The following is a 57671-nucleotide window of genomic DNA, read 5'->3' as shown; positions in this document are numbered from 1 at the left end:
CCCCGGGCGTGCCCTCGGTGAGGCGCTCGATCCTGGTCAGCGCGGCGCGCAGGTCGCCGTGGAGCGGGCGGGCCGGTTCCAGGGCCAGCGCCTCGGTGAGGTACCAGAGCAGCTCGTGGAGCTGCCGCACGACCGGGAGCAGCGCGAACATCTGCCGGGCGGTGCCGGGGGCCTCGCGCCAGTCCCGGCCCGCGTACGTGATCTGCGATATCCGCTGCCCGGCGCCGAAGCACTCGTACACCGTGCAGCCCTGGTAGCCCTCCGGCCTCAGGCGCTCGTGGATGCCGCAGCGGAAGTCGGTCCGCAGGTGGGTGCAGGGCTGCCCGGCGTCCTTGTCGGCCGCGAAGTCGGCGGAGGCCGTGAAGGCGAGTGCGACACAGCACAGTCCGAAGCAGTCGGCGCAGTCGGCTCGCAGGTCGAGACCCTCACGGCCGGGGACGGACTGGGCATGAACGCGCTGCTCGGACAAGGTGTGCGATCTCCTGGTGTGTGCCGGAACGGCGCCGCCCGGCGCCCGGCGATCAAGCTTAGTGCGAGGAAAGACACTGCCGTTCCGGTGCTCACTGTCAGTACCTGGCCGTAGTCTTGTCTCATGTACCGCACTCCCCCGCCGGTTGGTTCCGTGCGACCCCTGACCGAGGCGAATGAAGCCATTCGCGCTCTGGTGGAGTCGCGCGCCGACGAGGCATGGCCCGCGGACGAGTACGAGACGCTGCTGCTCCAGTGGGCCGCGGCCGTACGCGGCGAGGTCGCCGAAGCGGCCTAGCCCGGCCGCCCCACTGCCGCACCACCGGCGCCTTCGCCGGACGCTGCGGATGCTCAACGAGGGACCCGTCGGCAAGAGATCGCCGAGCCCCTGTCCACCGGCGCTCAAGCCGACCGCCCCCGCCGTGGGAGGCGTCGGCGTCAGGTCGGGGGCGTGCGCGGCCCTTGGCTCAGGACGCCCGCTGCCGGAGACTGGGCCGATGACGCAGCGTGTGGAGCTCGCGACCGTAATGGACAGCCTGGCCATCGACGCGGTGATCACCGGATACGCGGTGGCCGTGGACGACGCCAACTGGTCCGGCTACCGGGCCCTGTTCACCCCCGGAGGCCGGGCCGACTACCGCACCGCGGGTGGCATCGAGGGGCCGGCCGCCGAAGTCGCGGGCTGGCTGGCGGAGACGATGCGGCTCTTTCCCGTACGCCAGCACCTCATCGTCAACCGGCGGCTGCGGCTCGATCGCCTCGACGGCAACGCTGGGGACCGCGCGGCGCTCCAGGCCGACTACCTGAATCCGATGCGGCTCGAAACCGTGCCCGACGACATCGAGGCCGACGACACCACGGCCGACGGCGCCGCGTCCGGCGACGGCTCGCGGCAGCCGACGGAGCCCAACTTCTTCTCGGGCGGACGCTACGCCTTCGGCCTGATGCGTACGGAGGACGGCTGGCGCATCAGCTCGGTGGTCGTACGGGAGAAGTGGCGGCGCACCACGCTCTGACGTGCGGGGTTCCTGTTACGCCCGGCCGGTCGCGGGCACACTGTCCGCGATCGCCGCGCTCCCCCACACTGGTGGCAGGGACTGTTCCGGGACTCCTCACGGGGCAGAGCGGCAGGACGAGGAGGCGCGCGCATGCGAATTCCGGCCGGCCGGTGGCACTGGCTGTCGTCGCCCTGGTGGCGCGGCCTCGTCGCGGTGGCGGTCGGAGCCCTGCCCGCGCTCGCCTTCCCCGCGCCCTCCCTCTGGTGGTTCGCGTACGTGGCCCTCGTGCCGTGGATGCTTCTGATCCGCTCGGCGCCGACGGGCCGGCGGGCGGCGCTGGACGGCTGGCTCGGCGCCACCGGCTTCATGATCGCCGTACATCACTGGCTGATGCCGAGCCTCCATGTGTTCATCGTGGTCCTGGCGGGTCTGCTGGCGCTGCTGTGGCTGCCGTGGGGCTGGCTGGTCCGGTGGACGCTGGGCGGCGCGCCGTCGGTCCGGCGTGCGACGGCCGCGCTCGCCGTCGTGCCGTCCGGCTGGCTGATGGCCGAACTGGTGCGGTCCTGGGAGGGTTTGGGCGGCCCGTGGGGGCTGCTCGGTTCGAGCCAGTGGCAGGTCGCGCCGGCGCTGCGGCTGGTCTCGGTCGGCGGTGTGTGGCTGGTGAGCCTGCTGGTGGTAGCGGTCAACACCGGCGTCGTCGTTCTGCTGACCGCGCCCGCCGCCCGCAGGCCGGTGGTGGCCGCGCTCGTGGCGTGCGCCGTCGCGGTGGGGGCGGTGTCGGCGTGGGCGCCGCGCCCCGAGCAGACGGGCCGGGTACGGGTGGCGGTCGTACAGCCGGGTGTCGTCAGCGGTCCCGAGCGGCGGTTCGCGCTCAGCGAGGCCCTCACCCGGGACCTGGCGGGCCGGGACCCCGACCTGGTGGTGTGGGGCGAGAGCAGCGTCGGGGCGGACCTGACCGAGCGGCCCGACCTCGCGGCCAGGCTCGCCGCCCTCTCCCGCCTGGTGGGCGCCGAAGTGCTGGTCAATGTGGACGCGCGGCGCTCCGACCGGCCGGGGATCTTCAAGAGTTCGGTGCTGGTCGGCCCGGAGGGCGTCACCGGCGGGCGGTACGACAAGATGCGCCTGGTCCCCTTCGGCGAGTACGTTCCGGCGCGTTCCCTGCTCGGCTGGGCGACGGCGGTGGGCAAGGCCGCGGGCGAGGACCGCAGGCGCGGTACGAGCCCCGTGGTGATGACGCTCCCCGGCGGCGGCGTCGGCGGGCTGCGCGTCGGTCCTCTGGTGTGCTTCGAGTCGGCGTTCCCCGACATGAGCAGGGAGTTGACCCGGCGCGGCGCGCAGGTGCTGGTCACCCAGTCGGCGACGTCCACGTTCCAGCACAGCTGGGCGCCCGAGCAGCACGCCTCGCTCGCCGCGCTGCGGGCCGCCGAGAACGGCCGCCCCGTGGTGCACGCGACGCTCACCGGCGTCAGCGCGGTGTTCGGCCCCCGAGGCGAGCGGGCCGGCTCGCCGCTGGGGACGGACGCGAGTGCGTCGGTCGTGTACGACGTCCCGCTGGCCGAGGGCTCGACGGTGTACGTCAGGGCCGGCGACTGGCCCGTTCACGGGGCGCTCGCCGTGCTGGTCCTGCTAGGCGCGGCCGGAGCCGTACGGGCCCTCAGGCGGCGCGCTGCTCCTCCGCCGCCAGGACCACCCGCTCGCACAGCTCGTGCGTCAGCAGCGCGTCCCGGGCGCTGAGGAGTTCGCCGGCCCGTACGGCGTCGAGGAACGTGTCGACGGACTGCTCGATGCCGCGCTGACGGGCCACCGGGACCCAGTCGCCGCGGCGGCGTACGGTCGGCTGTCCCCTGTGGTCGACGACCTCGGCGAGGTTGAGGACCTGGCGCTTCGTGTCCTGGCCGGAGATTTCGAGGATCTCCTCGGTGGAGCCGTTCCTCCGGTTCATGGTGCCGATGGCGGTGAACCCGTCGCCGGAGAGCTGGAGGACGACGTGGTGCATCAGCCCTTCCTCGACCCTGGCCCGCACGTCGATGTGGTCGATCGTGCCGGGGACGAGGAAGCGCAGGGTGTCGACGACGTGGATGAAGTCGTCGAGGACGAGGGTGCGCGGGTCCTCCGGCAGGCCGACGCGGTTCTTCTGCATGATGATCAGGTCGCGGGGGTGCTCGGCGCACTGCGCGTACCCCGGCGCGAGGCGCCGGTTGAAGCCGACGGCGAGGCTGACGCCGCGCCCCTCGGCAAGCCGTACGAGCCGCTCGGATGCGGCGAGTTCGTAGGCGAGCGGCTTGTCGACGTACGTCGGTACGCCCGCTTCCAGGAGCCGCGTCACGATCTCGGGGTGCACGGCGGTGGGCGCGTGCACGAAGGCGGCGTCCAGGCCCTGGGCGAGCAGCGCGTCGAGCGCGGTGTGGCACTGCTCGCCGGGGACCCGGTACGTCGCGGCGACGAGCGCGAGGGTGGCGGGCGTGCGGGTCTGAAGGTGCAGTTCGAGCCCCGGACGGGTGGTCAGTACGGGCAGGTATGCCTTCTGGGCGATGTCTCCGAGCCCGATGACGCCGACCTTCACGGGGGGTCTCCCTAACGCTGTGCCTGATGTGCCTGGTGATCGCGGACCCGCCGGTCCCGCGCCCCGGCAGCATACGTGCGCTGCGGCGGCAGCCAGTCCGCGATGCCGTCGAAGGTGCGCAGGGCGAGGCCCGGGCCGAGGCCGGCGAGGCGCATCAGGGTGTCGCGTACGGCGACGGCCGGGGCGCTGCGGAGGGCCACCAGCTTCGCGACCCGTGCGGACTGGCGGACGATGCCGGTGGTGCGCGGCAGCCGGTCGGCGGAGTACGCGGCGAGGCCGGTCCCGAGGCCGTCCACGTCGGGGAGGTGGTGGGCGAGGACGATGCCGTCCTCGATGGCCTGGTTGCCGCCCTGGCCCAGCATCGGGCACATGGCGTGCGCGGCGTCGCCGAGCAGCGCGGTCCGGCCACGGTGGAAGGCGGGCAGCGGCGTGATCAGGTGGTGCACGTCGTGGCGCAGGACCTGGCCGGGGCCGGCCGCGTCGATGATCCGGGGGACGGGCTGGTGCCAGTCGCCGAACCTGCGCAGGAGTTCCGCCTTCTCGCCGTCGGGTGACCGGTCCCCGGCGGGGGCGACGGCGGCGGCGTACGCGTAGATCCGGCCGTCCTTCAGCGGCTGGCTGCCCCACAGGGAGCCGCGGCCCCAGGACTCGTGCGGTGCGAAGGGGACGCCGAGGTCCGGCACGACCACGCGCCAGGTGGTGATCCCGGAGTAGGCGGGTCCGGGGTGCTGGGGGAAGAGGGCGCGGCGCATCGCGGAGTTGATGCCGTCGGCGCCGACGACGAGGTCCGCCTCGATGTCCCCGTCGGGAGTGGTGACCACGGCGGGGCGGCCGCCCGCCACTCCGGGGTCGGCCGGTGTCGCCGGGCACCCGGTGCGCAGGGAGCCGTCGGGCAGCCGGGCGATGAGGCGGTCGACGAGGGTGGCGCGGTGGACGAGGACGAGGGGACCGCCGAAGCGCTCGGCGGCGGCGGCGCTGTTGGTACGGGCGAGCCAGCGGCCGTCGGGGGAACGCATACCGCCGTCTCCCTGCCAGGCGGCCAGCTCACGGATCTCCTCGCCCAGGCCGATGACGTCGAGGGCGTGGTGGCCGTTGGGGGCGAGCGCGATGCCGGCGCCGACCGCTTCGACGGCCTCGGCGCGCTCCAGGACGGTGACGCGCCAGCCGCGCTGATGGAGGGCTACCGCGGCGGTCAGGCCGCCGATGCCGCTTCCTACGACGACGGCGTGGGGCCGGTCCTGCTGCGGGGGGCTGATGGGGGCCATGACTCCTCCTCGGCAACTACACCTGTAGTGACCCCAGGAGCGTACTACAGGTGTAGTCGGCGCGGTAGATTGGTTCCCATGACCGCACGCACCACCGCCATGGGCCGCTCCCGCCCCGAGCTGATCACCGACGCCGCCCTGACCCTGCTCGTCGAGCGCGGCATGCGCGGGCTGACCCACCGGGCGGTGGACGAACGTGCCGGGCTGCCGCAGGGCTCGACGTCCAACTACGCCCGCACGCGGCAGGCGCTGCTGGAGGCGACGGTGCGGCGGCTGGCCGAACGCGAGACCCGGGTGCTCGCGCTCGACGAGATGCCCGCGCCGTCGGCGGGGCTCGACGGCATCGTCGGCGCCCTCGCCCTGGTCCTGCACCGGCATTTGACGCACCACCGCGAGCTGCTCGTCGCCCGGTACGAACTGGGCCTGGAGGCGACGCGCCGGCCCGAGCTGCGCGAGTTCTACGATGCCGCGGGCCGCCACCACTTCCGTGAGCCGCTCAACGCGCTGATGGCGGCGGTCGGTTCGCGGGAGCCGGAGCGGCACGCCCTGTCACTGGTGGCGTGGTGCGAGGGGCTGATGTTCTCCTGCGCGGCCGGTTCGTACCACTCCGCCGTGCCCAGCGAGGAGGAACTGCGCAAGGGCTTCGGTGAGTTGCTGCGCGGCATGCTCGGCGCCGCGGGCGCGGGCACATAAGGGCTGGCGGCGGGGTGGACCGGTGAGTGACGATGGCTGCCATGACGACTACCGGACGTATTGATCCCTCCACCACCGCCGCGGAACGGGAGATGCTGGAGAGCTGGCTGGAGTTCCACCGCGAGACGCTGGCGCTCAAGTGCGCGGGTCTGAGCGAGGAGCAGCTGCGAGAGGCCGCCGTACCGCCTTCGAGCATGTCGCTGCTCGGGCTCGTGCGGCACATGACGGAGGTCGAGCGGGGCTGGTTCCACCGGGTGCTCGGCGACGAGGACGCGCCGCCGCTGTACTACAGCGACGAGGATCCCGACGGGGACTTCCACGTCACCGCCGAGGACACCTGGCAGGAGGCGCACTCCACCTGGCGGGCAGCGATCGACCGGGCGCGCGAGCTGGCCGCGCCGCACTCGCTGGACCACATCGGCGGAGGAAAGCACCGCAGCGGGAAGACCTACAACCTCCGCTGGATCTACGTCCACATGATCGAGGAGTACGCCCGCCACAACGGCCACGCGGACCTGCTGCGCGAGCGGATCGACGGCACGACGGGCGACTGACCGGCGTCCGCGCGACGGCCGCCGGATCACTCGTGCGGGCCAATCTCCTTCGCACGTAGGCGAAAAGAGCCTCCGGCCCACCAGAGTTGCGCGCGTGCACCGAACGAGAACCACAGTGAAGATCCTTATGGGTGTGGCGGTCTCGGCCGTCTCCGCCACCGTCACCGGCTGCGTGGCGGTGGAGCCCGCCCCCTCGCCCGCCGCAGTCCCCCGGGCGGACGCCGCGCCGCTCCCCGGCGGCCAGGACGTACAGCCGCAGATCGTCCAGGCTCCCGCCCGGCAGGCCCTGGACGCCGCGCTCCAGCCCCCGGAGAAGGCCGCGCCCCGAGAGGAGCCCCGGGAGGCCCCGGCGGTGCGCCAGACCGCCGCGCCAAAGCCGCCCGGGCGGCCGGCCGCGAAGCCGGCCCCGCCTCCCGCGCGGCCCGCTCCCGCCGTCCCCGTGGCGCCCGCACCCCCTGAGGTCGCCGTCCCGGTGCCGCGCGTAGTCCCGTCCCTGCCCGCAGCCGCTACCGGCGCGGGAGCGGACGTGTGCGCCCTGGGCGAGGGGTACGGCGGCTGGCGGCCCGGCAGCCCCGAGAGCCGCATCTGCCGCGAGACGTACGGGCGTTGATCACCCCGCCTCGGCGATCCTCCGCTCCAGCCGGTCGAGGGCCGCCCGGACCCCGTCCCCGTACCCGTCGTCCGCGAGCGCGTCCGACGCCGCCCGCGCCCGCCCGAGATGGGTGCGCGCGGCGTCCGGGCGGTGCAGCTTCAGGTAGTCGGCGGCGAGGTTGAGATGGAGCGAGGGATAGAAGCCGCGCACCGCGACCGAGGAGTCGTGCCGGGCCACGCGTTCGTCCGTGAGCCCGTCGGCGGCGGCGAGCGCCCGCAGGTCCCAGGCCAGTTCGTCCCCGGCGTCGTCCTGGGTGTCCGCCATGTAGTGCGCGAGCGTGCAGCGGTGGAACGGGTCCCCGTCCTCGCCGATCTCCGCCCACAGCTCGCCGAGGCGGTTGCGCGCCTCCTCGCGGTCACCGGCGTGGAGAAGCATGATCGCCTGCCCGATCCGCGTCATCGTGGCGTCCTCGGACGTCTCCCGCTGCTCCATCGCCGTTTCTCCTGTCGCCCGCCACGCACCAGCCAATACCGACGACCCCGACGCTAGACCCCGCCACTGACAATCGGGCTCAGGCTCGGGCGGCGTCCCCGTAGCGCTGCGCCAGGCCGGTGACCGTACGCGCCACCTCGGCGCGCAGTTCCGGCGGGCCAAGCACCTCGACCTCCAGCCCCATCCGCAGCAGGTCCCCCAGCGCCACCGGCAGTGCCTCGACGCGCAGCACGGTCTCCACCCAGCCCTCCCCGTCCGGCGGCCCCGCCTCCCGCACGGCCAGGGCGCCGGCCGCCCCGCACTGCACGGGCAGCAGCCGCAGGCCGCGCGGGGACACCCTGAGCCGGGCCTCGCCCCGCAGTACGGCGGCCTCCATCCGGCGCGCGCTCTCCTGCCAGTACGCCGACAGATCGAATCCGGCGGGCCGCTCGAAGCCCTCTTCCAGCCCTTCCACGGCGAGCATCCGCGACACCCGGTACGTACGGACCGACTCACCGGCGTGCGCCACCAGGTACCAGTTCCCGCCCTTGAGCACGAGCCCCAGGGGCTCCAGGTCCCGGTGCACGTCGCCGCGCCAGCTCCGGTAGTGCACGCGCAGCAGCCGCTGCCGCCAGACCGCCCCCGCCACTTCCGCGAGGTGCGGCGCGGGGTCGGCGTCCCGGAACCAGGCGGGGGCGTCGAGGTGGAACCGTTCCTGGACGCGCCGGGTGCGCTCCCCCAGGCCGTCCGGCAGCGCGGCCCGCAGCTTGAGCTGCGCCATGGTCAGGTCGGCGGCCAGGCCCAGTTCGGCGGCGGCCGTCGGCATGCCCGCGAAGTGCAGCGATCCGGCCTCGTCACTCGTCAGACCGGTCAGCCGGGTGCGGTAGCCGTCCGTCAGACGGTACCCGCCGGCCGGGCCCCGGTCGGCGTAGACGGGCACTCCCGACGTGCTGAGCGCCTCGACGTCCCGGTAAACGGTCCGGACCGAGACGCCGAGTTCCGAGGCCAGTTCGGGGGCGGTCATCCTGCCCCGATTCTGAAGGAGAAGCAGGAGGGAGAGCAGTCGGTCCGCGCGCATGCGCCAAGTCTGCCCCCGTACCTGACAGAAGGTGTCAGGTACATAAAAGATGCTGGTCCCAGGAGCGCGAGAGCGTCGCGCCGGCTCTTGAGAGGAAACCCGCCATGCCCACACAGGCCACCGGAAGCTTCACCTACGCCGACTGGGTCGAGACGTCCGTAGCAGGGCCGGAGGAGGGCCCTAGGCTGGCCCGTGCCTCCGTCACCAACACCTTCAGCGGCGCCGTCGAGGCGTCCGCGACCACCTGCGAGTACTCCATCGCCTACGTGTCCGGGAAAACCGGCGTCTGCTCCGGTCACCAGCTCTTCAGCGGCACCGTGGGCGGCCGTCGGGGGACGTTCGCCGTCGAGGAGCGGGCCACCTTCGGCGAGGACGGAGAGGTCCACTGCACGTTCGAGGTGGTGCCCGGCTCCGGCACGGGTGAGCTGTCCGGGCTGAGCGGGACGGGCGGCTACACCGCGCGACACGGTGAGTCGGCCGTCCCGTACACCTTCGCGTACGACCTGGGCTGATCAGCCCAGGTTCGGCACGGTCCAGTCGATGGGCCGGTGGCCCTGCGCCGCGACCGCCTCGTTGATCTGCGTGAACGGCCGGGACCCGAAGAACTTCTTCGCCGAGAGCGGCGAGGGGTGCGCGCCCTTCACCACCACGTGCCGCTCCTCGTCGATCAGCGGGAGCTTCTTCTGCGCGTAGTTGCCCCAGAGCACGAAGACGGCCGGGTCGGGCCGCGAGGCCACGGCGCGGATCACCGCGTCCGTGAACGTCTCCCACCCCTTGCCCTTGTGGGAGTTGGCCTCGCCGGCCCGCACCGTCAGTACGGCGTTGAGCAGCAGGACACCCTGTTCGGCCCACGGCATCAGATATCCGTTGTCCGGGATCGGGGTGCCCAGCTCCGCGTTCATCTCCTTGTAGATGTTCCGCAGGGACGGAGGCACCTTGACCCCCGGCCGCACCGAGAAGCAGAGCCCGTGGCCCTGCCCCTCGCCGTGGTAGGGGTCCTGGCCGAGGACCAGGACCTTCACACGGTCGTACGGTGTCGCGTCGAGGGCGGCGAAGACCTCCTCGCGCGGCGGGTAGACCGGCCCGTTGGCCCGTTCCTTCTCGACGAATTCGGTGAGCTGCTGGAAGTAGGGCTTCTGAAGCTCGTCTCCGAGAACGCCGCGCCAGGACTCGGGCAGCATGTCGGTGTCGGTCACGTCAACAACCTCCGGTAAAGGATCAGTTCTTCATCAAAGAACCTACCCGCGGCCACTGACAACGGCCGCTACCAGCTGGTCTTCCGGTGCAGCTGCCACACCTGCATGATCGTCTGCGGGTCGAGCGCACGCTCCGCGCCCGCGATCTCGTCGGAGGCGGCGACGTACAGCTTGCCCTGCCACAGCGGCAGCAGCCGGACGTCCTTGAGCAGGATCTCCTGGGCGCGCCCGAACTGGTCGCCCACCGCGGCGCGGTCGCTCTCCTGCCGTGTCTTCGGCAGCAGGCTGGCCGTGATCTCCGGGGTGTCGTACGGCGTTCCGACGGCGTTGTTCTCGCCGACGAAGGGGGCGACGAAGTTGTCCGGGTCCGGGAAGTCGGGGGACCAGCCACGGCCGAAGACGGGGTACTCGCCCTTCTGGTAGCCCTTCTGGAAGGTGTTCCAGGGCCGGCTCTTGAGCGTGATCTTGAACAGCCCGGACTCGTCCAGCTGCCGCTTCAGCTCGGCGAACTCCAGCGCGGTGGACGATCCGTACCGGTCGGAGGTGTACCAGAAAGTCAGCGGTACCGGCTCGGTGATCCCCGCCTCGGAGAGGATGTTGCGCGCCTTGGGCACGCTCGGCTCGCCGTAGGTGTCGAAGAAGCTGGTCGCGTGACCGGCGACACCGCTCGGGATCATCGAGTACAGGGGCTCGGCGGTGCCCTGGTAGACCTTGTCGACGAGGGCGCCCCGGTCGACCACCTGGGCGATGGCCCGGCGGACGGCGGGGTTGCGCGCGGCCGGGTCCTTGGGGTTGAAGACCAGGTAGCGGATCTCGGCGCCGACCGCCTCGACGACCTGGAGCTCCTTCTCCTTGGGCTGGCCCTCGAGATCGACGACTTGCTCGGCGGTCAGACCGCGGAACGTCGCGTCGATCTCCTTCTTCTTCAGCGCCGCGACCATCACGGCGGAGTCCTTGTAGTACTGGATCGTGACGGCGTCGTTCTTGAGATCGGCGAACCCCTCGTACTTCGGGTTCTTCACGAGCTCGGCCGACTTCTCCGGCTGGTACGACGCGAGGGTGTACGGCCCCGAGCCGGTCAGCTCGTTGCCGGAACGGAGCCGGTCCTTCGGGTAGTCCGCGGGGCTCACCATCGACATCGCCGGCGTGGCGAGCACGAAGGGGAAGGTGGCGTCCGGCTTGTTGAGACGGAAGGTGATCTTCCGGTCGCCGTTGATCTCCACCTTGTCGAGGCTGGAGAGCAGCTGCTTCGGACCCCCCTGCGCCCCGATCTCGACGATCCGGTCGATCGAGTACTTGGCCGCCTTCGCGTCCAGCGCTGTCCCGTCCGAGAAGGTGAGGCCCTCGCGGAGCGTGCAGGTATAGACCTGGTTCGAGCTGTCCGTGAAGGAACACTTCTCGGCGGCGTCCGGCTCGGGCGAGGTGCTCCCCGTGGGGTAGCTCACCAACGTCTGGAAGACGTTTCTGTACAGCTCCCAGGAACCGTCCCACGCGCCGGCCGGGTCGAGTGTGCTGGGCGTGCTCGTCGTACCGACAGCGAGCTTCTGCTCGGTGTCGGACTGATCACTGGACAGCATCCCGCATCCGGTCAGCAGGGATATGGACACAAGGGCTGCAGCGGACTGCAGACATCTGGTCCGGTTGAACACGTGCACGCTCCTCGATCAGCCATGGGTCGGCAGACCATACCGCAGCGCCCTGTCGGGTCAACGGGTCGACCCGGCAGGGCGCTTGGGCGTAATCCACAGTAAAAGCGGGTAAAGCGACTCAGCCGACGCCAGCGTTCAGGAAGATACCGCCGTCGACGACCAGTGTCTGCCCCGTGATCCAGTCCGACTGGTCCGAGGTGAGGAAGGCCGCTGCGCCGCCGATGTCCGCGGGAACGCCGAGCCGCCCCAGCGGGTACGCCGCCGCAGCCTCGGCCTCGCGGCCCTCGTAGAGCGCCTGGGCGAACTTGGTCTTGACCACGGCGGGCGCGATCGCGTTGACCCGTACACCCGGCGCGAACTCGTGCGCCAGCTGGAGGGTCAGGTTGACCATCGCCGCCTTGCTCATGCCGTACGCGCCGATGAAGGGCGAGGCGGAGATGCCGGCGACCGAGGCGATGTTCACGATCGCCCCGCCGTTCTCCTTCTGCCACGCCTTCCAGGTCTGCTGCGCGAACCCGAGCGCGGAGATCACGTTGGTCTCGTACGTCTTGCGGGCGACCCCGAGGTCCAGCTCCGCGATCGGTCCGAAGACCGGGTTCGTGCCGGCGTTGTTGATCAGGAAGTCGACCCGGCCGAACGCCTCCATGGTGCGCTCGACGGCGATCGCCTGGTGCGCCTCGTCGTGGGCCTTGCCCGCGACGCCGATCACCCGGTCCGCGCCGAGCGCCTCGACGGCCTCCTTCAGCGCGTCCTCGTTGCGCCCGGTGATGCACACCCGGTCGCCGCGGGCGACGAGCGCCTCGGCGACGCCGTAACCGATTCCGCGGCTCGCGCCCGTGATGAGCGCGACCTTCCCGCTGTCCCGCACCTCTGCCTCAGCAGTCATGATTCTCAGTCCCTCGTCAGTTGAGCGGGCCGCCGGCGACGTACATGACCTGGCCGGAGACAAAACCGGCGTCTTCGCCCGTGAAGAAGGCGATGGCGTTGGCGATGTCGTCCGGCGTGCCGACGCGCTGCACCGGGATCTGGGTGGCGGCGGCGGCCTGGAACTCCTCGAAGCCCATGCCGACGCGGGCGGCGGTCTGGGCCGTCATCTCCGTGACGATGAAGCCGGGCGCGACGGCGTTGGCCGTGATGCCGAACTTGCCGAGCTCCTTGGCGAGCGTCTTGGTGAAGCCCTGGAGGCCAGCCTTGACGGCGGAGTAGTTCGCCTGTCCGCGGTTGCCGAGCGCCGAGCTGCTGGAGAGGCTGACGATACGGCCGAACTTGGCGTCCACCATGTGCTTCTGGCATGCCTTGGCCATCAGGAACGCGCCCTTGAGGTGCACGTTCATCACGATGTCCCAGTCGGACTCGCTCATCTTGAAGAGCAGGTTGTCGCGCAGGACACCCGCGTTGTTGACGAGGATCGTCGGCGCACCGAGCTCCGCGGCGACGCGCGCGACGGCGGCCTCGACCTGGGCGCTGTCGGAGACGTCGCAGCCGACGGCGAGGGCGGTGCCGCCCGCCGCGGTGATCTTCTCGACGGTGTCCTTGCACGCGGCCTCGTCGAGGTCGAGTACGGCGACGGCGCGGCCCTCGGCCGCCAGACGGACCGCGGTGGCGGCGCCAATGCCGCGCGCCGCCCCGGTCACGATCGCGACACGCTGCTCGGTGGTGGACATGCTGGTTCTCCTCGCCCTTGGATGCGGTCGCTCAGCCTGGTCGACCGAGAGTGAGTTCCCGATCACTGAGCAACCGCTTAGTAGCTTCAGCAGACGAGACGCTAGAAGCCATGGCACTCGGTGTCAACGGCCCACCGGGTGCGTAGCGCAGATCACCTCACCAGCAGATCGAGCAGGCGCTCGGCCTCGGCCGCCGGATCCGCCGTGAGACCCGTGTGCACGGGGCCGGGCTGCACCACGGTGCTGCGGGGCGCGATCAGCCAGCGGAACCGCTTCCCGGGGTCCTCCCCCGCCGCCTGTCCAGCCCCGCCGCCGCCCGCGCAGACGCCCTCCACGGCCCGCAGGGCGGCCCGTACACCCGCCACGTCGGCGTCGGGGTCGAGCGCCCTCAGTTTGGCCTCGTCCAGATGCGTCCGGGCGGCGACGAACGACTTGGCGCGGCAGTAGACGAGTACGCCCGCGTTGAACATCTCGCCGCGCTCCACGCGCGGCACGACGCGCACCAGCGCGTATTCGAAGACGTCCCGTCGGGTGTTCACTGGTCGCCGTCCTTGTCGTGCGTCTCGTCCTGGCCGGCCGGCCGCGGCAGGGGCGCCAGGCGCTCCTTGAGCCAGCCCGGGGCCCGCGACGGCTTGTCCTCGGTCGGCGCGCCGAGGGTGATCCGCTCGTGGATCGTGGCGGCGCGCGCCAGCAGGACGCCGACATGGGCGCGGCGCAGCGCGTCGGCGCTCTCGAACCCCGGCTCGTCCACGAGCCACTCGGCGGGGATCTCGGCGGCGACCTCGGTCAGCAGTTCCTCGGTGACCCGCGGGGCGAGCTCGGCGGCCGCGGCGGCGACGTCGGGGCCGAAGGACGCGAGCACGTGGTCCGAGGCGTTGTACGGCTTGGCGGCCGCGCTCTCGGCGGCCGGCCAGTTGTGGTGCCAGATGATGGTGGCGCCGTGGTCGATGAGCCACAGGTCGCCGTGCCAGACGAGCATGTTGGGGTTGCGCCAGGAGCGGTCGACGTTGTTGATCAGCGCGTCGAACCACACGACCCGGCCCGCTTCGGCCGGGTCCACCTCGTAGGCGAGCGGGTCGAAGCCGATCGAGCCGGGGAGGTAGTCCATCCCGAGGTTCAGTCCGCCGCTCGCCTTGAGCAGTTCCTGCACCTCCTGGTCCGGTTCACCCAGGCCGATCACCGGGTCGAGCTGGATGGTGACCAGTTCGGGGACGCGCAGTCCGAGCCTGCGGGCCAGCTCCCCGCAGATGACTTCGGCGACCAGGGTCTTGCGGCCCTGTCCGGCTCCGGTGAACTTCATGACGTACGTACCGAGATCGTCGGCCTCGACGATCCCCGGGAGCGAGCCGCCCTCGCGCAAGGGCGTGACGTAGCGGGTCGCTGTGACTTCGTTGAGCATCCGCCCAGGTTATCGGGGAGCGCCGAAGGCCAGGACGACGTTGTGGCCGCCGAAGGCGAAGGAGTTGGAGAGGACCGCGCCGAGCGGGATCTCCCGTGCGTCCGCCCCCACCACGTCCAGTCCCAGGTCCGGGTCGGCGCGGTCGAGGTTGACCGTGGGTGGCACGACGCCGTGCGTCAGCGCCTGCACACACACCACCGCCTCGACCGCACCGGCCGCTCCCAGGCTGTGGCCGGTCATCGACTTGGTCGAGGACACCGGTGTACGGCCCGCCTCCTCGCCCAGGGCGGTCCGCAGCGCCCGTGCCTCCGAGGCGTCGTTGTACGACGTACCGGTGCCGTGCGCGTTGACGTACGAGACGTCCCGCGCCGACCAGCCGGCGGAGCGCAGTGCCGCCCACATCGCGCGCGCGGCGCCCGCGCCCTCCGGGTGGGGGGCCGTCACGTGGTGCGCGTCGGACGAACGTCCGTAACCGCTGAGCGTGGCCAGCACGGTGGCGCCCCGTGCCCGCGCGTGCTCCAGGGATTCGAGGACCAGCACCGCCGCCCCTTCGGCGAGCACGAATCCGTCGCGGTCCTCGCTGAAGGGGCGACTGGCGCGCTCGGGCTCGTCGTTGCGCGTGGACAGCGCCCTGATCCTGGCGAAGCCGCCGACGATCAGGGGGGTGACCGGCGCTTCGCTGCCTCCCGCCAGTACCACGTCCGCCTCACCCGAGACGATCATCTGGCAGGCGCCGATGAGGGCCTCCGCTCCGGACGCGCACGCGGTCACGACCGCCGTGCTGGGACCGGTGATGCCGTGGTCGAGAGCGATCCGCGAGGCGGTGCCGTTCGCCATCGACATGGCGATGGAGCGCGCCCCGATTCTGGACGGACCGCCGGACACCAGGGCCCGCGTGTTCGTCTCCCAGGTGAGCGCGCCGCCCGCGCCCGTGCCCATCACGACGCCCACCCGGTCACGGTCCTCGGCGGTCAGGTCCAGCGAGCTGTCCTCGAGCGCGAGACGGGCGGCCGCCAGGCCCAGTTGTGTGCAGCGGTCGGAGGCCAGCGCCTCCCGGCGGCCGGGGGTGAACCGCTCGGGCAGGTCCACCTCCCCGGCGATGCGCACCGGGAGTCCGTCCGGGTCGAAGCGGCTGATCCGGCGGACCCCGCTGACCCCCTTGAGCTGGGCCTGCCAGAAGTCGTGCGCGCCGACACCGATCGGCGTGACCGGGCCGATGCCGGTGATCACCACCTGCCGGCCGTTCACGCCCCGGCTCCGGTCGGCCGGTGGGCGGCGAGGTAGTCCAGTACGTCGCCGATCGTGGCCAGGGACAGGGCCACCTCGTCGTCGACGGCCGTGCCCAGCTCGGTCTCCACGATCGTGAGCAGTTCCACCATGTCGAGGGAGTCGAGACCGAGATCCTCCTTGAACCGCGCTTGCGGCGTCACCTCTTCGGGCAGCAGGCCGAGCTTCTCCTCCAGCATCGCCGTCACGCGTTCCAGGATCGCGCCGGTGGAAGTGATTCCTGTGGTCACCGTGATCATCCTTCTTCGATGGTTGGGCGGCCCGGCACCGGTACGCCGACGGTGTCGGAGTGCAGGGCCAGGTCGTGGCAGACCGCGCCGACCGCCGTCACGAACCGGTCGGCCTGCTCGGTGGTCAGCACCAGGGGAGGCTGGAGGCGCAGCACCCTGTTCCGGTTCGCCGTCAGGAAGGTGAGGATCCGGTGGTCGCGGGCGAGCCGGCCGGCGAATCGCAGGCACATCAGGTCGCCCAGCGACGCCTCCAGCGCATCGCCCGCCCGGGCAACCGCCGCCCGGACGTCGTCGGGCAGCCAGTCGACGAGGGAGTGCAGGTCGCCGGGGAGCCGGGTGAGGACCTCGTCGGCCATGGCGCCCGCCGCACCGGAGAAGTCGCCGTTGAACTCCAGGGCGTTCATCAGGCCGATGCCCCGGACGTCGCGGACGAACCCGTACGGTGCGCAGACCTCGCGCAGGGCGGTGCGCAGGTACGCGCCCATGTCGGCGGCCCGTCCGGGCAGTTTCTCCGCTTCGAGGACATCGAGCGTGGCGAGGCCCGCGGCCGCGGCGAGGTTGCCGCCGCCGAAGGTGGACGAGTGCAGCAGGGCCCGGTCGCTGCTGCCGTAGGCGTCGTCCCACAGGCCGGCGCCGACCAGTGTCGCGGCGATCGGGACCAGGCCGCCGGAGAGCGACTTCGCCAGGCACAGGACGTCCGGCCGCAGACCGTCGTGCTCGGCGGCGAACATCGCGCCGGTGCGGCCCAGCCCCGTCTGGATCTCGTCGAGGACGAAGACGGCTCCGGCCCGGCGGCACAGGCGCTGGGCCTCCAGCAGATAGCCGGGGGGCGGCAGTACGACGCCGCCCTCCCCCTGCACCGGTTCGACGATGAAGGCGGCGGCGCCGTCGATGACGGCCGCCAGTGCTTCGGCGTCGCCGTACGGGACTCCCACGCAGTCGGACAGCAGGGGTGCGAACGGGGCGCGGTGCGTGTCCCGCCCGGTCACGGACAGGGCGCCCATCGTCTTGCCGTGGTAGCTGTTGTCGGCGTGCACGAGCCGGGTGCGTCCGGTGGCGGCGCGGGCGAGCTTCAGCGCGGCTTCCACCGCCTCCGTACCGGAGTTGCTGAAGAAGACGCGCTCCGGCGCGCCGGGCGCCAGGGCGCTGAGCCGCTCGGCGAGTTCGGCGGCCTGGACGGGCATCGAGATGTACTGGGCGAAGGTGGGCGCGCCGCGGCCGAGGAAGTCGCGCAGCCCCGCGACGACGTGCGGGTGGTTGTGGCCGAGGTTGAGGGCGCCGTATCCGGCGACGAAGTCGAGGTACGCGGCGCCGTCGGCCGTGATGAGCTCGCACCCCTCCGCCCGGGTGAAGACCCGGTCCATGCCGTGGGCGGCGAACAGCCGGGCCATCGGCGGGTTGATGTGGTCGCGGAAGCGCTGCCGGGTCTGCGTGGTGGTGTCCGGCGGGGCCGACGGGCGGGACCGGGGCAGGTGGTGGACGCTCAGGCGGGCGATGTCGTCGTCCGCCAGGGTGCGTCCGAAACCGGCGAGCGGCGTGGGCAGGAAGCCGTGCCGTGCGGCGAGCGCGCCGATTCGGCGTACGCCCTCCACGTCGATCTCCCGGCCGAGGGACCAGGATTCGGCGCGGTCCTCCAGGGCCAGCACCACGGTCTCCGCGAGGCATCCGTTGAGCTGCTGGGTGGGGCCCGGCAGCGTGCCGTCGCCGGTCACGACACCGTCGACGGCGCTGACGAGCCCGCCGTCGACGACCACCACGTCCCGGCCGGCCGGTGGCACCGGGGCGTCCCGGGGCAGGGCGACGTCGACGACCACCGAGCCGGGGTGCAGCCGCGCGGTGTCGATGACACCGCCGGAGGACGAGGCGGTCACGTACAGGCGGGGACCGTCGCCGCACGCGTAAACGTCCTGACGCAGCGTCACGTTCTCGTGCTGCTCCGGCTCCAGGTAGCTGAGCAGGGCGTCGGCGGCCCGGCGGCTTCGGCGGGTCACCAGGTCCAGCCGGAAGCCGTCCGCCAGCAGGAGGCGGGCCATGGCGAGCGCGATGGAGCCGGGGTAGCCGACCACGACGAGGGGCGCGGATCGCGGGGACAGCCCGAGGAGGCGTACGCAGTCGAGCACGGCCTGGTGGGCGGCATAGGTGGTCAGGGAGTTGCCGCTGGTGACGGGCACGCCGACCTGGCCGGCCGTCCACTGCCCGCGGTCGCCCACGATCGACGTGGCGCCGCCCAGACCGACGATCCGCGCGCCCGCTTCCTCCAGCGCGGTGACCTCGGCCGCGACGACGGCCCGGGCGGCGGTGGGCCTGCGCAGGAGCTGCTCGGCCGTGTAGGCGAGAGCGCGGATCTCACCGGTGCACCGGCTGCCGGTGAGGGAGGTGACGGAGGTCAGCATGGGCAGCGGCACATGCAGGCGGGGGCCGGGCTCGCGCACCGTACCGCGGTGGTCGTCCAGGAGCCTGCCCAGCAGGTCCAGGCCGCGCAGCTGGTTGCGGTGACCGGGGCTGACCGCGTGGGCCAGGAAGCCGAACTTCAACGGAGCTCTCCCTCGTGGGCGGACGGGCCGGGACGGCGGGCCATGGCGAAGGTGAGCTCGGGAAGCGTGTCGCGCTGCCAGCCGAGGGACGACAGCAGGCTCAGCCCGTCCCCCTCGTTGTTGTGGGCGAGCGGCACCGAGTACACGTCGACCGCCGAACGCCGGAGCAGCCGGTCCGTCAGCTCGACGGGGTCCACGTCGGTCAGACGGCGGTGGGTGACCGTCAGGCCGCCCAGCTTCCGCTCCCATTCGTCGTCCATGAGGTGCAGGACCTGCGTCTGGCGTTCCGCCTCGCCCGCCCGGCGCCCCTCCCGGTAGGTGCGGATCACCGAGTGCCCGCCGTCGATGAGCTGGAAGACGCTGACGTTGCCCGCGAGCCGGTGACCGTTGACGCACACTTCCTGCACCAGCGTGGGCACGATGCCGGGCACCAGCGCCAGGGCGCCGTCCCCCACGAAGGCCAGCACGTTGTCGCCCCGGCTCAGCGCGAGGGCGGGCACGGCCTGGAGGGCGTCCCCCATGAGGGAGCGTCCGTACCAGCCGGAGAAGCCCGGCCCGGTGCGCGGCAGGTTGCGGATGGCGGAGAGCCCGCCGCGTCCCACGTCGAAGACGCCGGTGTACGTGTATCCGTGGTCCGTGATGAGCGTGTCGAGGACCGCGCCGAGCCGCCGGAAGAAGTAGTTGGGACTCATCGGCACCAGGGGCAGGGCGTGGACGATGTCCGAGGGGCTGTCCCGGCTCTCCTCGATGGCGCGCATCCGCCGGGCCCGCAGCGGCTCGGGGACGTCGAGCCTGCGGCGTACCTCGCGGAGGAACTCCAGCCCGTCGCACCGCAGCCGGTGGTCGGCGAAGGGCGCCAGGTGCTGCTCCTCGCGGGTGATCTGGACGATGCGCAGCGACCGTTGGAGCGCCCGGGGGGAGAAGGGCGTGGCGGCCTCGGCGATACGGCTCTTGAGGAAGAACAGGCACTGCTCGTCGCGCGGGCGCAGCCGGCCGGCGTGGTGCAGGAAGGCGTGGACGCGGTCCGAGTAGCCGAACACGCCGAGCGTGCCGAGGTACTGCGGTACGGCCTTCCCGTCCCGGTAGCGGGCGACCGACCCGGGCCGGGTCAGCGAGTCGGCGAGCGCGACGCCCGCGCGGTCGGCGATGTCGTGCACCAGAGCGCTTTCCTCGGCGCCGAGCCGGCCGCACTGCCACAGCAGCCTGGCAGGGCCGTCGTTGATGATGTCCATGACGGGGGCCAGGTCGTCCTCGCCGACCACGAGCCGGGGCCGGGCACGGGCCGCGGGCCCCCCTGCGGGCAGGGAACCGGGGCTCGCGCCGGGGGTGGCGTCCTCGGGCGTCCGGCCGCCGGGACGCGCGGCGGGCGCCGCGACGGCAGCGGTCCGCAGCACTTCCGGGGTGGCGAGCAGGACGACCGGGCCGCGGTCGGCTCCGTACGCCGTGAACGCCTCGGCCAGCTGTTCCCGCAGGCGGGCGGGGTCGTCGAGGTAGCGGAACTCCAGCCCGCGGGCCCGCAGCACCTCCCGCGAGTCCTCCGCGCCATGCACGGTGCCCTGGAACGGGTACCACGCGTCCGGCCGCGAGTCGGCGCAGACGATGAACCCCCTGGCTCGCGCCTCCCGCAGGTTCGCCAGGGTGCCGCGGAATTCGTCGATCATCCCGCTGGTCACCACGATCAGGAAGGGCGCTTCGTCCAGCTGCCAGCGGGCCAGCGCCCCGCAGGCCAGGCTGTGTTCGCTCGGGCCGCGCAGCACGGGGTTGCCGCCGCGCGTCGCGCGCGTCTCCAGGTCCGCGATCAGACCGGACACGACCGACCCGGTGTAGTAGTGCAGTCCCCAGGTGTCGCCAGCCTGTTCGGCGAGGAAACCGGCCAGCTCGTCGGCCAGCAGCGCGGGCGCGTCCGGCGCGGCGCCGCGCAGCGCGGATCCGGCGTAACACAGCTGTACGTAGTCGGTGAAGGAGCAGATGACGTCGGCGCCCAGTACCCAGGCGAGGCCGGGCAGTTGCCGCCGCGTGCAGGGGTGCGCGAGTCGGACGGGGTCCAGCGGGCTGTCGTCGTAGACGAAGACGGTGTACGCGCCGAACTCGCCGCGTGTGTGGGCGGGCAGGACCGCGCGCAGTTCGTCCAGACCCTCGGCGAGGCCGCCACCCGCCAGTGGCCCGGTGGGTGCGTCGGCCGGTTCGGATTCGATCAGCAGGAGTGCGATCGCGTCGTCGCCGTCGCGGCGCCCTGCCGTCAGGCGTCGCAGCCGGCGCGCGGCGTCGGCGAGGGTTTCGGCGTGGACCAGCCGGATCTCGGCGGCCGGCAGAGCCCGGTCGAGGAACCGGCGGGAGCGGGTGAGTGCCTGCGCGTAGGCGTCCGGCCAGGGTTCCCGGCGGCCGGGCGCGGGCCCGTCGGTGACGAACTCGCGCAGGGAGTCGTCGCCGGGGCCGGTGCCCCCCGCGAGGTCCGCCAGCGCGGTGGCGATCGTCCGGTGGAACGGCGCCCGCGCGCCCACCGCGACGACGAAGAATCGCGGCCGTTTACCGTCGCCGCTGTCACTGCCCACAGTCGCCACTCCCCCAGCCGCCACATGGTTCGCTACGTACAGAAGTCTGCGACGGGCACGCTGAAGGGGTTCTGCATAACGTCTGGAGACACCGGCCGCGGCCGGCGGCCCGCGCGTCAGGGCACGGCGTCATCCACGTGGCGAGCCGGGGTGCCACCGCTGATCAGGTTCTGGCAGAGGCCCTCGTACACCCAGTCCTCCCACTGCTCCTGCGTCCACTCGCGCTCGGAGGCCAGCAGGTGGTACAGCTCCGGGCCGAGGAGCGCGTAGCAGATGTCGAGGGCCCGCTCGTTGCCGAGTCCCTCGGGCAGCAGTTCCCGGTCCGCCAGTACGTCGACGAACTGACGCTGGACGAGCCGGCGCTGGACCTTGTTGGTCTGCCACAGATCCGCCGCCTCGCCGTAGGCGGCCGCGGCGTTGCGCAACACCTCGAGGAGCGGGGCGACCCGTTCGTTGACCGTGCGGGTTATCCGCGCCAGGAGCCTGAGCTGCTGACGGGGGTCCTTCACGGAGAGCGCTTCGGCCACTTGCGGACGGGCCGGCATCAGTCCCGAGCCGTCCTCACCGGCCGCGTGGACGTCGATCAGGTCGCGCAGGATCTGCTGCTTGTTCCCGAACGAGAAGTAGACCGTCTGTACGGAGACCTTGGCCTCCCGCGCGATGGACTCGATGGTCGTCGCCGCGTAGCCATGCCGGAAGAAGAGCTTCATCGCGGCGTCGAGTATCCGCTGCCGGGTCTGCTCCGCTCGTAGACGCCTCGTGTCCGGCTTCTTCGGGATCAGCACGACACCCCCTCTTGCTATAGTCAGCGTCTAGAGTTGAAATATATCTACATTGACGGGCGAGGGGGTGCAAGGGTGGCGGCCAACCCGGCTGAGGAGACGCTGATCCCGCCCGCGCGCACGCCAAAGCCCCTGCTCTTCCTGGTCACGGGCGGCATGGGCCTGTCGATGTTCGTGCTCTACGCGATAGGCGCGCTGGGGCCGTTCATCATCGACGACCTGGGAATCTCACGTTCCCAGCTGGGGCTGCTGACCGCGGTGACGTTCGGCTCGGCGACGGTGCTCTCGCTGTACGCGGGGCAGATCGCCGACCTGATCGGCGGCCGCCGGGCGTTCGTCCTGCTGCTGCTGCTCGTCGCCGCGGACTTCACGCTGCTGATCGTGACCGAGACGTACGGCTTCCTGCTCGGCGCGCTGGTGCTGGGCGGGGCGGCCCAGTCGCTCGCCAACCCCTCGACGAACAAGCTGATAGCCGCTCATGTGCCGCCGGAGCGCCGGGCGATCGCCGTCGGCGTCAAGCAGTCCGGTGTGCCGCTCGCCGCCTTCACCGCCGGTCTCACCCTGCCCGCGCTGGCCCAGGCGATGTCCTGGCGGGCGGCCCTGGCCCTGGTCGTTCCCGTCGCGCTGGCGGCGGCGCTGGCGGCGCTCCTGCTGCCTCGTGACCCGCACAGGCCCAGGGCGCGCGCCCTGACCCTGCCGGCGCCGCCCAACGTCCCCACCCGGTGGCTGATGGCCTTCTCGCTCTGCGTCGGGTGCGGGCTCGCGGCGCTCAACACCTACCTCCCCCTCTACGCGCACCAGCGGCTGTCCATGGGGGAGCAGACGGCCGGGGCGCTCATCGCCGCGATCGGTGTGTCCGGCATCGCCAGCCGCCTGCTCTGGGCGCGCCTGAGCGACCGGATGGACGTACCGGTGTCGCTGCTCGTCCTCGCCGTCTCCTCGGTGGCGTTCGGGGCGCTGATCCCGGCCGCCACCGGGGCGCACTGGCTCATCTGGGTCGGAGCCGTCGGACTCGGGGGGTCGGCGGCCGCGGCGAACGCGATCTCGATGGTGGCGGTGACCAAGGGCAGCGGCTTCGGCAGGACGGGCCACGCCTCGGCCCTGGTCTCGATGGGATTCTTCGCCGGCTTCGTGGCCGGGCCGGTCGCCTTCGGTCTGCTGACCGACGCGACCGGCGGCTTCGGCGCCGGCTGGACGCTGGTGGCCGCCGTCTTCGCCGCGGCCGGACTGTGCGCCTGGGGCGGGCGCCGCGCCGTCCGGGCGAGCGTGTGACGGCGGGCGTTCCGCAACCCCGGGGCGCAGGGTGACAACGGGCAGGTGAGCGGGGGTCGTCGGCGGACGCGGGCGGGCCGTGGGCCGGGTCCGGCGGGCATGCCGAGGCGGGCCGGTGTTTCGGGGCCGGCCCGCCGGTCAGCAGGATGGTGCGGGGGCCGGACCGATCCGCGGGTGCGGGTGGTCCGGCCGGGGCTCAGGACATGAAGTCGTAGTACAGGTGGCTGTCCTCGGCGGCGTCCGTCCAGGAGCCGTAGCGGCGCATCCCGTACAACAGCGGCAGCTGCAACTGGAGTTGCGTCACTGCGACGGCGAGTCCCATGACCACGGCGTGGTCGCCGACCGCCTGCACGTCGTCGACGGAGCAGTCGGCGATGGTGTGCGCCGACTCGAACAGGTGCGGCCCCCCGACAGGACCCACGGTTCGCCAGGCGACCTTCTCGAAGCGGTCCTTCGCACCGGAGGCGAAGAGCTCCGCCGTGGCACGGGCCTGGCTGTGCAGCAGATTGACCGAGAACGAGCCGCTGCTCTGCACGGCCTCCAGCGTCGGGCTGCCCCGGCGCAGACAGACCAGCAGCGTCGGCGGATCGAGGGCCACGCTGCACAGCGAAGTGCACGTCATCCCCCACGGCTCACCGCCCGGGGCGAGCGTCGTGATGACGGCGACGCCGGTGGGAAAGCCGGCCATGAGCGGGCGGATGTCGGCCGTGCGGGCGTCCTGCGTCATGGTGCGGTCCTCCTGTAGGTGGTCACACGGAAGTTCGTACGAGGTGGGACGGAACCGGGGCGGCGGGCAGGAGCGCGAAGCTGATCTCCTCGGCCAGGTCCGCGGCGAACGCCTCGAAGGCGCCGCCCAGGAAGTGGAAATGCCCTCCAGGGTAGACGCGCCGGCTGAACCGCGCCCGCGTCTGCCGCGCCCAGGGTGCCATCGAAGCGAGCGGCGCCCAGTCGTCCTGCGCGGCGCCGAAGACCGTCAGCGGCGCCGCCAGCGGCGCGCGGTGCGGGTCCGGACGGTAGGCGGAGACGGCGCGCAGGTCCCGGCGGACGAGTTGCAGGAACCGGTCGCGGAACGCCGGTACCTCGTCCAGTTGGTGGGGCATTCCGCCCATGCTCTTCAGCCGGGCCATCAGCTCCGCGTCCGAGCTGTCGTGATCGGGCAACCGGGTCAGTACCTCGTGACCGGGTGCGCCTCGCCCCGACACACCGACCCAGCCCGGTCCCGCGCCGCGGGCCTCCAGTTCGCGCGCCGTCTCGAAGGCCACGACGGCCCCGAGGCTGTGCCCGAACAGAGCCAGCGGCGGTCCGTCCGCGTACGGCACGACGTCCTCGGTCGCGGCGGCCACGATCAGTTCCATGTCCTCCAGGGCGGGCAGCGCGTGCCGCTTGCCCCGGCCAGGGAGATCGAGCAGCAGTACGTCCCAGTCCGGCGGCAGGTGACGCGTGAGCGGGAAGTAGGCGGAGGCCGACCCGCCCGCGTGGTGGAAGACCACCAGGCGCACGGCGGGGTGTTCGAGCCGGCGCGGCCGTACGAAGTGCGTCATGCGATCGGTTCCTCTCCGTCCGCCCGGGCCCCGGCCCGGTCGGCGATGTCGTCGGCCAGCCTGCCGAACAGCTCCCGCAGGGGCAGCTCCAGTGGCAGCTCCTCGGCCGTGAGGCCGAGTTCGTAGCTCTCCTCGACCTTGGTGATGAACAAGGTCGACAGGAACGAGTCGCCGCCGGCGTCGAGGAAGGACCCGTCCGGGTCGGGCTCCTGCGATGCGTGCAGGGCCTCGGTGAGTTCGGCCATGAGATAGGCCCGCACCGCTTCGCGGTCCTGTGGTGCGGGCGCCGCCTTTCCCCGCTCCTCCCGCGCCGCCTGCGTACCGCCGTCGCCCGCGCCGGTGAGCGGCTCGTCGATCCAGAACCGCTTGCGCTGGAAGGGGTACGTCGGCAGGTCGCCCAGCAGCCGGGTGTCCGGCGTACCCAGCCCCTCGAACCGGAGGTCCGCGCCCGCCAGGAAGAGTCCGGCGAGGGCGGCGAGCAGGAGCCGGGGCGCGGTGCCGGGCTGTTCGCCGACGAGCGGCAGCGAGGCGGCGCCGTCCGGTGTCTCCCACTCCAGCCGGGCCGCCGCCCCCGTTCCGGCGCTCTCCTGCTCGGTACGGACCCGGATGCCGAACCGGCCGGCCAGTTCCGCCAGTGCGGCGGCCGGACGCTGACCCTCGGCGGGCAGCCCCGCGGCGGCGCGGGGGAAGGCGTCCGACAGTTCCGTGAGGGCCTCGGCGAGCCGCGCGTCGTCCGCGCGGACCCGCAGCACGGCCACACGGAGCCCCGCGGCAGGGGCGGTGGCGCCGCGCGCCGCTTCGAGCCCCTCGGCGAGCTCGGTGACCGTCGTACCGGTGACCGCGAGCCGGTGGGCGAAGGTGGCACGCCCGGTGCGCAGGGTGTGGCACAGGGCGGGCAGCTGGGCCGGGTCCGCCTTCTTCAGGTACCCGCCGACCGCTACGGCCAGCTCCGCGAGGGCCACCGGGTCCTTGGCGGACAGGGTCAGGAGCTCGGGGCGGCCGGTGCGGGGGGCGGGAGCCGGGTGCGCCGGCTCGTACGCCTCCAAGACGACATGGGCGTTCGTGCCGCTCATGCCGAAGGAGTTGACCCCGGCCACCTTGCGGGCCAGCGGCCACGGCTGGTTGCGGCGCGGCACGGTGAGGGCCAGCCGGTCCCAGGGGATGTGCGGGTTGAGTTCCGCGCCGTCGTCCGGCAGCGCGGCGGGGATCTCGCCGTGCTGGAGCATGAGCACGGTCTTGATGACGGCGGCGATTCCGGACGCGGCCTCCAGGTGGCCGAGGCGCGCCTTGACGCTGCCGATGGGCAGCGGGACACCCCGCTCGCGCACGGCGGCGCCGACCACCTCGTCGAGCGCGCCGACCTCGATGGGATCACCGAGCGCGGTGCCGGTGCCGTGTGCCTCGACGTATCCCAGCTCACCGGCTCCGACCCGGGCGTCGGCCAGCGCCGCGCGGAACACCTCCTGCTGCGCGGGTCCGTTGGGCGCGGTGAGCCCGGAAGCGGCTCCGTCGTGGTTCACCGCGGAGCCCCGGACGGCGGCCAGTACGGGCCGCCCTTCGCGCTCGGCGTCGTCCTGGCGCATCAGGACGATCGCCCCGACGCCCTCACCCCGTCCGTATCCGTCCGCTGTGGCGAGGAAGGACTTCGAGCGGCCGGACGGTGACACGGCGCGGGTCTGGCACAGGGAGACCATCAGGCTGGCGGACAGCAGCAGGTTGGACCCGCACACGAGCGCGTAGCGGCACTCACCGGCGCGCAGGGCGCGGACGGCGAGGTGCAGGGCGCTCAGCGACGAGGAGCACGCGGTGTCCACGCTCATCACCGGCCCGCGGAAGCCCATCACGTGGCTGATGCGGCCGGCGCCGAAGCACAGCCCGCCGCCGGTGGTGTAGTAGGGGTCGATGCGGGTCATGTCGGAGCGGTCCTCGAGGCGTTCCCCGTACTCGGACGCCATCATGCCCAGGTAGACGCCCACGTCGAGCCGGTCGGAGCGGCGGACGGCGATGCCCGCGCGCTCCATGGCCTCCCAGGCCGTCTCCAGCAGCATCCGCTGCTGCGGGTCGAGCAGTTTGGCCTCGCGCTGCGAGATGCCGAAGAACTCGGCGTCGAAGTGGGAGATGTCGGAGAGGAACCCGGCCCGGTCGACGTAGGAGCGGCCGGGCTTGCCGGGTACGGGGTCGTACACGGCGCGCAGGCCGGGCCGGTCCTCCGGGATCGGTGAGTCGGCCGTGCCCTCCGCGCGCAGGAAGTCCCAGTACGCCTCGGGTGTGTCGAGCCCGCCGGGCAGCCGCACACTCATGCCGGTCACGGCGAGCGGTGCGTGCTTCTCGTCCTCCAGCTCCTGAATGCGGGACTTGAGCCGGCGGGAGAGCCTGAGCTGATCCTCCATCAGCTGCCGTATCTGCGCGGGGTCCATAGCGTCCGTCCTCATTTCTCTGTCACCACATCTGCCTGCACGGCCTGGACGAGTTCCTCGAACGACAGCTCCCCCAGGTCCGTAGCGGCCGCCGTCGGCCGCGCTCCTGCGAGTTGCGCCGGTTCTGCCGGTTCCGTCGTTTCCGCCGGCCGGGGTGCCGTCGGGGGCTCGGCGGGCCGGCCGAATACGGTGGGTTCGGCGGACTCCGCCGACTCCGCGGCCGGGAAAAGGAGGCCGGCGACGTGGGCCACCAGCTGGACGACGGTGGGGTGGTCGAGTGCCACCGTCGCCGGCAGATCCGCGTCGAGGGCGTGGGACAGCCTCGTCCGCAGGTCGATCACCATGATCGAGTCGAGACCCGTCTCGGTGAATCCGAGGTCGTCGACGACGGCGCTGTGGTCCCCCATCACGTCTCCCGCCATCGTCCGCACCGCCTCGCGCAGCCGGTCGGTGAGGTCCTCGTGGCTCAGACCCGTGAGCTGCCGCGCCAGCCAGCCGCGCGCCGGAGCCGAGCCGGCCGCACGCGGCGAGCGCGGCGCGAGCGCCTGGAGGAGGGCGGCGCGGGGATGGCCTTCGAGCCGTGCGGCGTACTGCTCACGGTCCATGGCCACCGCGACGAGCCGTGGCCCCGCGGCTCCCGAGAGCACCGCTCGCAGCGCTTCCTCCGCCTCCTCGTCGGTGAGCGGACGCAGGCCCTGCCGTTCCATGGCCCGTCCGGCGGCGGCGGAGGCGGCCATGCCGCCCTTGCCGCCGGGTACCCACGGCCCCCAGTTGACGCTGGTGGCCGGGACGCCTCGTGCCCGCAGGCTCATGGCCAGGCCGTCCAGGTACCCGTTGGCGGCCGCGTAGTTGGCCTGACCGGCGGAGCCGAGAACGACGGACGCCGAGGAGAAGAACACGAAGGCGTCCAGGTCGTGGCCCTCCAGTGCCCGGGCGAGGTTCGCGGCTCCGCCTGCCTTGGCGGCGAAGACGGTGTCGAAAGAGTCCGCTCCCAGGTGGTCGAACGCCTGGTCGTCGGTGGCGCCCGCCAGGTGCAGCACCGTGCGCAGCGGCGCGTCGAGGCCCGCCCGCTCCACCGCCTCCCGGCACGCCTCCGGGTCCGTGACGTCACCGCGCACGGTGCTCACCCGTACACCCCGGTCGGTCAGTTCGCCGATGACGGCCCGCGCGGCGGCGTCCGGGGCCGAGCGCGCCACGAGGGTGATCGCGGTGACGCCCCGCCGGGCGAGGAAGGCGGCGGCGCTGAGGCCGAGTGCGCCCAGCCCACCGGTGATCAGGGCCGCGCCGCCCGTTCCGGCCGCCCGCCCGCCGGCTCCGTCCGCGTCGGCCCCGCCGTCCGCGGCAGGGGCCTCGGTGTCGTACGGAACGAGCCGGGCGACCCGTACGCCGTCGGCTCCGACGGCCAGCCGGGTCTCCGGAACGCCCTCGTCGACCGCCCGGGTCAGCGCCGCCGCCAGGACCGAGGGGTCCCAGCCGGTGGCGAGGCCGACCCTGAGCAGCCGCCGGTCGTCCTGCTCGGCCTCCAGGGAGGTGAGCAGACCCCACAGCGCCTCACGCACCCCGCAGGTGTCGCCCGGCGTCGCGGTTCCGTCGCCCATGGCGCCGAGCACGGCGTAGGGCACACGCCGGTCCGCGGCCCGGAGGCCGGCGGTGAGCGCGACGGCCGAAGCGAGCGCCCCGGACGGCCCCTCGGTCCCGGCCGGGACCTGTACGAACCTGGCGTCCACGACGAGGTCGGCGTGCGGAGCCCCGGCGGCGTCCTCCCGTACGGATTCCACCTCGTGGCCCAGCGCCTCACAGGCCGCGCGCACGGCGTCGCCGGTCGCGGTGCCGGCGCCCAGCAGGGCGATCCGGCGCCGGGTGACCCCGTCGTTCCCGGTGGGCTCGGGCGGCTTCGGCGCCGTCCAGGTGAGGTCGTACGTGTGCTGCGACCCCTCCCTCAGCGAACGCTCCAGCAGGGAGCGCGGAGCGCGGCGGAACCGGAAGTCGTCGACGGCGAGCACCGTGCCGCCGCCGTCGAACATGTGCAGATCGGCGGACTCCACCTGGAGCAGGCCGTCGTCCTGCCGGTCGTGGCGCACGGCACGGACGTGCCCCCACAGCTCCTGGCCGGGGACCGGCCGGCGGGGGAAGGAAAGCCGGGCGATCGCGAACGGGATCGCCAGGCCCTCCTCCTCCGTCACCGGATCGCCGCTGACGGCGAACGCGACCGCGCTCTGGAGACAAGAGTCCAGCAGGCCGGGATGGATCTCGTAGCCGTCCGGGGACTCGCTCATCTCCTCGGGTTCGGTGAAGCGGATGAGCGCCTCGTCCCCGCGGATGTACGCGTCACGGATCCACCGGAAGGACGGGCCGAGGTGGTAGCCCAGCGACCGCAGGTGCGTGTAGAAGTCCGCTCCGGACAGGTGCCGGTCGGCAGAGGCGGCGAACGCGGCCGGATCGGGGGGCAGCAGCGCGCCGCGGCCCGTGTCCTCCCGGGGGCCGGCGTCCACGATCCGGGCCGCCAGGTGCTCCTGCCAGCGTCCCCGCTCCTCGTCGAGCAGGCTCTGGACACTGACGGTGCGGGCCCGTTCCTCCCGCGCCTCCTCGACGATCTGGAGGGCGTAACGCTCCCCTTCCCGCAGCACCAGGGCGCGGGGGAAGTGGAGGTCTTCCAGCGTCACGGGTGTTCCGCCGGTGCCCAGCGCCGACAGCACGGTGGCGGTCTGGGAGGCGCCGGGCACGGACACGGTGCCGTAGAGGCGGTGGTCGGTGAGGTGCGCCGGGTAGTCGGTGCTGCGTTCGGTGGCCCAGACCCGGCCGCTCAGGGCGGGCGAGCGCAGCTCGGTGCCCCAGGCCGGGCCCTGCGCGGCGGGCACCGGCGCCCCGGCGCCGGCGCCCCGGCGGGCGGTGGTCCAGTGACGCGTACGGGCGAAGGGGTAGCGGGGGGCGTCGCCGCGCGGGCCGGTGTGCCGTGGCGTCACCCGGTTCCAGTTGATGTCCTGGCCGGCCAGGTACAGCGTCTGTACGGCGCCGAGCAGGGCGGCGCGGTCCCCGGTGCCCCGGCGCAGTGAGGAGGCGAGGCCGGGAGTGCGGTCGAGTTCCGCCCCCTTGACGAGGTTCACCAAGGTGCGGTCCGGGCCGATCTCCAGGCAGATGTCGATGTCCAGTGAGCCGAGTTGACGGGCGCCGTCGAGGAAGCGCACGGGGCGGCGCGCGTGCCTGCGCCAGTACCCGGCGTCGTACTCGCCGGGTTCCGCGAGCCTGCCCGTCACGTTGGAGACGACCGGCAGGGACGGCTCCTGGAAGTCCATCGGGGCGAGTACGGTGTCGAACTCCGCGAGGGCGGGGTCCAGCAGGCGCGAGTGGAACGCGTGCGACACGCTGAGCCGGCGGGCCCGTACGCCCTTGTCCTTCAGCCGGGCGGCGAGGGCGTCGATCGCGTCCGGCGCGCCCGAAACGACACTGGACATGGGGCCGTTGACGGCCGCGACATCCAGGCCGGCCTCCTCGGCCCAGCCGGTGACATCCTCCTCGGTGGCCACGACGGCGAGCATCGCGCCGCGTTCGGTGTCCTGCATGAGCCGGGCGCGGTGCGCGATCAGCCCGAGCCCGGTCGGCAAATCCATGACCCCGGCGTGCATGGCGGCGGCCGTCTCGCCGACGCTGTGGCCCATGACGACCGCGGGCCGGACGCCCCAGGACTCCCAGAGGGCGGCGAGCGCCGTCTCCAGGGTGACGAGAGCTGGCTGGGTGACCCGGGTCTCGTTGATCGCCGTGCGGTCGTCCCCGTAGTACATGAGCTCCGTGAGGGACGCCCCGAGCGAGGGCGCGAGGATGCGGTCGCAGCGGTCGAACATCTCCCGGAACACCGGTTCGCTCTCGTACAGTTCCCGCCCCATACCGAAGTACTGGCTGCCCTGGCCGGAGAAGAGGAACGCGATCCGCGGTGCGCGGGTGGCGGCCCCCGTGGGCGCGCTCAGCTGCGCGGAGAGCTGCTCGGGGGTCGCGCCGAGCAGGGCGCGGCGGTACGGGAAGTGGGCGCGGCCGGGTCCGGCGGTGGCGGCGAGTGCGTCGAGTTCCTCCCCGGTGGCGCCCTCCAGGCGCCGTGACCAGGCCGCCGTGAGCCGCTCCAGGCCCTCCGGGTCCGGAGCGGAGAGCGGGAGGAGCCGGGTGACCGGCTGCGGGCGCGCCGCCCCGGCCGTCGCGGGAGCGGTCGTGAGCCCGGTCGTCGGGCCGGTCGTGGGGCCGGTCGCCGGGGTGCTCGGAGGGTCGGACAGGACGAGGTGCGCGTTGGTGCCGGTGAAACCGAATCCGGAGACGCCCGCGACCCTCGGGCGGTCTCCGCGCCGCCACGCGGTTGCGGTGTCGACGACGCGCACGTTCATCTCCGGCCAGTCCACGTGCGGGTTGGGCTCCCGGAAGTGGAGGTTGGCGGGGATGACGTCGTGCTGGAGCGCGAGGACGGTCTTGATGACCGCCGCCATGCCGGCCGCCGACTCGCAGTGGCCGATGTTGCTCTTCACCGAGCCCACGTACAGGGGCTCGCCGGGCTTCCTGCCCGGACCCAGGACCCGCCACGCGGCGCCCAGTTCGACCGGGTCGCCCAGCGCGGTGCCGGTGCCGTGCGCCTCCAGGAAGGAGACCTCCGAGCCCGCTGTTCCGGCCTGGGCCAGTGCCGCCTCCAGCATGCTCTCCTGCGCCCGGCCGCTGGGCGCGGTCAGGCCCGAGGAGGCCCCGTCCTGGTTCACGGCGCTGCCCCGGACGACGGCGAGCACCCGGTCGCCGTCGCGCCGCGCGTCGGAGAGCCGTTTGAGGACCAGGACACCGCACCCCTCGGAGCGTACGAATCCGTTGGCGTCGGCCGAGAAGGTGCGGCAGCGTCCGTCGGGCGACAGCATGTGCGCCTGGCTGACGGCCGCCCAGGACGCCGGGTCGAGCATGACGTTGACTCCGCCGGCCAGCACCGCGTCGCTCTCGCCCGACCGCAGCGAGCCGACGGCCAGGTGCAGGGCCACCAGCGAGGAGGAGCACGCGGTGTCCACGGCGACCGCGGGCCCGTTCAGCCCGAGGGTGTACGCGATGCGCCCCGCCGCGGCGTTGAGGGCGGTGCCGGTGCTGTAGTAGGCATCGACCTGTTCGAGGCCGCCCTGGGCGAGCAGTCGCGCGTAGTCGCCGTAACTGATGCCGACGAAGACACCGGTACGGGAGTTCCGCAGCGACCTGGGGTCGATGCCGCCGTCCTCCAGCGCGTGCCAGGCCGATTCGAGCAGCAGTCGCTGCTGCGGGTCGAGGTTCTCGGCCTCGCGCGCCGGAACGGAGAAGAAACCGGCGTCGAAGCGGTCGATGTCGCGCAGGAACCCGCCCTGGTCCGTGGTGACCGTCTGGGGGCCGATGACCGAGGTGTCCCAGCGGTCCCGGGGCACCGACGTGACGCCGTCGCGGCCGTCACGGAGCAGTTCCCACAGTTCCTCGGCGGAGTCGGCGCCCGGGAAGCGGCCGGCCATGCCGACGATGGCGATGGGTTCGGGGACGGCTTCGGCGGCGGCCGCACCGGCCGCCGCGCCCGCCGTGGTGTTCTGCCCCGCGACGCCGTCGGCGGGCGGCGGGAGGACCGGTGCGGCGGGGGCGCCGGCCGGGCGGGGCGGTGCGGCGCCCTCCGACGGCGACGTACCGGTGGTGGCCGGCACGGACAGCAGGAACGCGGCGAGTTGGGTGACCGTGGGGTGGTCGAAGACGTCCGCGACCTGCACGGTGGTGCCGAAGGACTCGGCCAGCCGTACGGTCAGGTCCACGGCCATGATCGAGTCCAGCCCGAGGTCGAAGAACCCGACGTCCTCCCGTACCGCCGCGCTGTCGGCGTGGCCGAGCTGAGCGGCGAGGAGCCGGGTGACCTCGGCCCGTGCGGCGGCCGGCCGTGCCCGCGCCGGCAGCCCGTCGATGACGGAGCGCGCCGTCCCGGCCGACGGGGCGGTTTCCGGTTGGTCGCCGAACAGACCGCGCGGGCGCAGCCCCGACATCACCTGGCGCAGCCGGGGAAGGTCCAGCGGACAGGCCACCAGCCGGCCGTCGTCGCCGGGCGCCAGCCCGGTCAGGGCCGCCCGGCCCTCGTCCGCCGTGAGGCTGCCGACACCCAGGCGGGCGGAGCGCTCGCGCAGTCCGGTGTCGGCCATCCCCTCGTCGCCCAGGGCCCAGGGGCCGTACGCGATGCTCACCGCGGGGAGCCCGAGGGACCTGCGGTGGGCGGCGAGGGTGTCGAGGGCGCCGTTGGCCGCCGAGTACGCGGCGCAGCCCTCGGTACCCCAGAGCGCGGAGACCGACGAGACGAGGACGAAGAAGTCCAGCGGCCATGCCCGGGAGGCCAGGTGCAGCCACCAGGCTCCGGCGGCCTTGCCGCTGAGCGCCGCCGCGAACTCCTCGGCCCCCGTTCGCGCGGCCGGGGTGCGCCGCAGCGTGCCCGCGGCGTGGAGCACCCCCCGTACGGGCGGCATGTCCGCCAGCGCCGCGCACGCCTCTTCGAGTGCCCCCGGTGTGTCGCACCCGCCGTCCCGGTAGACGGTCCGCCGGGTGAGTCCGCTCAGCTTCTCCAGCAGCGCGACGGCCTCGGGGCCCAGCTCGCGGTGCGGACGGCGGCCGATGAGCAGCAGGTTGCGTGCTCCGCGCCGCACGAGTTCGGTGACGAGTTCCCGGCCGACGGCGCCGAGTCCGCCGGTAACGACGTACGTGGCGTCCTCACGGACGGTCAGCTCCGCCGTGTAGCCACTCGTCCCGGTCAGCCGGGCCGCCATGACGCGGCCGTCGCGTATCGCGGCCAGGTCCTCGATGCCCGGCGCGGCGGGGTCGCACTGACCGCCGACGAAGCCGAGGAGTGCGCCGAAGTCGTCACCGGCGGGCGCGAGCGGCAGATCCACGACGCCGCCCCAGACCGTACCGAGTTCCAGTCCGAGTACGGGGGCGAGCCCGTGCAGCAGGCCGTGTCCGGTGGCCACGGTGTGATCGCCGTCCGAGGTCCGGACGGCGGCGCGGGTGACCACGAACGCCCGGCGGTTCGCGCCGCCGTGCTCCGCCGCCGCGGCGACGGCGGTCGTCACGGCGGCGCACAGGGCGGCTCCGTGTGTCACGGGGTCGACCGGGTCACCCGCGGCGTCCCGGCCTTCTCCGCCGGCACCGGCGGCCTCCGGCCGGCCGCCGGGCACCGGCTCGGCCCGCATGGCCAGCAGCAGGGCCACCGGGCCGGCGGCCTCGTGTCCAGCCCAGAAGGTCCGCCAGTGCGCCGGGCCGGCGGGCAGGCCGGCGCTCTCCCAGCCGGCGGCCGAGGGCGGCGCTACGGGAGACAGGACGGTGCCGCGCAACCCCCGGGACGCGGCTTCGCGTACGAGGGTCTCCAGCAGTTCCTCGTCGTCGCCCGCGAGGATCAGGGCGGGAGCGGGCACGGGTGCGGAGGGAGCCAGCGCCCGCCACACCGTCCGGTGCGCGATCGGCCGGGAGCCGTCGGCGGTGCCGGGCGCGCCGGTGTCCGTACCCGTGGAGGGCGTCGGGGCCGGGGAGGCGGACGCGGCGGCGGTCGCCGACGGGGACACCGCGGCCTCGCCGGGCAGCCGCTCCGGCACGTGGCGCGACCGCTGCCACGGGTAGGCCGGGAGGTCGATGACGCGGCGGGGCAGCGAGCCGTCGGGCCCGGCGTCCGTACGCGCCGTGTCGGCGAGGGTCACCTCGGCGCCCGGGGTGCCCGCTGCCAGGGCGCGCAGCGCCCGTGCCGCCGACTGCGGGTCCGCGCAGCCGATCCGGGCGCGGAACTCGTGCCGGGTCCGGCCGGCCCCGGCCGAATAGGCGAAGGCGGGGTAGTCGGCCGGATCGAGCGCCGCGGCTCGCTCGGCGAACCGGGCGGCGAGGGCGCGCAGGGCCTCGGGGGTCTTCGCCGAGATCTCGAACCCTTCGGCGCGGGCGCGGGGTTCGTCGCCGGACGCGTCCCGGCCGGTGTCCTCGGGCGCCGCACCGATGATCACGTGCGCGTTGGTGCCGCTCATGCCGAAGGAGCTGACTCCGGCGTAACGGCCGCTGCCGGGCGCCCAGTCGGTGAGCGTGCCCGGCACGGTCATCGCCGTACCGGAGAGGTCGATCCTCGGGTTGAGCGTACGGAAGTGGACGAGTGGCGGCGCCTTGCGGTGCCGCAGGCAGAGCATCGCCTTGGCCAGTCCGGCGATCCCGGCGGCCGACTCCAGGTGCCCGAAGTTGGTCTTGACTGCGCCGACGGCGAGCGGCGCTCCGCCGTTCCTGCGGCCGAGGGCGGTTGCCAGGGCCTCCATCTCGATGGGGTCGCCGAGGGCGGTCCCGGTGCCGTGCGTCTCGATGTAGCCGATGTCCGAGGGCTCCAGGCCGGACTCGGCGAGCGCCTTCTCGACGAGGGACACCTGCGAGAGCACGTTGGGGGCGGTGAAGCCGCCGGAACGGCCGTCCTGGTTGACCGCGGTGCCGTGGATCACGGCGTGCACGCGATCGCCGTCGCGCAGCGCGTGGTCCAGGCGCTTGAGGACCACGGCGCCGCAGCCCTCCCCGCGCACGAACCCGTTGGCACGGGCGTCGAACGCCTTGCACAGGCCGTCCGGGGCCAGCGAGCGGGTCTCCTGCACCAGCCGCATGGAACGGGGAGACATGATGAGGTTGGCCCCGGCGGCGAACGCCACCTCGCAGTCGCCCCGCCGCAGGGCCTGCGCCGCGAGGTGCACCGCGACCAGGGACGAGGAGCATGCGGTGTCGACCGCCATCGCCGGCCCGTTGAGCCCCAGGGCGTGGGCGATCCGGCCGGCCGCGAAGTTGTGCCCGTTGCCGGTCGTCCAGTACGCGTCCGGCTCACCGGCAAGCCACTCCCGGTAGTCCTGCCACATGATGCCGAGGTAGAGGCCGGTCTGGCTGCCGGAGATCCGCTCGGCCGGCAGCCCCGCGTTCTCCATCGCCTCCCAGGTCACTTCGAGCAGCAGCCGGTGCTGGGGGTCGAGATGGCGCGCCTCACGCGGACTGATGCCGAAGAACGCGGCGTCGAAGTCCAGTACCTCGTCGAGGAATCCGCCGCGCTGCGGGAGTTCCTCCCACTCGGCGGCGAACGGTCCCTTGCGTTCCCGCGGAAGCGGACGGACCAGGTCGCGGCCGGCCGCCAGCATGTCCCAGTACCCGTCGAGGTCGTCGATGCCGCCCGGCAGGCGCAGGCCGACGCCGACCACGGCGACGGGCTGGTTGCCCTCCTGCTCGTCGATCCGCTGCCGCAGGGTGCGGATGGTGGCGAGTGCGCGGGTGAGCGGGGTCTGCCGGTTTCCGTCGGGTGCGGTGGTCTCTTCCATGAAGTCGGTATTCCTCGAGGTCGTACGACGGGACGTCGTGGGGGAACAGACAGGGCCGGGCGCGAGGCGGAGTCAGTCGGTGCCCGCCGGCGACGGCAGCCGCTCGCACAGTGCGTCGGCGAGCGCCCCGGCCGTGCCGTAGGACCACAGCAGCGTCGGGGACAGCTTGAGTCCGAAGGAGGTCTCCAGCCGGTTGCGGAGTTCCAGGCCCATCAGGGAGTCGAGTCCGAGTGTCTTGAAGGGGACCTCGGCGCCCACCCGCTCGGCGTCGAGCCGCAACACCCGTCCGGCGAGCCTGCGGATCTCCTCCTCGGCGGCCCGCACGCGGTCCTCCGGGGCGGTCAGCGACAGCCGGGCCAGGAAGTCGCCGCCGGCGGCGACCGCGCCCCCGCCGTCGCGCGCCGCGGCGTGCAGCCGCTCCCAGCTCCCGAGGGCGGCGGTGTCCGGGTAGGCGTCGAACCACTGGCGCAGCTGGATCGGCACGTACCCCGTCACCGGCTGGTCCCGGTCAAGCATCCGCACGAGCGCGGACCACGCCTCCCCGGGCGGGAAGCCGCCCATGCCGCGCTCCTCCAGACGCGCTCCGCGCTGTTCGTCGCTCGCCGCGAGGCCGACTCCGGTGAAGGGTCCCCACTGCACGCTGAGGGCGGTCAGGCCCCGGCGCCTGCGGGACTCGGCGAGGGTGTCGAGGTAGGCGTTGGCCGCCGCGTACGCGGCCTGTCCGGCATTTCCGACCAGGGCCGCCGCCGAGGAGAACAGGACGAAGAAGTCCAGCGGGTCCCCGGTGGTCGCCGCGTCGAGGTTCCGGGCGCCGGCGGCCTTCGGCGCCAGGACCCGCTCCACCTGCTGGGGCGTCAGGTTGCGTACGGTGGCGTCGTCGAGGAGGCCGGCTGCGTGCACCACACCGCGCAGTGGCGGCAGTTGGTCCCGTACCTCCGCCAGGGCGGCACGCAGGCCGTCCCGGTCGGCGACGTCGCACCGTACGGACCTCACGGAGGTCCCCGCGGCGCGCAGCGCCTCTATCCGCTCGGCGGCGGCCGGGGCGGGCTCGGACCGTCCCAGCAGGACGAGCGATCCGGCGCCGTTGGCCGCGAGGAATTCCGCGAGGCTCAGCCCCAGCGCGCCGAGACCGCCGGTCACCAGGTAGCTGCCGTCCGGGCGGAAGCGGCCGCCGGGCATGGGCAGCGGGGTCACCGAATCGACCGTGGACGGATCGACCAGGACGGTGCGCTCACCGCGGCCGCCGCTCAGGCCGGCGCGCAGCGCGTCGGCCGCCTCGGCGAAGGTGCTCACCCGGACGGGGAGCACGTCCAGCTTCCCGTCGGTGACCAGCTCCCAGGCCGCCTCCAGGGCGCACGCGAAGCGGCGGCCCCGGTGCTCCAGCAGACCGGGCAGGCGGACCGTGGAGAGGCTGACACCCCGTTCGAACGCCTCCGCGCCCAGGGCACGGCTGCCGGTGCCGCCGAACGCGATGTACCGGCCGCCGTCGGCCAGCGCGTCCAGCCCGCCGTCGCCGGGCAGCCCGGCGGGTGAGGCCAGGACGAGGTCGACACCCCGCCCGCCGGTGGCGGCCCGTACGGCGTCGGCCCAGCCGGGGTCCGTGAGGTCGACGACGTCGTCGCCCGCGGGCCCGTCGAGGTGGCCGTCACCGGCACCGCCGCCGGTGGTGACCATGACGCGGGCGCCCAGCACCCGGGCGACCTGCTCCACGGCGGGCCGGGCGGCGGCCGCCGACGGGAGGTCGATCAGTACCGTCTCGCCGGCCTCCAGCCGCCCCAGATCCGCCAGGGCGTACCAGGCGGCGGCCATCGGCAGCGGCAGCGCCGCGGCCTCCGCGTCGCCGAGACCGTCCGGGATCCGTACGGCGTGGTCCGCGCGTACGGTGACATGGCTGGCCAGGGCGCCGACGGCGCAGGCCGCCACCCGGTCGCCGGGAGTCACGAAGGTGACGTCGGGGCCGACGGCCGTGACGCGGCCAGCGCATCCGGAACCCAGTGGCAGCGCCTCGCCACCGCTCGCCGGCTGTGCTCCGAAGGCGCGGAGCGCGTCACCGTGGTCCATGGCGACCGCGTCGACGCCGATCTCGATCTCGCCGGGGCCGGGCGTGCGCCGGGCGAGCGGCAGGAACTCCACCGGCTCGCGGCCTCCGGGCCGGCGGGCGCCGGCCCGGAAGGGCTGCCGGCAGGTACGCGGGGCGGGCAGCGTGGCGGCGGGGCCGTCGTCCGGCAGGCCACGGGTGAGCCGGGCGGCGAGCCGCCGGCCCGCGCGCAGCGCCACCTGGTCCTCCGCGCCGTCTGCGAGGAGTTCGGCCGCCCAGCCGGCCGGGTCACCGGCGTCGGCGGGGTCGAGGTCGACGACGCGCGCCGCCAGTTCCGGGTGTTCGCGGCGCAGCACGCGGGTGAAGCCCCAGTAGAGCGCGCCTCCCGGGTCCGGGTCGTCGCCGGGGCCGGCCGCCTGCGCCAGGGTCGTGACGACGGCGAGCCGGGGCGGTACGGGCAGGTCGGAGCAGGAGCGGGCGAGTCCGGCGAGCCGGGTGAGCCCCTGCTGCTGGGCTTCCTCCCCGGCGTCGGCGTCCGGGGCGACGAAGACCACGGTCCCGGGGAGCTGCGTCGCTCCGTCCGGCAGTGCGGCCGTACCGGAGCGGGTCACCTCGGCGCCCGCCTCGGCCAGCGCGCGGGCGAGCGTGCCGGCCAGGCCGGCCTCGCCGCAGACGAGCCAGGGTCCGCCGGCCTGCTCCACCGCGGGCCGGGACGTGGTGCGTCCGGCGGCGGGGTCCGTGGTGGCGTCCGCCGTGCCGTCCGTCGTGACATCTGTCGCCGTGCCGTCCGCCGTGGCGTCGGCGGCGGGAGGGGCCGCGGCGGTGAGATCGGCCCACTCGACGCGGTGCAGCCGTTCGCCGTCCGACGCTCCGCCGCCCCCGGAACCCGGCAGCGGCATGAGTTCCAGCCCCTCCATCACCAGCAGCGGACGGTGCTCGGCGTCGAAGATCTCGATGTCGAACACACCGTCGGCGCGGCGCAGCGCGTGCGACCACACACGGGTGGCGGGTTCGCCGCCGTCGTCCAGCAGTTCGACGCGGTCGACAGCCGTCGGCACCACCGCCGTACCCGGCGCGTAGCCGTCGCACAGCGCGAGCGACGCCTGGAGCGCTCCGTCCCACAGGGCCGGGTGCAGGGCGCGGGAACGGTTGCCGGCGCGCAGCCGGTCCGCCAGAACGACCTCTGCCAGGGCCTGTTGGCCCGCCGGGTGCGTGTACAGGGTGCTGATCCCCTGGAAGGCGGGGCCGTACTCGAGGCCGCGTTCGGCCCACGTGCGGTAGAAACCGGCGGAGTCGACCGGGTCGAGACCGGTGTGCCAGTCGGGGAACGTGGTGGCGGGGCGGGCGGACGCGTGGTGACCGGCCCGCGCGGTGGCGTTCTCCTCCCACTCGCCGCCGCCTTCCGGCAGCGACATCAGCCGGAAGCCGCCGTCCGTCGCTCCGCGCCATTCGACGGTGAGCCGGGTCGCGTCCTCGGTGACCGCGACCTCCTTGCGGAACCGGACCTTCTCCAGGCGGCGGACGGCCGGACCGGGAAAGGCCCTGGCGGTGTTGACCGCGATCGCCAGCATGCCCGCGCCGGGCAGCACGGGCGTGCCGTACACCTTGTGGTCCTCCAGCCAGGTCGGGTCGGCCAGCGAGAGCTCCAGGGCTCCGTGACGTACGTCCGCCTGGCCGGGCGCCGGCAGGAGGGCGGCGTCGAAGCCGCGGGCAGCGCCGGAGCTCCTGGGCCGCTCGGCGGTCCAGTAGCGGTCCTCGCGCAGCGGGTAGCCGGGCACCGCCGGACCGCCGCGCCGCGGCAGCCCGCCGAACGGCTCCAGCCCGGCGACGTAACCGCGTCCGAGGGCGCGCGCGACGTCCGCGGGTCCGCCCTGGCCGCGGCGCACGGTGGTCAGTACGGCCGCCCGCCCGCTGTGGCCGGCCACCACCTGCTCGATCGCCGGAGCCAGTACGGGGTGCGGGCTGATCTCCACGACGTGCGTGATGCCGTCGTCGAGCAGGGCGCCCATCGCGTCGGCGAACTGCACCGGGCTCCGGAGGTTCTCCACCCAGTAGGCGGCGTCCATCTCCGGGCCATCGAGACGGCTCCGCCGTACCGTCGACATCAGGCCGATGCCGGCGGGGCGCGGCCGGACCGGCTCCAGGGCGGCCAGCAGGTCGTCGCGCAGGGGGTCCATCTGCGGGCTGTGCGAGGCGTAGTCGACGTTGACCAGCCGGCAGTACGTGCCCTCCGCCTCCAGCAGTTCCTTCAGCGTCAGCACGGCCTCCTTCTCGCCGGAGAGCACACACGAACTGGGGCCGTTGTGCACCGCGAGGGAGACGCTGTCCTCGAAGCCTTCGAGCGCCGCCAGAGCGGCGTCCCGGTCCAGGTCCACGGCGAGCATCCGCCCGAGCCCGGACGTGCGGCGGGCGATGGCGCTGCGCCGGGCCATGACGAGGGCGGCGTCCTCGTACGAGAGGACCCCCGCGAGCGTCGCCGCGGTGATCTCGCCCTGGCTGTGGCCGAGGACGACGTCCGGTTCGACGCCGGAGGCGCGCCACAGTTCGGCGAGGCCCAGCGACATGGCCCACAGGGTGGGCTGGAGCATGTCGATGCGGGTCGTCCACTCGTCGTCGGCGCGGCCCGCGAAGATGTCGAGCAGGTTCCAGTCGGTGTGCGGCCGCAGCGCTTCGGCGCAACGGGTGACGACCTCCGCGAACAGCGGGCTGTCGCGGAAGAGTTCCACCCCCATGCCGCTCCACTGCGAGCCCTGTCCGGGGAAGACGAACGCGGTGCCGCCGCGGCTGACGGCGGTCCCGGTCAGCAGGTCGGCGGAGTCCGGTTCGGCGTGGGGGGCGGCGGCGAGGGCGGTCAGGTCGCCGCGCAACCGCTCCGGACCCTCGGCGGCGACGATCGCCGCGCGCACCGGGAAGTGGTCACGGCGCCAGGCGAGTGTGCCGGCCTGCGCGGCGACCTCCTCGGCGGTGTCCGGCACGAGGGGTGCCAGGCCGGCCGCGCGCAGGCCGAGTGTGTCGCTGTCCTTGGCGGACAGCGGCAGTACGACGGGCAGTCCGGTCGCCCGGGACGGCACGGGGGCGTCGTCGAGGGCCGTCCCGGGCGGGCTCATGACGACGACGTGGGCGTTGGTGCCGCCCCAGCCGAAGGAGTTGACGCCCAGGTAGAGCGGGCCGGTGGCGGGCAGCGGTGTCCGCTCGCGCACCACCCGCACGTTGAGTTCGTCGAACGGGATGGCCGGGTTGAGTTCGGCGGAGTGCAGGCTGGGCGGCAGAACGCGGTGTCTGAGCGCGAGCAGGATCTTGAAGAGGCCGGCCATGCCGGCGCTCGCCTCCAGGTGACCGATGTTGGTCTTCACCGAGCCGATGAGCAGCGGGTCACCGCCGCGGTCCGCGCCCAGCACGCGGCCGATGGCCGTCGCCTCGATCGGGTCGCCGCGTCCGGTGCCCGTGCCGTGCGCCTCGATGTACGCGGGCGCGCCCTGCGGCACGGCTCCGCCGCCGTACGCGCGGCGCAGCAGGTCTTCCTGGCCCTCGGGGCTGGGGGTCACCAGGCTCTCGCCGCCGCCGTCGTTGTTGACGACGCTGTTGACGACGACGCCGTGGATGCGGTCGCCGTCGGCCAGGGCGCGCTCCAGCGTCTTCACGTACAGGGCGGCGACCCCTTCGCCGCGCACGAAGCCGTTGGCGGACGCGGAGAACGCCTTGCACCGCCCGTCCGGCGAGAGTCCGCCGAAGTGGGTGAGCCCGACCGTCACGTGCGGATCGAGGATGAGGTTGGTGCCGCCGACGATCGCGGCGTCGATCTCACCCTGCCGCAGCGCCTGGGAGGCGAGGTGCAGGGCGACGAGCGAGGAGGAACAGCCGGTCTCCACGGTCATGCTGGGCCCGCGGACCTTGAGGAAGTACGAGAGACGCGCGGCGATCACGTCGAGGGCGTTGCCGACGAGGCTGTGCGGGGTGGGGCGGGCCTCGCGCCCAGTGCGCAGGAGTTCGTAGTCGTGCCAGGAGGCGCCGACGTACACACCGGTGCGGGTGCCGGCGAGGGCGGCCGCGGGCTGCCCGGCGTCCTCGATCGCGCGCCAGCCCACCTCCAGCATCAGGCGCTGCTGTGGGTCGATGGCCTCGGCCTCGCGGGGCGAGATGCCGAAGAAGCCGGCGTCGAAGCGGTCGACGCCGTCGAGGAAGCCGCCGACGGCCTGGATCTCCTTCTCCGGGTCGAGCTGCCGCGAACGGTCCCATCGGTCGGCCGGGACGGGCCGTATGCCGTCCAGGCCGTCCATCATCAGAGTCCAGAGGCTGTCGACATCGGGCGCGCCCGGGAATTTGCCGGCCATGCCGACGATGGCAATCAGGTCCGCAGCGTCGTGATCTGAATTCGGGTCCATTCGCCGCCCTCTTGTCTCGCAACCAAATATCTGTGGAATGCACTTGACTTTATAACGGACCCGACAAGGGGAACACCCCTGACATTTCAGGGGTGTTCCCTACCGCCCCCTAGAGGGGACAAGGGGCGGTCACCTGAGGTCGCGCAGCCGTGTCCGTACGAGCCCCTTGCTTGCGTTGATCATCCGCTGGCCGATTTCCGGCGGTGCTTCCCTGCGGGACCAGACGGCATTCATCGCCATTTTGGCGGGGCTCATATTGAAGCAACGGGTGCTCTCATGGCCGAGCTTGAACCCGGGCGAGATGAAGTCGGCCTCCCTGATGTGCCGGAGAATTCGCTTCGCCGCCTCGCCGGGCGCGAGCGTTCCGGCTTCCACCGATTCGCACAACTCGCGGGTGAGAACACCCATCTCGTTGAATCCGGCGCTCACCGGCAGCGGCGATCCGGGGTGCTTGCTCTGTTCGAGCTCGTGGAAGACCTGCTCGCTGCGGGTGGTGTCGAACCGGAAGTACGCGTCCTCCAGCATCACGTTGCCGAGCATGGTGCCGAGCATCCAGGTGCGGTTGACGGCGTTCCACAGCTCGTAGTCGCGGAATCCCACGAAGGAGCTGTAGACGAGGTCGTCGTGGAAGTCGAAGAGCCCCTGCTGGAGGCTTTCCAGGTAGGAGAACCGGTCCAGCGACCAGTTGCCGTCGCGGGAGGCGGCGATCAGCCGCCAGCCGAGCGCGTTGACCAGCTCCATCGTGTTCGTCAGCCCGCGCGAGTACAGGGCGTCGATGAATCCCGCCGCGTGCGAGGTGAGGCAGAACCGCTCGCCCACGACCTGCTTGGCCGAGTACTGGAGCCGCCCGGTCGACACCCAGGGGCGGACGGCCTTGGCGCCCTGGAACTGCCAGGCGATCTCGGGGAACCGCTTGAGGAAGTCGTCGAACTCCTGCTCAGGGGTCTTGTCCCCCTTGGGGAAGACCCGGGGGTCGAGCGTGAGGCCGACGCTGCACAGCGGGTTGAGCGACTCCTCGTGGTTGTCGAACGGGATGACCCAGAGCCAGCCGCCGTCGAAGACGTGGTGCAGCGTGCCGTTGTGCCACGGATTCGGCTGCTGGTGCTGCCGGCCGTTGGGCGAGCGGTCGTACGGACGTACCCCGACCATGTGCGTGAAGAGGCTGCGGGAGTGGGTGCGCGCCCGCGTCGGTGTCTCGCGCAGGTCGAACTTCTCCGCGAGCGGCGAGCGGAAGCCGCTGCCGTCGACCACGTAGCTGGCGCGGAACTCCTTGCCCTGCTCGGTGCGCAGCACGGCGCCGGTGGCCGGGTCGATCTCGATGTCCGCGATGCGGGTCGCCAGTTGGGGGTGCGCGCCGTACTTCACGGCGAGGTGGAAGAGGTACGCGTCGATGTCCTGGCGGAACAGGTGCGTCTCGGTCCTGATGGCCGAGGGAACCACCAGCTGGTTGACCTCGGCCGGGTTCTGCGGCTGCCCCTCCCTGTGGTACACGAATCCGAAGTTCTGCTTCTGCCCGCAGTTGCGGGACACCTCCTTCCGGATTCCCTTGAAGCTGGAAAGCGCCTTCAGTTCGGGAACCTGGTACCGGTCGGCGATCAGCCGCGTCATACCTGAGGTGTAAGGAATGGTGGATTCACCGACGGCGAATCGCGGGTGGGTTCCCGCGTCGAGCAGCAGGACCTTGACACCGTTTCGGGCAAGTACCGCACCCAGCATGCCACCGGCCATTCCGCTGCCGAGTATCGCCACGTCGTACTGGTCGCTCGGCTTGTGCTTCGAATCCGTGCGCGGCAAGTCGCTCACCTGTCTCTCGTCGATATCCAGTGGTGCCTGCTCATCTCGCTGCCGCTTCCAGGAAGTACTTCTCCGGCAGTTCTCTCCGCGTCCGGATTCCCAGCTTCCGGAAGACCTTGGTGAGGTGCTGTTCGACCGTGCTCACGGTGACGTTCAGCTTCTCGGCGATCTCCTTGTTGGTCCGGCCGTGCGCGGCGAGGGCGACCACCCGGCGCTCCGCCCGGCTCAGCCGGTCCAGCGCATTCCCGCCGGCCGCGGCCGCGAGGCTCCCCGGGCCCGGTTCGGGCGACGGCGTACCGCCCCCGCACTCCCGTGCCAGCAGATCCGCCTCGTCCAGCGCGCCCCGGGCCCGCGAGGGCTGTCCGAGGAGAGCGTGTGTACGGCCCAGCTCGGCCAGCGCCCCGGAGAGCTGGAAGCGGTCGCCGCAGGAGCGGAAGTTGTCCACCGCGTCCGCCAGCAGACCGGCGCGGTCGGCGGGGCCGCTCGTCGCGGCGAGCACCCGCAGCGAGACGCCGCGCGCCCGTGAGAGCCCCTCCCCCGCGAGTTCCGCCTGCTCCGTCGCGAGTTCACGGGCCGACGGCATGTCCGACAGGGCCAGGTGCGCCCGCGCGGCGCTGCTGCGCCAGGGCACCAGGGCCGGCTGGTCGAACCCCCAGCGCATCATGAGCTCGCCGCAGCGCGTGAAGTCGTCGAGGGCGGCGTACGGGCGGCCCGTCTCCATGTGGTAGCACCCCCTGGCGTGCAGGTAGTACAGTCCGAAACGACTTGAGAACATGCCGTCGGGCACCGGTTGCGCCAGGTACTCGGCGGCGGCCGCGAAGTCCCCGGTGTCGGTGGCCGCCTGCACGAGATTGGCCAGCGGGCCTCCGATGCACACGCCCCAGCTGTCCGCCGGCACCTGGGCCAGCGCAGCCTCGGCCAGCGTCCGGGCCCGTACCAGGTCCCCCTGGCGCAGCGCGATGCCGGCCCGCAGCGACGCGAACTCGGCGGCCCACAGCGGCACCTGGCGGGCCCGTGCCTCCTCCAGCCAGTGGTCGCACCAGCTGGCGGCGGCGTCCGGCCGGTCGGCGAACGACAGCGCGGCCACCGCGCACATCAGCCACTCCTGGGTGTGCTTGCCGAGCCGCATGGCGCGCATCGCCGTCTCGGCGTCGGCGACCGCGGCCTCGCTGGGGCCGTGCGCCAGCACGCTCGACAGCGCCATCGCTCCGAGCGTGCGCGGATCGTCGCTCACCGGACCGCCGCGCGCCGGGGCCACGACCACCGGGTAGGTGACGGACAGCAGCTCCCAGGTGGCCCGTACCTCCGCCGCGGAGCCCGGATCGGCGTGTTCGTCCAGGTCGTCCATCTGCGCGACGGCGCGCACCGCCTCGTCGAACCGGCCGTGCCACAGCAGGTACTTGGCCAGCATCAGCGCGTGGCGGACCGGGAGCCGGCCGTCGCTGAGGGCGACGCCCAGCTCACCGAGGTGAGGGGCGCTGATCGACGGGTTGAGCATCCAGGCGGTGGAGGCCAGCAGGGCCCGCAGGGCGACCCGTTCGCCGTCGTCGGCCCCGAAGCGCAGGGCCGCCTCCAGGCAGGAATGGGCATCCGCCACCCGGTTGGCGTTCAGGTGCCGTTCGGCGGCCTCGCGCAGGACGGGCACCGCCCACGGCCAGGACCCGTTGCCCTCCCCGGCGCAGGCCCGCAGGTGACGGGCGGTCCGGGTGGCGGCGACGCCCTCCTCGTAGCACAGGACCGCGGCCTCACGGTGCAGGGCGGTCCGCTCGGCGGCGCTCAGTCCCTCCAGCACCGCCTGTGCGGCGACGGGATGCCGCAGCCGGATCCCGTCGAGGAAACCGGCCGTCTCCAGCGCCCGCGTGCCGCGGACGACGGCGGCTGTCTCCTGGCCGGTGAGCCGCGCCAGGAGGCCGGGCGCGCGGATGTCCCCGTCGAGCACGGCCAGCGCCTGGGTGAGCCTCAGCAGGGTGGGGCGCCCGCCGTGCAGGCAGCTGACCAGCGTGTCGCCGTAGGTGTCCCCGACCACCGGTGTGGCCGCGCCGTCGACATGGCGGGAGTCCTCTAGCAGGGCCCTGACGAGCAGGGGGTTGCCGCCGCTGACGCTGTGGCACCGGTCGGCGAAGTTCCGGGCCGGGGCCGTGCCGAGGTGACGGGCCAGCAGGGTGGCGACCAGGTCCGGCGACAGCGTTCCGAGCGTCAGACCGAGGTAGTTGGGCTGACGGAGCAGTTCGGCGTGCAGCTGCGGATGGGCGGGCCGGGACAGCGGGCACTCGGTGAGTGCCAGCACCACGCGCGCCTCCCGCAGCTGCCGGATCAGCTGGAGCAGCCAGTGCAGGGACAGCGGATCGGTGAACTGTACGTCGTCCACGCACAGCAGCACGGGGACTTCTTCGGCGGCCCGGACGACCTCGGCACGCAACTGGTGCAGGGCGTCCGTGGTGGCGGCGTCCAGCGTCTGGAGGACGTCGCCGGTCTCCTCGGCGCAGGCCCCGCGGGTCCGGCAGACGCTGTCGAGCAGCGCCGCGGCTCCCGGCGGAGCGCCGGCCGACCGCAGCAGCTGCTTCAGCACACTGCCGGGCGACCGGCGCTCCGCCCAGGAGCCGACGGCTCCCAGTACCAGGAAGCCCTCCGCCGACGCCTTGTTCTTCAGGGTGGTGAGCAGTTCCGTCTTGCCGCAGCCGATGGCTCCGCCGATCACCGCGGCGCCGCCGCCCTCGCCGCGGGCGCAGGCGTGGAGCAGCTCGGAAAGCTCGGACAGTTCGCGGTCCAGTCCGACCAGGCGCATGGTCTCTCCTCCCCTCCTAGGCCGACGAAGAGGCGGCGGGTTCCGGGTCTGCGGATCGGGGAACGCGGGGGACCTCCACGGGTTTGGTGTAGATGCGCGACAGCAGCGGCCCGGTCATCGCCGTCGTGACCACCGCCATGACGACCATCAGGGAGTACAGCGAGGTGTCGAGCAGGCCGAGTTGCAGGCCGACACCGAGGATGACCAGCTCGGTCAGGCCCCTGGTGTTCATGAGGACACCGAGAGCCGTCGCCGGCCGGGCCGGCAGTCCCTGGCTGCGGGCGCCGAGATAGGTACCGCCGAACTTGCCGGCCACCGCGACCACGAGGATCACGCCCAGTTCGAGCAGCTCGCCGGCGCGCAGGGCACCGAGATCGACCTTCAGGCCGGCCACCACGAAGTAGACCGGCAGGAGCAGGGAGGTGACCTGTCCGGTGCGGTCCTCGATCTCGGTCCGCAGGACCGTGGTCTTCTCGCGCGGCATGATCGCGCCGAACAGGAAGGCACCGAAGATGAAGTGCATGCCCATCGCCTCGGTGGCCGCCGCCGACAGGAGCACCCCGATCAGCACCATGGCGAGGTGCCAGGGGGCGAAGGGGACCCCCTCGCCGTTCTTGACGAAGACCGCGCGCAGCAGAGGGCGTACGGCCAGCATCATCACCAGCACGTACGGGACGCAGAGCGCCACCCGCCAGTGGCTCCCGCCGCCGCCCGCCGCCGCCTGGACCGCCGCGAGGGCGGTCCAGGCCACGACGTCCACGGACGCCGCGGTGGTGAGGGCGATGCCTCCGAGCGCGGTCCTGCTGAGGCCGCGTTCGGTGAGGATCCTGGCGAGTACGGGAAACGCCGTCACCGAGACGGAGAGTCCGATGAACACCACGAACGCCGCGGTGTGCCGGGCCTCGTGGGTGCGCAGCAGGTAGAAGGCGAGGCCGATCCCCAGGAGGAAGGGCGCGACGGTGGAGCCCACGATCGCGCCCCCGGTGACCCGGCTCCTGCCCCGCAGCGTGGCCCGCTCCAGTTCCATGCCGACGGTGAACATGAAGAGCGCCACACCGAGATCCGCCATGGCGGTCAGCAGGGGCCGGATGTCGGACGGGAACAGCGTCTCGGAGACCACGCCGCTGAACAGCGTCGGCCCGAGCAGAATGCCCGCGAGGATCTCCCCCACCACGGCGGGCTGGTTGAAACGGGCCGCGAGATGGCCGAGAAGACGCGCCAGAAGGAGGATCAGCCCGAGATCGATGAAGAGTAATTGCACCTGGTGACTGGTCATAGCCGACGTGTCCCGCTCGTCCCTCTCTCGCCGTGGGCAGGGTCAGTTCTTCGCTACGACGGGCTCGGCCTCGTCCATGTCCTCGATGAGGTCGTCGAGGGTGATCGTGAGCATCGGGTGCTTCCCGCTGAGTCCGGAGATCAGCTGGACGAAGTTCGCCGAAGGGGTGCGCTCGCGGTCCGGGTCGACCATCTCGGACGCGAGGGAGTGGTAGAACTCCTTGTACTTCGTACGGTCGTAGAACCGCTCGACGAAGGTCCGGATCTCGTCGAAGAAGCCGCGGTACGAGGTCACGTAGCGCTTGAGCGCCTGCTCCTCGATCTCCGGGTGCTTGATGATCTGGTCGATGATCCTCGACAGGGTGCTGCCCGCCAGGGTGGCCAGCGCGACACCGGTGGAGAACAGCGGGTCGACGAAGGCGGCGGAGTCGCCGACGCACACCCACCCGTTGCCGTTGAAGCTCTGGCTGGTGTACGACCAGTCACGGGCGGTGCGCCAGCCCGCGGACTGGTTGGCGCCGGCCAGCATCTTCTTGAGCTTGGTCGACTTCGCCGCCTCGGCCTTGAACAGCGCCTCCAGCGACTGGCCGTCCTTGTTCGCCGATTCCGACCGCGTCACGTAGCCGACGCTGATGGTGCCCTTGTCGATCGGGATGGCCCAGAACCAGCCCTCGTCGAGGCCCTCGATGAGGATGTTGGTGTACTCGTCGCCCGGGAGCCGCTCGCAGTTGTCGAAGTACGTCCACACCGCGACGTTGCGCAGCTCCTCGTGCCACGTGATGTCGGCGTACCGGCGGCTGAGCAGCCGGGCCTGGCCGGAGGCGTCCACCACCAGCTTGGCCCGCGCCTCGTGCACGCCGTCCGTGCCGCGCAGCGTGTAGCGGACGCCGGTGACACGGCCGTCGGTCTCGATGGGCTCCTTGACAGTGGCTTCCTCGATGATGAACGCGCCCAGTTCACGCGCCCGGTCGAGAATCAGTGAGTCCATGTCCGCGCGCCGCGTGTGGTACGCGTATTCGTGCGTTCCGCCCTCGATGAACGAGAAATTCCACGGCACCTGCGCGTTGCCCCAGACCAGGGTTCCGCCGTACTTGCGCTCAAAGCCGCGAGCGTCCATGCGCTCGGTGATGCCGAGTTCCTGCATCGGGCGCATGAACGCGGGAATGAGCGATTCACCGACGTGATAGCGGGGGAACCGGTCGCGGTCGAGCACGAGAACACGGTGCCCCCGTTTCGCGAGAAGTCCCGCGGTGGTCGAACCGGCCGGCCCGCCGCCTATGACGATGACGTCGAATTCTTCAGGTACCCCGAAGAGAGTGGACGACATTACACATCCTCCTAGCTAGAACGGACGCGCACCGCTTCGTGCGGGACGCACATCGGCATTCCTCAGAGTCTGGTGCCTGGTGCATGAAGGTCTTCTGGAGTACGTCTGGATACCTACTCCGAGAGGGCTTCAGAGCCGGTCGCCTGCCGGTCGGCGGCATGGAAGCACACATCTCTCCGGATCCGCCCGGACCTTGCCGGGGGGAGCGGGACGCGCCGGCTGCCGCGCTCGCGGGCGCGGGGAGTTCCGGTTGTGTCCGCACACTCGGAATTCGGGTGCCGCATTTTTGCCCTTCCGCGAATTCCGGGCGGCCTTCCTTACTGCTCTATTGAGTGTGGACGCGCACCCTCACCGGTGTCATCTCCCGTATTGCTCTGGCGGATTCACCGGTGCCGGCCCGTGGGCCGCCCACCAGTCGGGGTTGTCCCGGTACCAGGCGACGGTGTCGGCGAGGCCCTGCTCGAAGGGCACGGCCGGCTCGTAACCCAGCTCCTCCCGCAGCTTGGTGCCGTCCAGGGAGTAACGCCGGTCGTGCCCCTTGCGGTCGGCCGTCAGACGTACGCGGTCCGCACTCGCGCCGCACAGGCTCACGAGCGTGTCGGCGATCCGGCGGTTGGTCATCGGCGTACCGCCCCCGATGTTGTAGACCTCGCCCGCCCGCCCCTTGGTGAGGACCAGTTGGAGCGCCCGGCAGTGGTCGTCCACGTGGATCCACTCGCGGACGTTGGACCCGGTCCCGTAGAGCGGCACGGGATCGCCCTTGAGCAGTCTGGTCGTGAAGAGCGGGATGAGCTTCTCCACGTGCTGGTAGGGCCCGTAGTTGTTGGAGCAGCGGGTGACTGAGACGTCCAGTCCGTGCGTGTGCCAGTACGAACCGGCGATCAGGTCGCTGCCAGCCTTGGTCGCCGCGTACGGCGAACTGGGCACCAGCGGCCACTGCTCGGTCCACGACCCCTCGTCGATCGACCCGTAGACCTCGTCCGTGGACACGTGGAGCACCCGCGGCACGCCCGTGCGCAGGCACGCCTCCAGCAGGGTCTGGGTGCCGCCGACGTTGGTCCGCACGAACTCCGCGGGAGCCTTGAGCGAGCGGTCCACGTGCGACTCGGCGGCGAAGTGGACGACGGCGTCGTGCCCCGGCAGCAGCTCCAGCAGTGTCGCCGCGTCGCACACGTCCCCCCGCACGAACGAGAGGCGGGGGTGGTGCGCCGGCAGGTTCGCGCGGTTGCCCGCGTAGGTGAGCAGGTCGAGTACGGTCACTTCGGCGTCCTCGTAGCCCGGGTACGCCCCGTTCAGCATCGCCCGCACGTAGTGCGACCCGATGAAGCCCGCCCCGCCCGTCGCCAGGATTCTCATTCGGCCCGCCTCATCAGGTCGTCAGCATGTGCACGCTCGCGTGGTCGCCGACCATCAGGCGGTGGCGCCGTCCGGCCTCGGTCCCGGCGGCCACCAGGGCGGCCCGGCCGATGACCGAGCCGTGGATGCCGTCGACACCGCTGATCGTCGCCGCGTTCAGGACGATGGAGTACGTGACGCCGGCTCCGCTCAGCACGCAGTCGTCGCCGATCGAGGTGTCCGGCCCGACGACGCTGTCCTCGATCAGCGTGCCGCGGCCGATGCTCACCGGGCCGATGATGCGCGAGCCCACCACGCGGCTGTCCTCACCGATCACCACGGGGCCGGTCAGTACGCTGTTCTCGTCTGCCTTGCCGGCCACGGACGGGGTGAGGGTGCGCAGCATTTCGCGGTTGCACTCCAGCATGTCGTCGACCGTGCCCATGTCCCGCCAGTAGCCCGTGTAGCGGGAGGCACGGACGTCGTGCCCCTCGTCGACCAGCCACTGGACGGCGTCGGTGATCTCCAGTTCGCCGCGGGCGCTGGGCCCGATGGCGGCCACCGCCTCGTGGACGCGGGCGCTGAAGACGTACACACCGATCAGCGCCAGATCGCTCAGCGGCCGTACGGGCTTCTCCACCACGCGCGTCACCCGCTGCGGGCCGTCCAGCTCGGCCACGCCGAAGGCCCGCGGGTCGGCGACGCGCTGCACCGCGAGCTGGGCGTCCGCCCCGCCGGCCTGGAAGTCCGCCACGATGCCGGCGATGCCCTGCGGCAGCATGTTGTCCCCGAGGTACATGACGAAGTCGCTTTCGCCCAGGAACTCACCGGCGATCATGACGCAGTGGGCCAGTCCGCGCGGCGCGTCCTGGCGCAGGTAGGTGATCTGTACGCCGAGCGCGGACCCGTCACCGAGTTCGGTGGAGATGTCCTCGGCGTACGCGCCGACGACAATGCCGACCTCCGTGATCCCCAGCGCGCGGATGTCCTCCAGGATGTGTACGAGGACCGGCTTGTTGGCGATGGGGATGAGCTGCTTGGGCATCGTGTGGCTGAAGGGACGGAGCCGGGTTCCGGTGCCGCCGGCCAGCACGAGCGCTTTCACGACTGCTCCCCCGATGCCGGTTGCTTCGCCGGGCCCGAAGCGGGTGCGGGCTCGGGTGCCGGTCCGGTCGCCCGCCGGGCGGGCTTCCCGTACACGAGGCGGCGCATGAGTGCGTCGAGCGGCCCACGGAGTCCGGCGCGCTCCAGCGCGACGGCGACCGCCACCACGGTCAGCCAGACACAGACGGCGACCACGGCGGCCCCCGTGCTGTGGATCTCGTCGCCGAGCCCGAAGGCCACGCGCGCGAGGACCAGGGCGAGCAGGGAGGACTGGAGCAGATAGCACGTCAGGGAACGGCGGCCCACCGCGCCCAGTGCGCGCGCCACGGGGCCGGGGGTCAGGCCCCGCCGCTGGGAACGCGCCACGAGCAGCCCGAACGCCGCCGCGTAGGCGAGGCCGCCGGCGAAGCCGGTGACGACGTGCAGCGCGGTCACCGCGCCGGTGGCCACGCCACCCGGGTGCCAGGAGCCGGCGCCGATCAGCGCCAGCGGGATGCCGCCGGCCACCGAGACGGCGCCGCCGAGCAGCACCACGCGCTTGAGCAGGGCGCGGTGCCGGGCCGGGTCGTCCAAGTAGCGCCTGCGGGCGGCCACGGCGCCGACCAGGACGGCCGTAACGATCGGCCAGCCCAGCAGGATGTGCAGGGAGGCGAACGGCGCCTGCGACAGGCGCTCGACCACCGCATCGCCGTAGTCGTGGGCCCAGACGGTGCCGCGCAGTCCCTCGGTGCCCTTGGTGCTCTCCTCCACCGCCACGGCGAGGGACAGAAGAGTGGCCAGGACCGTCGCGAGGACGGCGCTGATCACCACCCCCTTGTTCAGGGCCCGGTCGCCGCGGGTCAGCAGCCAGCCGAAGGCCAGGGCGGCGACGCCGTACGGCGCGAGAATGTCGGCCGGGAAGATCAGTACGAAGTGGACCAGGCCGAACAGGACGAGGAAGACGCCGCGTCGGCGCAGCAGACGGCCGGCCGCGGCCGCCGTGGTGCCGGCCGCGCGCTGCCGCGCCACGAGCATCGCCATGCCGTAGCCGAAGAGGGCGGCGAACATGGGATAGGCCCGGTTGTCGACCAGGCCCAGGCTGAGGAAGGTGATCACCCGGTCGAGCGTGTCGCCGCCCCAGGGGTGCGTCACCACGCCCGGTTCGCTGGTCGTCACGTACATGGGCGCGTGGGCCAGGGCTATCAGCAGCAGCATGAAGCCGCGGGCGATGTCGGGGGCCGGCGAGCGTTCGGCGACGGTCACCCCCTGCCGCCTCACCGACGAGTTCACGGGCGTACGGGTCGACATGCGGTCCTCCCAGAGAGTCGGTCGCCGGGTCCGGCCCGGCAGGCCCCCACCGTCCGGTGAAGGCGTACGGTCACCGGGTCAGCTCCCGGCAGGTGGCGTAGTCCGGGAGGATGCCCGCCGCCGCGGCCTGCGCGAGTGTGGGCGCGACGCGGTCCCGGTCGGACATGACCGGCACGATGTCGGCGGGGACGGGCAGGCCGAGTTCCGGATCGAGGGCGGACAGGGCGAGTTCGTTCTCGGCGACGTAGCCGCTGGAGAGCATGTAGGACATGACGGTGTCGTCCTCCAGCGCGACGAAGGCGTGGCCGACGCCGACCGGGAAGTACATCGCCCGGAAGTGCACCGGGTCCAGCAGCACCGCGTCCCAGCGGCCGTACGTCGGTGACCCGACCCGGATGTCGACGACGATGTCGAGCGCCGAGCCCTGGGCGCAGTAGACGTACTTGGCGGTGCGGGGGGGTGTGACGGTGAAGTGCACTCCCCGTACGACACCGCGGGCGGACCTGCTGTGGTTGGTCTGGGCGACCGGGAAGAGGGGGCGGCCCATCGCCTTTTCGAAGGCCTCCTCCTGGAAGGGCGAGACGAACAGCCCGCGCTCGTCGGGGAAGACCCGCGGAGTGAACTCCACGGCTCCCTCGACGGCGAGTTCACGTATGTCCATGGCTCCTCCTGAGCGGGTCCACTGTGGGGGCGGGTGCGGGCGGTGTCACAGCTTCGCCAGCACCTGGCGCAGCGCGCCGATCACCATGTCCTGGGTCCGGGGCGGCAGCGACGGGTACATCGGCAGCGAGAAGATCTGGCCGGCGAGCGACTCGGTGACGGGCAGCGAACCCTCCTGGCGGCCCAGATGCGCGAATCCGCTCATGGTGTGCACGGGCCACGGGTAGCTGATGTTGAGCTCGATGTCGTAGTCCTTGAGCGCCCGGAGGATCTCGTCCCTCATGGGGTGGCGCACCACGTACAGGTAGTACACGTGGTCGTTGCCCGGCTCGGTGGACGGCAGTACGAGGCCCGTGCCGGCGAGCCCTTCGGCGTACCGCTCGGCGACCGCGCGCCGGGCCTCGATGTAGCCGTCGAGCCGGGGGAGTTTGCGCCGCAGGATCTCCGCCTGGACCTCGTCGAGCCGGGCGTTGTGCCCCGGGGTCTCGACGACGTAGTAGCGCTCCTCCATGCCGTAGTACCGCAGGCGCCGCATCCGCCGGGCGACCTCGTCGTCGCGGATCAGGGTGGCGCCGCCGTCGCCGTACGCCCCGAGCACCTTGGTCGGGTAGAAGGAGAAGGCCGCGGCGTCGCCGGCGGTTCCGGCGAGCCTGCCGTGCCGGCGGGCGCCGTGCGCCTGGGCGCAGTCCTCCAGGAGGAGCAGGCCGCGCTCGGCGGCGAGGCGTTCCAGCGGCTCCATGTCGACGCACTGGCCGTACAGGTGGACCGGCAGCAGGCAGCGGGTGCGGTCCGTGACGGCGGCCGCCACCTGCGCGGTGTCCATGAGGTAGCTGTCGGGGAGGATGTCGACGAAGACGGGGGTGGCGCCCATCGCGTCGATGGCCACCACGGTCGGCGCCGCGGTGTTGGCGACGGTGATCACCTCGTCGCCCGGACCGACACCGAGGGCTTGCAGCGCGAGTTTGATCGCGTTGGTGCCGTTGTCCACGCTGACGCAGTGCGGGGCGTCGTGGTAGGCGGCGAAATCCCGCTCGAAGCCGTGCATGCTGCTGCCCAGTACGAGCCGGCCGGAGCTGAAGACCGTGTCGACCGCGTCGAGGATCTCCTTCCGCTCGTTCGCGTACTCCTCCAGGTAGTCCCAGACCCTGGTCGTCATGCGCTCACCGCTTCTTCTCGGATGCCGACGAACAGGCCGCGGCCGGACGGGGTGCCTTCGACGTACTCGGTGGCGAACCCGGCCTGGCGCAGGGTCCGTTCGTACAGGTCGCGCGGGAACAGCTGGTGCAGGTAGGTCTCGGTGAAGTGCCTGATGCCGGAGCCGGGGTCGGCGACGACGTAGTGCACGTCCATGCGCGACGCCCCGCCCTCGCGCCTCGCGTGCGAGACGCGGGAAATGGTGCGGTGGTCCGGGGTGAGCACGTCGGCGGCCACATAGCCCTCGGCGAAGTTCTCCGGGAACCACCAGGGTTCGACGACGACCACGCCGCCGGGCCGGAGGTGGCGCGCGAAGCGGCGCATCGTGGTGGCGAGTTCGGCGGCGCTCTGGTGGGCCACCGAGGCGAACATGCAGACGACGGCGTCGTAGGTCCGGCCGATGTCGAACGCGCGCATGTCGCCCTGGTGCAGGCGCGTGGCGGGCATCCGCCGACGGGCCACCGACAGCATCGCCTCGGACAGCTCCAGCCCTTCCACGTCGTCGAACAGCTCGTCGAAGCAGCGCAGGTGTCCGCCGGTACCGCAGGCGACGTCGAGCAGTGAGGAGGCCCCGGGCGAGCGGCTGCGGATCTGCTCCGCCACGTACTTGCTCTCCGCCGGATAGTCCTTGCCGCGCAGCGTGTACACGTGGTCGTAGATCTCGGCGAACTCCGGTCCGTACATGGCTCTCCCGTCACTTTTCATGGGCCTCGGCCCCGGCCAGGGCGGTCACCGTGCGCTCCAGTGCCGTGTGCAGCGGTATGCGGGTACGCCAGCCGGTGACCCGCCGGAAGGGCGAGGAATCGATGGTGACGCTCCGGAAGTCCGTGGCGGGCGCGTCGGCGGGCGGCTCGACGGAGACGACGGGCACCGGCGGCTTGCCCAGCCGGGCCGCCACGAGCGCGGCGACGGTGCGGCACACGTCTCCGAGCGGGTCGCCCCGGCCGGCCCCGAGCAGCCAGTGGCCGCCGGCCAGCGCGTCCGGGTGTCCGAGCGCGGCCACGAAGGCGTCCGCCACGTCCTCGACGTGCACCAGGTCGCGCTTGACGGTGCCGTCGTGCCACAGCGTGAGGGGCTCACCGGCCAGCGCCCGGCGCACCATGAAGGCCACGACTCCCCGGTCCTCCGCGTGCGGCGCCGCCACGTGCCCGAACACCGTCGGCAGGCGCAGGCTGACGCCGCGCAGCACGCCCTCCTCGGTGGCCGCCTTCAGCAGCCGCTCCGCGCCCAGCTTCTGCCGGTCGTACGCGGTCCCGGGGTGGTCCGGCTCACTGCCGTCGATGGGCGTCCCGGGCGGCAGGCCGATCTGGGAGGCGGCACCGGCGTACAGGACCAGCGGAGGAGGCCCGTCCGCGCGGCGGCGGCGCAGTACCTCGCAGAGGTTCTCCATCACGCCGATGTTGACCGCCCGGCTCGCCGGGTCGCTCTCGGCCGCCCGCCAGCCACCGCTGTGCGTGACGAGGTGCACCACCACGTCGGCGCCGGACACGGCGGCCGCCAACTCGTCGGGAGAGGTGAGGTCGGCGGTGCGCACCTCGGTACGGGCCGGTCCTGCGCCGGGCACGAAACTGGGCCTGCGCGCCACCGCCCGCAGCCGGACCGGGTGGCGGGCGAGCGCCGCCGTCACCGCCGATCCGACGAAGCCGGAGGCTCCCAGCACGGTGATCGCCGGCATCGCGCCCTGCTCCCGCTGCCGCTGGTGTTCCCGGTCCCGCGCCCGCGCCTGCCCGTGCTCCTGCCCCTGCCCCTGCCCCTGCCCCTGCCCCGTCATGACGTCTCCCGCCGCTCGTTCGCCAGCGCCGAACCGGCCGGTTCGTACAGCGCGTGCAGACATGCCAGGAGACTCCGGGCCTCCATGTTGACGTAGTGGCTGTGGCGCATCAGCGCGGAGAGCTGCGACAGCGACACCCAGCGGAAGCCGGGGTGGTCCGGCCGCTCGTCGGTCTCGACGACGAGATGCCTGTTGCGGGT

At 72.7% G+C, this 57671-nt stretch carries 41 protein-coding genes (2 of these 41 only partly in view); 8 read left to right on the top strand and 33 right to left on the bottom strand.

Translation table 11 applies throughout. The features are described from left to right. Positions 1-469, bottom strand: the 5' portion of a protein-coding gene (locus AS594_RS29570) for a pentapeptide repeat-containing protein (protein WP_069929872.1). It extends 395 nt beyond the left edge of the window; 469 of the gene's 864 nt are visible here — the first part of the coding sequence; the start codon lies at positions 467-469; its stop codon lies off the left edge, out of view. A 153-nt stretch (positions 470-622) separates the two neighbouring features. Here AS594_RS29570 and AS594_RS44790 point away from each other — a divergent pair, with 153 nt between their 5' ends. The 3 genes from AS594_RS44790 (at position 623) to lnt (ending at position 3200) form a co-directional block, all read left to right on the top strand. Next, on the top strand, positions 623-766 hold the full coding sequence (locus tag AS594_RS44790) for a hypothetical protein (protein WP_167367943.1): 144 nt from the start codon (positions 623-625) through the stop codon (positions 764-766). 199 nt (positions 767-965) lie between these two features. Then, positions 966-1484 carry a nuclear transport factor 2 family protein gene (locus AS594_RS29565; RefSeq protein ID WP_069929871.1) on the top strand — a complete coding sequence of 173 codons (519 nt, stop codon included), beginning with the start codon at positions 966-968 and terminating at the stop codon, positions 1482-1484. A 132-nt stretch (positions 1485-1616) separates the two neighbouring features. After that, positions 1617-3200: an apolipoprotein N-acyltransferase gene (gene lnt / locus AS594_RS29560; protein ID WP_069929870.1), complete on the top strand. Its 1584-nt coding sequence runs from the start codon at positions 1617-1619 to the stop codon at positions 3198-3200. Here the strand turns inward: lnt and AS594_RS29555 are convergent. Both AS594_RS29555 and AS594_RS29550 read right to left on the bottom strand, forming a co-directional pair. Continuing rightward, complete coding sequence (locus AS594_RS29555; RefSeq protein WP_069929869.1) at positions 3121-4029, bottom strand: Gfo/Idh/MocA family protein; 909 nt, start codon at positions 4027-4029, stop codon at positions 3121-3123. The genes lnt and AS594_RS29555 overlap by 80 nt on opposite strands. An 11-nt stretch (positions 4030-4040) precedes the next feature. Further along, the gene (locus AS594_RS29550) at positions 4041-5294 is read right to left on the bottom strand and encodes an FAD-dependent monooxygenase (RefSeq protein WP_069935493.1); all 1254 of its coding nucleotides are present in this window, start codon (positions 5292-5294) and stop codon (positions 4041-4043) included. Positions 5295-5372: 78 nt separating this feature from the next. Here AS594_RS29550 and AS594_RS29545 point away from each other — a divergent pair, with 78 nt between their 5' ends. From AS594_RS29545 to AS594_RS29535, 3 genes are all read left to right on the top strand, one after another. After that, positions 5373-5987 (top strand): TetR/AcrR family transcriptional regulator, encoded by a 615-nt coding sequence (locus AS594_RS29545; RefSeq protein WP_069929867.1) that lies wholly within the window; start codon positions 5373-5375, stop codon positions 5985-5987. Positions 5988-6028: 41 nt separating this feature from the next. Beyond that, a complete protein-coding gene (locus tag AS594_RS29540) occupies positions 6029-6541 on the top strand; it encodes a DinB family protein (protein WP_069929866.1) in 513 nt (170 codons plus the stop codon). Between the two features lie 94 nt (positions 6542-6635). Continuing rightward, positions 6636-7151 carry a hypothetical protein gene (locus AS594_RS29535; protein ID WP_079144340.1) on the top strand — a complete coding sequence of 172 codons (516 nt, stop codon included), beginning with the start codon at positions 6636-6638 and terminating at the stop codon, positions 7149-7151. Here AS594_RS29535 and AS594_RS29530 read toward each other — a convergent pair whose 3' ends face one another. Both AS594_RS29530 and AS594_RS29525 read right to left on the bottom strand, forming a co-directional pair. Further along, the gene (locus tag AS594_RS29530) at positions 7152-7625 is read right to left on the bottom strand and encodes a hypothetical protein (RefSeq protein WP_069929864.1); all 474 of its coding nucleotides are present in this window, start codon (positions 7623-7625) and stop codon (positions 7152-7154) included. A 79-nt stretch (positions 7626-7704) separates the two neighbouring features. Further along, on the bottom strand, positions 7705-8682 hold the full coding sequence (locus AS594_RS29525; RefSeq protein ID WP_069929863.1) for a helix-turn-helix transcriptional regulator: 978 nt from the start codon (positions 8680-8682) through the stop codon (positions 7705-7707). A 104-nt stretch (positions 8683-8786) separates the two neighbouring features. Between AS594_RS29525 and AS594_RS29520 the strand changes: the two genes are divergently transcribed. Then, on the top strand, positions 8787-9194 hold the full coding sequence (locus AS594_RS29520; protein ID WP_069935492.1) for a DUF3224 domain-containing protein: 408 nt from the start codon (positions 8787-8789) through the stop codon (positions 9192-9194). On the opposite strand, the gene ung is transcribed toward AS594_RS29520, so the two are convergent. The 11 genes from ung to AS594_RS29465 form a co-directional block, all read right to left on the bottom strand. Further along, entirely contained in the window at positions 9195-9878 is a 684-nt protein-coding gene (gene ung, locus AS594_RS29515) for a uracil-DNA glycosylase (RefSeq protein WP_069929861.1), read from the bottom strand. 68 nt (positions 9879-9946) lie between these two features. After that, positions 9947-11527 (bottom strand): ABC transporter substrate-binding protein, encoded by a 1581-nt coding sequence (locus AS594_RS29510; RefSeq protein ID WP_069929860.1) that lies wholly within the window; start codon positions 11525-11527, stop codon positions 9947-9949. Positions 11528-11645: 118 nt separating this feature from the next. Next, positions 11646-12413 carry an SDR family oxidoreductase gene (locus AS594_RS29505; protein ID WP_069929859.1) on the bottom strand — a complete coding sequence of 256 codons (768 nt, stop codon included), beginning with the start codon at positions 12411-12413 and terminating at the stop codon, positions 11646-11648. A gap of 16 nt (positions 12414-12429) precedes the next feature. Further along, on the bottom strand, positions 12430-13191 hold the full coding sequence (fabG, locus tag AS594_RS29500; RefSeq protein WP_069929858.1) for a 3-oxoacyl-ACP reductase FabG: 762 nt from the start codon (positions 13189-13191) through the stop codon (positions 12430-12432). A gap of 152 nt (positions 13192-13343) precedes the next feature. Continuing rightward, complete coding sequence (locus tag AS594_RS29495) at positions 13344-13730, bottom strand: DUF3037 domain-containing protein (RefSeq protein ID WP_069929857.1); 387 nt, start codon at positions 13728-13730, stop codon at positions 13344-13346. Further along, positions 13727-14590, bottom strand: coding sequence for a HipA family kinase (locus AS594_RS29490; RefSeq protein ID WP_069929856.1), 864 nt, complete (start codon positions 14588-14590; stop codon positions 13727-13729). The genes AS594_RS29495 and AS594_RS29490 overlap by 4 nt, the downstream gene beginning before the upstream one ends. Before the next feature lie 9 nt (positions 14591-14599). Then, the gene (fabF, locus tag AS594_RS29485; RefSeq protein ID WP_069929855.1) at positions 14600-15838 is read right to left on the bottom strand and encodes a beta-ketoacyl-ACP synthase II; all 1239 of its coding nucleotides are present in this window, start codon (positions 15836-15838) and stop codon (positions 14600-14602) included. Further along, positions 15835-16107, bottom strand: coding sequence for an acyl carrier protein (gene acpP, locus AS594_RS29480; RefSeq protein ID WP_206281725.1), 273 nt, complete (start codon positions 16105-16107; stop codon positions 15835-15837). Before acpP ends, fabF begins: the two co-directional genes overlap by 4 nt. A gap of 5 nt (positions 16108-16112) precedes the next feature. Beyond that, the gene (gene pigE, locus AS594_RS29475; RefSeq protein WP_069929853.1) at positions 16113-18641 is read right to left on the bottom strand and encodes a prodigiosin MAP biosynthesis aminotransferase PigE; all 2529 of its coding nucleotides are present in this window, start codon (positions 18639-18641) and stop codon (positions 16113-16115) included. After that, positions 18638-21193, bottom strand: coding sequence for a hypothetical protein (locus AS594_RS46355; RefSeq protein ID WP_069929852.1), 2556 nt, complete (start codon positions 21191-21193; stop codon positions 18638-18640). The genes pigE and AS594_RS46355 overlap by 4 nt, the downstream gene beginning before the upstream one ends. Before the next feature lie 116 nt (positions 21194-21309). Continuing rightward, entirely contained in the window at positions 21310-21978 is a 669-nt protein-coding gene (locus AS594_RS29465; protein WP_079144342.1) for a TetR/AcrR family transcriptional regulator, read from the bottom strand. A gap of 72 nt (positions 21979-22050) precedes the next feature. On the opposite strand from AS594_RS29465, the gene AS594_RS29460 reads away from it, so the two are divergent. Then, a complete protein-coding gene (locus tag AS594_RS29460) occupies positions 22051-23247 on the top strand; it encodes an MFS transporter (RefSeq protein WP_107364792.1) in 1197 nt (398 codons plus the stop codon). A 196-nt stretch (positions 23248-23443) separates the two neighbouring features. Here AS594_RS29460 and AS594_RS29455 read toward each other — a convergent pair whose 3' ends face one another. The 17 genes from AS594_RS29455 to AS594_RS29375 form a co-directional block, all read right to left on the bottom strand. Beyond that, the gene (locus AS594_RS29455) at positions 23444-23974 is read right to left on the bottom strand and encodes a flavin reductase family protein (protein ID WP_069929851.1); all 531 of its coding nucleotides are present in this window, start codon (positions 23972-23974) and stop codon (positions 23444-23446) included. A gap of 22 nt (positions 23975-23996) precedes the next feature. Next, the gene (locus AS594_RS29450; RefSeq protein WP_069929850.1) at positions 23997-24788 is read right to left on the bottom strand and encodes a thioesterase II family protein; all 792 of its coding nucleotides are present in this window, start codon (positions 24786-24788) and stop codon (positions 23997-23999) included. After that, a complete protein-coding gene (locus tag AS594_RS29445; protein WP_206281724.1) occupies positions 24785-27220 on the bottom strand; it encodes a beta-ketoacyl synthase N-terminal-like domain-containing protein in 2436 nt (811 codons plus the stop codon). The genes AS594_RS29450 and AS594_RS29445 overlap by 4 nt, the downstream gene beginning before the upstream one ends. Beyond that, the gene (locus AS594_RS29440) at positions 27217-36519 is read right to left on the bottom strand and encodes a type I polyketide synthase (protein ID WP_069935491.1); all 9303 of its coding nucleotides are present in this window, start codon (positions 36517-36519) and stop codon (positions 27217-27219) included. The genes AS594_RS29445 and AS594_RS29440 overlap by 4 nt, the downstream gene beginning before the upstream one ends. A gap of 72 nt (positions 36520-36591) precedes the next feature. After that, complete coding sequence (locus tag AS594_RS29435) at positions 36592-42939, bottom strand: type I polyketide synthase (RefSeq protein ID WP_079144343.1); 6348 nt, start codon at positions 42937-42939, stop codon at positions 36592-36594. Between the two features lie 129 nt (positions 42940-43068). Then, positions 43069-44742, bottom strand: a complete 1674-nt coding sequence (locus AS594_RS29430) for an NAD(P)/FAD-dependent oxidoreductase (protein WP_256096819.1) — start codon at positions 44740-44742, stop codon at positions 43069-43071. Positions 44743-44773: 31 nt separating this feature from the next. Next, a complete protein-coding gene (locus tag AS594_RS29425; RefSeq protein ID WP_069929847.1) occupies positions 44774-47518 on the bottom strand; it encodes an AAA family ATPase in 2745 nt (914 codons plus the stop codon). Positions 47519-47534: 16 nt separating this feature from the next. Next, positions 47535-48794 carry a cation:proton antiporter domain-containing protein gene (locus AS594_RS29420; RefSeq protein ID WP_069929846.1) on the bottom strand — a complete coding sequence of 420 codons (1260 nt, stop codon included), beginning with the start codon at positions 48792-48794 and terminating at the stop codon, positions 47535-47537. A gap of 42 nt (positions 48795-48836) precedes the next feature. After that, positions 48837-50120 carry an NAD(P)/FAD-dependent oxidoreductase gene (locus AS594_RS29415; protein WP_079144344.1) on the bottom strand — a complete coding sequence of 428 codons (1284 nt, stop codon included), beginning with the start codon at positions 50118-50120 and terminating at the stop codon, positions 48837-48839. Between the two features lie 357 nt (positions 50121-50477). Then, complete coding sequence (gene rfbB, locus AS594_RS29410) at positions 50478-51476, bottom strand: dTDP-glucose 4,6-dehydratase (RefSeq protein ID WP_069929845.1); 999 nt, start codon at positions 51474-51476, stop codon at positions 50478-50480. 13 nt (positions 51477-51489) lie between these two features. Continuing rightward, positions 51490-52560, bottom strand: a complete 1071-nt coding sequence (locus tag AS594_RS29405) for a glucose-1-phosphate thymidylyltransferase (protein WP_069929844.1) — start codon at positions 52558-52560, stop codon at positions 51490-51492. Next, positions 52557-53846 carry a DUF418 domain-containing protein gene (locus tag AS594_RS29400; RefSeq protein WP_069929843.1) on the bottom strand — a complete coding sequence of 430 codons (1290 nt, stop codon included), beginning with the start codon at positions 53844-53846 and terminating at the stop codon, positions 52557-52559. The genes AS594_RS29405 and AS594_RS29400 overlap by 4 nt, the downstream gene beginning before the upstream one ends. 70 nt (positions 53847-53916) lie before the next feature. Further along, positions 53917-54507, bottom strand: a complete 591-nt coding sequence (locus AS594_RS29395) for a dTDP-4-dehydrorhamnose 3,5-epimerase family protein (RefSeq protein ID WP_069935490.1) — start codon at positions 54505-54507, stop codon at positions 53917-53919. A 45-nt stretch (positions 54508-54552) separates the two neighbouring features. Beyond that, a complete protein-coding gene (locus AS594_RS29390; protein ID WP_069929841.1) occupies positions 54553-55662 on the bottom strand; it encodes a DegT/DnrJ/EryC1/StrS family aminotransferase in 1110 nt (369 codons plus the stop codon). Next, positions 55659-56384, bottom strand: a complete 726-nt coding sequence (locus AS594_RS29385; protein WP_069929840.1) for a class I SAM-dependent DNA methyltransferase — start codon at positions 56382-56384, stop codon at positions 55659-55661. The genes AS594_RS29390 and AS594_RS29385 overlap by 4 nt, the downstream gene beginning before the upstream one ends. 10 nt (positions 56385-56394) lie before the next feature. Continuing rightward, complete coding sequence (locus AS594_RS29380; protein ID WP_338120191.1) at positions 56395-57471, bottom strand: NAD-dependent epimerase/dehydratase family protein; 1077 nt, start codon at positions 57469-57471, stop codon at positions 56395-56397. After that, on the bottom strand, positions 57468-57671 hold the final stretch of the coding sequence (locus AS594_RS29375; protein WP_107364793.1) for an NDP-hexose 2,3-dehydratase family protein. The gene runs 1167 nt beyond the window's last position; 204 of the gene's 1371 nt are visible here — the last part of the coding sequence; its start codon lies off the right edge, out of view — the gene reads right to left on this strand; its stop codon occupies positions 57468-57470. The genes AS594_RS29380 and AS594_RS29375 overlap by 4 nt, the downstream gene beginning before the upstream one ends.

The sequence above is a fragment of the Streptomyces agglomeratus genome (assembly GCF_001746415.1).
Classification (GTDB): domain Bacteria; phylum Actinomycetota; class Actinomycetes; order Streptomycetales; family Streptomycetaceae; genus Streptomyces; species Streptomyces agglomeratus.
This window is presented reverse-complemented; position numbering and strand designations above follow the sequence as displayed.

Bases quoted from the DNA above. Each gene is read 5' to 3' on its own strand.
- AS594_RS29565 (WP_069929871.1), top strand. From the start codon at position 966: ATGACGCAGCGTGTGGAGCTCGCGACCGTAATGGACAGCCTGGCCATC.
- lnt (WP_069929870.1), top strand. From the start codon at position 1,617: ATGCGAATTCCGGCCGGCCGGTGGCACTGGCTGTCGTCGCCCTGGTGG.
- AS594_RS29550 (WP_069935493.1), bottom strand. From the start codon at position 5,294: ATGGCCCCCATCAGCCCCCCGCAGCAGGACCGGCCCCACGCCGTCGTC.
- AS594_RS29545 (WP_069929867.1), top strand. From the start codon at position 5,373: ATGACCGCACGCACCACCGCCATGGGCCGCTCCCGCCCCGAGCTGATC.
- AS594_RS29540 (WP_069929866.1), top strand. From the start codon at position 6,029: ATGACGACTACCGGACGTATTGATCCCTCCACCACCGCCGCGGAACGG.
- AS594_RS29530 (WP_069929864.1), bottom strand. From the start codon at position 7,625: ATGGAGCAGCGGGAGACGTCCGAGGACGCCACGATGACGCGGATCGGG.
- AS594_RS29525 (WP_069929863.1), bottom strand. From the start codon at position 8,682: ATGCGCGCGGACCGACTGCTCTCCCTCCTGCTTCTCCTTCAGAATCGG.
- AS594_RS29520 (WP_069935492.1), top strand. From the start codon at position 8,787: ATGCCCACACAGGCCACCGGAAGCTTCACCTACGCCGACTGGGTCGAG.
- AS594_RS29505 (WP_069929859.1), bottom strand. From the start codon at position 12,413: ATGACTGCTGAGGCAGAGGTGCGGGACAGCGGGAAGGTCGCGCTCATC.
- fabG (WP_069929858.1), bottom strand. From the start codon at position 13,191: ATGTCCACCACCGAGCAGCGTGTCGCGATCGTGACCGGGGCGGCGCGC.
- AS594_RS29490 (WP_069929856.1), bottom strand. From the start codon at position 14,590: ATGCTCAACGAAGTCACAGCGACCCGCTACGTCACGCCCTTGCGCGAG.
- AS594_RS29455 (WP_069929851.1), bottom strand. From the start codon at position 23,974: ATGACGCAGGACGCCCGCACGGCCGACATCCGCCCGCTCATGGCCGGC.
- AS594_RS29450 (WP_069929850.1), bottom strand. From the start codon at position 24,788: ATGACGCACTTCGTACGGCCGCGCCGGCTCGAACACCCCGCCGTGCGC.
- AS594_RS29445 (WP_206281724.1), bottom strand. From the start codon at position 27,220: ATGAGGACGGACGCTATGGACCCCGCGCAGATACGGCAGCTGATGGAG.
- AS594_RS29440 (WP_069935491.1), bottom strand. From the start codon at position 36,519: ATGGAAGAGACCACCGCACCCGACGGAAACCGGCAGACCCCGCTCACC.
- AS594_RS29435 (WP_079144343.1), bottom strand. From the start codon at position 42,939: ATGGACCCGAATTCAGATCACGACGCTGCGGACCTGATTGCCATCGTC.
- AS594_RS29425 (WP_069929847.1), bottom strand. From the start codon at position 47,518: ATGCGCCTGGTCGGACTGGACCGCGAACTGTCCGAGCTTTCCGAGCTG.
- AS594_RS29420 (WP_069929846.1), bottom strand. From the start codon at position 48,794: ATGACCAGTCACCAGGTGCAATTACTCTTCATCGATCTCGGGCTGATC.
- AS594_RS29415 (WP_079144344.1), bottom strand. From the start codon at position 50,120: ATGTCGTCCACTCTCTTCGGGGTACCTGAAGAATTCGACGTCATCGTC.
- rfbB (WP_069929845.1), bottom strand. From the start codon at position 51,476: ATGAGAATCCTGGCGACGGGCGGGGCGGGCTTCATCGGGTCGCACTAC.
- AS594_RS29400 (WP_069929843.1), bottom strand. From the start codon at position 53,846: ATGTCGACCCGTACGCCCGTGAACTCGTCGGTGAGGCGGCAGGGGGTG.
- AS594_RS29395 (WP_069935490.1), bottom strand. From the start codon at position 54,507: ATGGACATACGTGAACTCGCCGTCGAGGGAGCCGTGGAGTTCACTCCG.
- AS594_RS29390 (WP_069929841.1), bottom strand. From the start codon at position 55,662: ATGACGACCAGGGTCTGGGACTACCTGGAGGAGTACGCGAACGAGCGG.
- AS594_RS29385 (WP_069929840.1), bottom strand. From the start codon at position 56,384: ATGTACGGACCGGAGTTCGCCGAGATCTACGACCACGTGTACACGCTG.
- AS594_RS29380 (WP_338120191.1), bottom strand. From the start codon at position 57,471: ATGACGGGGCAGGGGCAGGGGCAGGGGCAGGGGCAGGAGCACGGGCAG.